This is a genomic window from Vogesella indigofera, from assembly GCF_003633895.1.
Lineage (GTDB): Bacteria > Pseudomonadota > Gammaproteobacteria > Burkholderiales > Chromobacteriaceae > Vogesella > Vogesella indigofera.
The window spans coordinates 56,012-112,264 of record NZ_RBID01000019.1; the positions used below are offsets into that span (position 1 = coordinate 56,012).

Annotated in this window: 56 protein-coding genes and 1 other RNA gene (2 of these 57 only partly in view); 52 read left to right on the forward strand and 5 right to left on the reverse strand. The window is 66.4% G+C overall.

From position 1 onward, the window contains the following. Positions 1–1,437: the final stretch of a translocation/assembly module TamB domain-containing protein gene (locus tag C8E02_RS15725; protein ID WP_120812353.1), read on the forward strand. It extends 2,301 nt beyond the left edge of the window; 1,437 of the gene's 3,738 nt are visible here — the last part of the coding sequence; the start codon falls outside the window, past its left edge; its stop codon occupies positions 1,435–1,437. 157 nt (positions 1,438–1,594) lie between these two features. On the opposite strand, the gene C8E02_RS15730 is transcribed toward C8E02_RS15725, so the two are convergent. Continuing rightward, the gene (locus C8E02_RS15730) at positions 1,595–4,723 is read right to left on the reverse strand and encodes an EAL domain-containing protein (protein WP_120812356.1); all 3,129 of its coding nucleotides are present in this window, start codon (positions 4,721–4,723) and stop codon (positions 1,595–1,597) included. A gap of 112 nt (positions 4,724–4,835) precedes the next feature. On the opposite strand from C8E02_RS15730, the gene rnpB reads away from it, so the two are divergent. The 10 genes from rnpB (at position 4,836) to C8E02_RS15780 (ending at position 14,339) form a co-directional block, all read left to right on the forward strand. Beyond that, positions 4,836–5,285, forward strand: an RNA gene (gene rnpB, locus C8E02_RS15735) — RNase P RNA component class A. 178 nt (positions 5,286–5,463) lie between these two features. Next, a complete protein-coding gene (dusB, locus tag C8E02_RS15740) occupies positions 5,464–6,504 on the forward strand; it encodes a tRNA dihydrouridine synthase DusB (protein ID WP_047968349.1) in 1,041 nt (346 codons plus the stop codon). Positions 6,505–6,527: 23 nt separating this feature from the next. After that, a complete protein-coding gene (gene fis, locus C8E02_RS15745; RefSeq protein ID WP_047968348.1) occupies positions 6,528–6,767 on the forward strand; it encodes a DNA-binding transcriptional regulator Fis in 240 nt (79 codons plus the stop codon). 184 nt (positions 6,768–6,951) lie between these two features. Then, positions 6,952–8,529 carry a bifunctional phosphoribosylaminoimidazolecarboxamide formyltransferase/IMP cyclohydrolase gene (purH, locus tag C8E02_RS15750; protein ID WP_047968347.1) on the forward strand — a complete coding sequence of 526 codons (1,578 nt, stop codon included), beginning with the start codon at positions 6,952–6,954 and terminating at the stop codon, positions 8,527–8,529. Between the two features lie 73 nt (positions 8,530–8,602). Continuing rightward, positions 8,603–9,880, forward strand: coding sequence for a phosphoribosylamine--glycine ligase (purD, locus tag C8E02_RS15755; protein WP_120812359.1), 1,278 nt, complete (start codon positions 8,603–8,605; stop codon positions 9,878–9,880). Positions 9,881–10,010: 130 nt separating this feature from the next. Then, the gene (locus C8E02_RS15760; protein WP_120812361.1) at positions 10,011–10,736 is read left to right on the forward strand and encodes a substrate-binding periplasmic protein; all 726 of its coding nucleotides are present in this window, start codon (positions 10,011–10,013) and stop codon (positions 10,734–10,736) included. 59 nt (positions 10,737–10,795) lie between these two features. Beyond that, on the forward strand, positions 10,796–11,368 hold the full coding sequence (gene tsaC / locus C8E02_RS15765) for an L-threonylcarbamoyladenylate synthase type 1 TsaC (protein WP_211329268.1): 573 nt from the start codon (positions 10,796–10,798) through the stop codon (positions 11,366–11,368). Positions 11,369–11,388: 20 nt separating this feature from the next. Beyond that, complete coding sequence (tolQ, locus tag C8E02_RS15770; RefSeq protein WP_120812364.1) at positions 11,389–12,057, forward strand: protein TolQ; 669 nt, start codon at positions 11,389–11,391, stop codon at positions 12,055–12,057. A gap of 119 nt (positions 12,058–12,176) precedes the next feature. After that, positions 12,177–12,800: a glutathione S-transferase family protein gene (locus C8E02_RS15775; protein WP_120812366.1), complete on the forward strand. Its 624-nt coding sequence runs from the start codon at positions 12,177–12,179 to the stop codon at positions 12,798–12,800. Between the two features lie 159 nt (positions 12,801–12,959). Further along, a complete protein-coding gene (locus C8E02_RS15780) occupies positions 12,960–14,339 on the forward strand; it encodes a class II fumarate hydratase (protein WP_120812577.1) in 1,380 nt (459 codons plus the stop codon). Positions 14,340–14,484: 145 nt separating this feature from the next. On the opposite strand, the gene C8E02_RS17765 is transcribed toward C8E02_RS15780, so the two are convergent. Both C8E02_RS17765 and C8E02_RS15790 read right to left on the reverse strand, forming a co-directional pair. Then, entirely contained in the window at positions 14,485–15,927 is a 1,443-nt protein-coding gene (locus C8E02_RS17765; protein ID WP_120812369.1) for a methyl-accepting chemotaxis protein, read from the reverse strand. Further along, positions 15,924–16,466: a PAS domain-containing protein gene (locus C8E02_RS15790; RefSeq protein WP_047968340.1), complete on the reverse strand. Its 543-nt coding sequence runs from the start codon at positions 16,464–16,466 to the stop codon at positions 15,924–15,926. Before C8E02_RS15790 ends, C8E02_RS17765 begins: the two co-directional genes overlap by 4 nt. 255 nt (positions 16,467–16,721) lie before the next feature. On the opposite strand from C8E02_RS15790, the gene yedA reads away from it, so the two are divergent. The 6 genes from yedA to nagE all read left to right on the forward strand — a co-directional run bounded on the left by yedA (position 16,722) and on the right by nagE (position 25,299). Then, positions 16,722–17,594, forward strand: a complete 873-nt coding sequence (gene yedA / locus C8E02_RS15795) for a drug/metabolite exporter YedA (protein WP_120812371.1) — start codon at positions 16,722–16,724, stop codon at positions 17,592–17,594. Between the two features lie 496 nt (positions 17,595–18,090). Beyond that, positions 18,091–18,825, forward strand: a complete 735-nt coding sequence (locus tag C8E02_RS15800) for a GntR family transcriptional regulator (RefSeq protein WP_120812374.1) — start codon at positions 18,091–18,093, stop codon at positions 18,823–18,825. Then, complete coding sequence (gene nagA, locus C8E02_RS15805) at positions 18,822–19,940, forward strand: N-acetylglucosamine-6-phosphate deacetylase (RefSeq protein ID WP_120812377.1); 1,119 nt, start codon at positions 18,822–18,824, stop codon at positions 19,938–19,940. The genes C8E02_RS15800 and nagA overlap by 4 nt, the downstream gene beginning before the upstream one ends. Continuing rightward, positions 19,921–20,943: an SIS domain-containing protein gene (locus C8E02_RS15810; protein WP_245961178.1), complete on the forward strand. Its 1,023-nt coding sequence runs from the start codon at positions 19,921–19,923 to the stop codon at positions 20,941–20,943. The genes nagA and C8E02_RS15810 overlap by 20 nt, the downstream gene beginning before the upstream one ends. A 119-nt stretch (positions 20,944–21,062) precedes the next feature. Beyond that, positions 21,063–23,567, forward strand: coding sequence for a phosphoenolpyruvate--protein phosphotransferase (gene ptsP / locus C8E02_RS15815; protein ID WP_120812383.1), 2,505 nt, complete (start codon positions 21,063–21,065; stop codon positions 23,565–23,567). A 79-nt stretch (positions 23,568–23,646) separates the two neighbouring features. Further along, positions 23,647–25,299, forward strand: a complete 1,653-nt coding sequence (gene nagE, locus C8E02_RS15820; protein ID WP_120812386.1) for an N-acetylglucosamine-specific PTS transporter subunit IIBC — start codon at positions 23,647–23,649, stop codon at positions 25,297–25,299. Between the two features lie 79 nt (positions 25,300–25,378). On the opposite strand, the gene C8E02_RS15825 is transcribed toward nagE, so the two are convergent. After that, positions 25,379–25,897 (reverse strand): RDD family protein, encoded by a 519-nt coding sequence (locus C8E02_RS15825; RefSeq protein ID WP_120812389.1) that lies wholly within the window; start codon positions 25,895–25,897, stop codon positions 25,379–25,381. A gap of 234 nt (positions 25,898–26,131) precedes the next feature. On the opposite strand from C8E02_RS15825, the gene ilvB reads away from it, so the two are divergent. The 11 genes from ilvB to C8E02_RS15880 all read left to right on the forward strand — a co-directional run bounded on the left by ilvB (position 26,132) and on the right by C8E02_RS15880 (position 37,808). Further along, positions 26,132–27,898, forward strand: a complete 1,767-nt coding sequence (ilvB, locus tag C8E02_RS15830) for a biosynthetic-type acetolactate synthase large subunit (RefSeq protein WP_047968081.1) — start codon at positions 26,132–26,134, stop codon at positions 27,896–27,898. Positions 27,899–27,907: 9 nt separating this feature from the next. Continuing rightward, the gene (ilvN, locus tag C8E02_RS15835; RefSeq protein WP_047968082.1) at positions 27,908–28,399 is read left to right on the forward strand and encodes an acetolactate synthase small subunit; all 492 of its coding nucleotides are present in this window, start codon (positions 27,908–27,910) and stop codon (positions 28,397–28,399) included. Positions 28,400–28,450: 51 nt separating this feature from the next. After that, entirely contained in the window at positions 28,451–29,467 is a 1,017-nt protein-coding gene (gene ilvC / locus C8E02_RS15840) for a ketol-acid reductoisomerase (protein WP_047968083.1), read from the forward strand. A gap of 224 nt (positions 29,468–29,691) precedes the next feature. Continuing rightward, positions 29,692–30,456 (forward strand): CDP-diacylglycerol--serine O-phosphatidyltransferase, encoded by a 765-nt coding sequence (pssA, locus tag C8E02_RS15845; RefSeq protein WP_047968084.1) that lies wholly within the window; start codon positions 29,692–29,694, stop codon positions 30,454–30,456. Between the two features lie 200 nt (positions 30,457–30,656). Next, on the forward strand, positions 30,657–32,447 hold the full coding sequence (locus C8E02_RS15850; RefSeq protein ID WP_120812392.1) for a 2-isopropylmalate synthase: 1,791 nt from the start codon (positions 30,657–30,659) through the stop codon (positions 32,445–32,447). Between the two features lie 214 nt (positions 32,448–32,661). After that, complete coding sequence (gene bioD / locus C8E02_RS15855; RefSeq protein WP_120812395.1) at positions 32,662–33,303, forward strand: dethiobiotin synthase; 642 nt, start codon at positions 32,662–32,664, stop codon at positions 33,301–33,303. Positions 33,304–33,449: 146 nt separating this feature from the next. Further along, positions 33,450–34,565 (forward strand): cytochrome c oxidase subunit II, encoded by a 1,116-nt coding sequence (gene coxB / locus C8E02_RS15860; protein ID WP_120812398.1) that lies wholly within the window; start codon positions 33,450–33,452, stop codon positions 34,563–34,565. 12 nt (positions 34,566–34,577) lie between these two features. Continuing rightward, the gene (ctaD, locus tag C8E02_RS15865) at positions 34,578–36,221 is read left to right on the forward strand and encodes a cytochrome c oxidase subunit I (RefSeq protein WP_120812400.1); all 1,644 of its coding nucleotides are present in this window, start codon (positions 34,578–34,580) and stop codon (positions 36,219–36,221) included. A gap of 1 nt (position 36,222) precedes the next feature. Then, positions 36,223–36,762, forward strand: coding sequence for a cytochrome c oxidase assembly protein (locus C8E02_RS15870; RefSeq protein ID WP_120812403.1), 540 nt, complete (start codon positions 36,223–36,225; stop codon positions 36,760–36,762). Next, complete coding sequence (locus C8E02_RS15875) at positions 36,759–36,938, forward strand: DUF2970 domain-containing protein (RefSeq protein WP_120812406.1); 180 nt, start codon at positions 36,759–36,761, stop codon at positions 36,936–36,938. Before C8E02_RS15870 ends, C8E02_RS15875 begins: the two co-directional genes overlap by 4 nt. A 15-nt stretch (positions 36,939–36,953) precedes the next feature. Continuing rightward, positions 36,954–37,808 carry a cytochrome c oxidase subunit 3 gene (locus C8E02_RS15880; protein WP_120812408.1) on the forward strand — a complete coding sequence of 285 codons (855 nt, stop codon included), beginning with the start codon at positions 36,954–36,956 and terminating at the stop codon, positions 37,806–37,808. 12 nt (positions 37,809–37,820) lie between these two features. Here the strand turns inward: C8E02_RS15880 and C8E02_RS15885 are convergent, their stop codons facing one another. Continuing rightward, complete coding sequence (locus C8E02_RS15885; protein WP_120812411.1) at positions 37,821–38,015, reverse strand: DUF2909 family protein; 195 nt, start codon at positions 38,013–38,015, stop codon at positions 37,821–37,823. On the opposite strand from C8E02_RS15885, the gene C8E02_RS15890 reads away from it, so the two are divergent. From C8E02_RS15890 to C8E02_RS16005, 24 genes are all read left to right on the forward strand, one after another. Then, on the forward strand, positions 38,014–38,757 hold the full coding sequence (locus C8E02_RS15890) for an SURF1 family cytochrome oxidase biogenesis protein (protein WP_120812414.1): 744 nt from the start codon (positions 38,014–38,016) through the stop codon (positions 38,755–38,757). The two genes, C8E02_RS15885 and C8E02_RS15890, sit on opposite strands and share 2 nt — an antisense overlap. Then, a complete protein-coding gene (locus C8E02_RS15895) occupies positions 38,729–39,172 on the forward strand; it encodes a hypothetical protein (RefSeq protein WP_120812416.1) in 444 nt (147 codons plus the stop codon). Before C8E02_RS15890 ends, C8E02_RS15895 begins: the two co-directional genes overlap by 29 nt. A gap of 51 nt (positions 39,173–39,223) precedes the next feature. Next, positions 39,224–40,195 (forward strand): COX15/CtaA family protein, encoded by a 972-nt coding sequence (locus tag C8E02_RS15900; protein ID WP_120812419.1) that lies wholly within the window; start codon positions 39,224–39,226, stop codon positions 40,193–40,195. Further along, a complete protein-coding gene (locus C8E02_RS15905; protein WP_120812422.1) occupies positions 40,192–41,094 on the forward strand; it encodes a heme o synthase in 903 nt (300 codons plus the stop codon). The genes C8E02_RS15900 and C8E02_RS15905 overlap by 4 nt, the downstream gene beginning before the upstream one ends. A 4-nt stretch (positions 41,095–41,098) precedes the next feature. Further along, the gene (locus tag C8E02_RS15910; protein ID WP_120812424.1) at positions 41,099–41,686 is read left to right on the forward strand and encodes an SCO family protein; all 588 of its coding nucleotides are present in this window, start codon (positions 41,099–41,101) and stop codon (positions 41,684–41,686) included. Positions 41,687–41,738: 52 nt separating this feature from the next. After that, entirely contained in the window at positions 41,739–42,503 is a 765-nt protein-coding gene (locus C8E02_RS15915) for a flagellar brake protein (RefSeq protein ID WP_120812427.1), read from the forward strand. 27 nt (positions 42,504–42,530) lie between these two features. Then, positions 42,531–43,172 (forward strand): ATP phosphoribosyltransferase, encoded by a 642-nt coding sequence (gene hisG / locus C8E02_RS15920; RefSeq protein ID WP_047968098.1) that lies wholly within the window; start codon positions 42,531–42,533, stop codon positions 43,170–43,172. Between the two features lie 57 nt (positions 43,173–43,229). Beyond that, the gene (gene hisD, locus C8E02_RS15925; RefSeq protein WP_120812429.1) at positions 43,230–44,531 is read left to right on the forward strand and encodes a histidinol dehydrogenase; all 1,302 of its coding nucleotides are present in this window, start codon (positions 43,230–43,232) and stop codon (positions 44,529–44,531) included. Between the two features lie 218 nt (positions 44,532–44,749). Continuing rightward, on the forward strand, positions 44,750–45,814 hold the full coding sequence (gene hisC, locus C8E02_RS15930) for a histidinol-phosphate transaminase (protein ID WP_245961179.1): 1,065 nt from the start codon (positions 44,750–44,752) through the stop codon (positions 45,812–45,814). A 6-nt stretch (positions 45,815–45,820) separates the two neighbouring features. After that, positions 45,821–46,414 (forward strand): imidazoleglycerol-phosphate dehydratase HisB, encoded by a 594-nt coding sequence (gene hisB, locus C8E02_RS15935; RefSeq protein WP_120812434.1) that lies wholly within the window; start codon positions 45,821–45,823, stop codon positions 46,412–46,414. Then, positions 46,411–47,052, forward strand: coding sequence for an imidazole glycerol phosphate synthase subunit HisH (hisH, locus tag C8E02_RS15940; protein WP_047968102.1), 642 nt, complete (start codon positions 46,411–46,413; stop codon positions 47,050–47,052). Before hisB ends, hisH begins: the two co-directional genes overlap by 4 nt. 24 nt (positions 47,053–47,076) lie before the next feature. Then, complete coding sequence (hisA, locus tag C8E02_RS15945; RefSeq protein WP_120812437.1) at positions 47,077–47,820, forward strand: 1-(5-phosphoribosyl)-5-[(5-phosphoribosylamino)methylideneamino]imidazole-4-carboxamide isomerase; 744 nt, start codon at positions 47,077–47,079, stop codon at positions 47,818–47,820. Positions 47,821–47,886: 66 nt separating this feature from the next. After that, entirely contained in the window at positions 47,887–48,654 is a 768-nt protein-coding gene (gene hisF / locus C8E02_RS15950; RefSeq protein WP_047968104.1) for an imidazole glycerol phosphate synthase subunit HisF, read from the forward strand. A gap of 12 nt (positions 48,655–48,666) precedes the next feature. Further along, complete coding sequence (gene hisI / locus C8E02_RS15955) at positions 48,667–49,068, forward strand: phosphoribosyl-AMP cyclohydrolase (protein ID WP_120812439.1); 402 nt, start codon at positions 48,667–48,669, stop codon at positions 49,066–49,068. 94 nt (positions 49,069–49,162) lie between these two features. Beyond that, positions 49,163–49,492, forward strand: coding sequence for a phosphoribosyl-ATP diphosphatase (locus C8E02_RS15960; protein ID WP_120812580.1), 330 nt, complete (start codon positions 49,163–49,165; stop codon positions 49,490–49,492). 16 nt (positions 49,493–49,508) lie between these two features. After that, entirely contained in the window at positions 49,509–49,829 is a 321-nt protein-coding gene (locus tag C8E02_RS15965; protein WP_047968106.1) for a histidine triad nucleotide-binding protein, read from the forward strand. A gap of 42 nt (positions 49,830–49,871) precedes the next feature. Then, on the forward strand, positions 49,872–50,072 hold the full coding sequence (tatA, locus tag C8E02_RS15970; RefSeq protein WP_047968107.1) for a Sec-independent protein translocase subunit TatA: 201 nt from the start codon (positions 49,872–49,874) through the stop codon (positions 50,070–50,072). A gap of 5 nt (positions 50,073–50,077) precedes the next feature. Further along, entirely contained in the window at positions 50,078–50,563 is a 486-nt protein-coding gene (tatB, locus tag C8E02_RS15975; protein ID WP_120812442.1) for a Sec-independent protein translocase protein TatB, read from the forward strand. Further along, positions 50,560–51,291: a twin-arginine translocase subunit TatC gene (gene tatC / locus C8E02_RS15980; protein ID WP_120812444.1), complete on the forward strand. Its 732-nt coding sequence runs from the start codon at positions 50,560–50,562 to the stop codon at positions 51,289–51,291. The genes tatB and tatC overlap by 4 nt, the downstream gene beginning before the upstream one ends. Then, complete coding sequence (locus C8E02_RS15985; RefSeq protein WP_047968110.1) at positions 51,284–51,634, forward strand: DUF2069 domain-containing protein; 351 nt, start codon at positions 51,284–51,286, stop codon at positions 51,632–51,634. The genes tatC and C8E02_RS15985 overlap by 8 nt, the downstream gene beginning before the upstream one ends. 215 nt (positions 51,635–51,849) lie before the next feature. Next, on the forward strand, positions 51,850–54,018 hold the full coding sequence (locus tag C8E02_RS15990; RefSeq protein ID WP_120812447.1) for a type I secretion system permease/ATPase: 2,169 nt from the start codon (positions 51,850–51,852) through the stop codon (positions 54,016–54,018). Continuing rightward, positions 54,015–55,412, forward strand: coding sequence for an HlyD family type I secretion periplasmic adaptor subunit (locus C8E02_RS15995; protein WP_047968112.1), 1,398 nt, complete (start codon positions 54,015–54,017; stop codon positions 55,410–55,412). Before C8E02_RS15990 ends, C8E02_RS15995 begins: the two co-directional genes overlap by 4 nt. A gap of 1 nt (position 55,413) precedes the next feature. Further along, entirely contained in the window at positions 55,414–56,013 is a 600-nt protein-coding gene (locus tag C8E02_RS16000; RefSeq protein WP_120812449.1) for a response regulator transcription factor, read from the forward strand. A gap of 99 nt (positions 56,014–56,112) precedes the next feature. Then, on the forward strand, positions 56,113–56,253 hold the beginning of the coding sequence (locus tag C8E02_RS16005) for a retention module-containing protein (RefSeq protein WP_120812452.1). It continues 4,554 nt past the right edge of the window; only the first 141 of its 4,695 coding nucleotides appear in the window; its start codon is at positions 56,113–56,115; its stop codon lies off the right edge, out of view.

Below are 56,253 nucleotides of genomic sequence, written 5' to 3' on the forward strand. Positions count from 1 at the left end.
CAGGGCGATGTCTGGCTGCCGGCCCCGGCCGGCGAGCAGGCGCTGGGGCTGAGCCGGGCGACGCTGAGTGTCGGCCTCGGCGAACGCGGGCCGCTGGCGCTGGCGCTGGATAGCCGTTTTGGCAAGCTCGCCGCCGACGGCAGCGTGCTGTGGGGCAACGGCGGCAGTGTCGCCAACGCGGCGCTGACCGGCAGCGTGCGGCTGCAGGTGCCGTCGCTGGCGCTGGCACAGCCGTGGCTGAAGGCGGGCATGGAATTGTCCGGCAGCCTCGACGCCACGCTGCAGCTGGGCGGCACGCTGTCGTCGCCGACGCTGGACGGGCCGCTGCTGGGCCACGACCTGCGCTTTATCGAGCGCCGCAACGGCATCCGCCTGGAGCAGGGCCAGCTGCAGGCGCGACTGGCCGGCCAGCAGCTGCTGATCGACAGCCTGCGCTTCGGCAAGCAGGGCGAGCTGACCGGCAGCGGCCGCATCGACCTGTTCCAGCAGACGCCGGACGTGTTGCTGCTGCTCGACTTCAAGCGCTTCGCCGCGCTGGAGCGGCCGGGGCGGCGCCTGCTGTTGTCCGGGCGCAGCCGCGTCGAGGTGCGGCAGCGGGTGGTGACGCTGAGCGGCAACCTCAGCGTCGACGAGGGCCGTATCGACATCCCGAAACTGGGCGGGCCGCGGCTGTCCGACGACGTGGTGGTGCTGGGGCGCGAGGTGGTCGACGACGCCGGCAACCGCTGGCCGCTGGCGCTGGACCTGCGCATCGCGCTCGGCGACAAGCTGCGCTTCGGCGGCAACGGGCTGGAGGCGTGGCTGGGCGGCGAGGTGCGGCTGCTGGCAGAGCAGGGCGGCACGCTGCAGGCGCGCGGCCAGATCCGCGTCGACAAGGGGCGCTTCAAGGCCTACGGCCAGGATCTGGACATCACCCGCGGCCTGATCACCTTCAGCGGGCCGCTGGACAACCCGGCGCTGGACCTGCGCACCACGCGCCGCTTCTCGCCGGTCGGCGCCGGGGTCGAGGTGCGCGGCGCGCTGTTGACGCCGACGGTGAAGCTGGTGGCGGACGAGGCGATGTCGGAAAAGGACAAGCTGTCGTGGCTGGTGCTGGGCCGTGCCGCCGCAGTCGGCGACAACACCGGTGGTGCCGGTGCCGCCGCCGGCGGCCTGCTCGCCGGCCTGATCAACGACCAGGTCGGGCTGTTCGACGACATCGGCGTGCAGTCGCGGGCGGAAAGCACCAGCAGCGCCGGTGTGGTCAGCCCGGCGGAGCAGGTGGTGACGCTGGGCAAGCAGCTGACGCGCGAGCTGTATGTCGGCTACGAGTACGGGCTGCGCAGCGCCGAGCAGGCGCTGAAGGTCAGCTACCAGCTGTCGCGCACGCTGTCGCTGATCGGCCGCGCCGGCCGCGACGCGTCGTCGGAATTGCGCTACACCCGCCGCTTCGACTGAGCCGCGGTGCAGTGCCGGCGGCAAGGGAGCGCAATGGCGCGATGCGGCGCTAAAACGCCTGCGGCCTGCTGCTTCGTCGCCAGCGAAACGCCGCTTCCTGCGGCGTTTTTGCCTTGTCTTGCGTGAGTGTGCGACACCTTGAACCGGTTCCGAGGCGTCAGACCGCGTCGGCCGGTGCCTGCAGCCGGCACAGCGCCAGCGCGTCGTTGACCGCCAGCGGCCGGCCGGTGAGGAAGCCCTGCACCGTGTCGCAGCCCAGCGCCTGCAGCGCCGCCAGCTCGGCCTCGGTCTCCACGCCTTCGGCCAGCGACTCCATGTCCAGATTGCGCGCCAGGGTGATGATGGCGGAGACGATGGCGGCGTTGTCGCGGTTGTGCTGCAGCTCGCTGACGAAGGAGCGGTCGATCTTCACCGTGTCCGGCGCGAAGTTCTTCAGGTAGGCAAGGCTGGAGTAGCCGGTGCCGAAATCGTCCACCGCCAGCCGCACCCCCAGCGCCTTGATGCCGGCCAGCTGCTGCCGCACCGGGCCGCTATAGTCGATCAGCGTGCCCTCGGTCACTTCCAGTTCCAGCAGCGCCGGCGGCAGGCCGCTGTCGCGCAGCACCCGCGCCACCTCGGCGCAGAAGTCGCCGTGGGTCAGCTGCCGCGCCGAGACGTTGACGGCGATGGTCAGCTGCCGGCCGTGGCGCACCCACTCCGTCGCGGTGCGGCAGGCCTGTTCCAGCACCCACAGCCCCAGCTCGGTGATCACGCCGGAATCCTCGGCCACCGGGATGAAGCGCGCCGGCGACACCAGGCTGCCGTCCGCCTGGCGCCAGCGCAGCAAGGCCTCGAAGCCGTTGAGACGGCGGCTGGCGATGTGGTACTTCGGCTGCAGCTCCAGATAGAACTGCTGCTGCGCCATCGCCAGGCGCAGCTGGTTTTCCAGCAGCAGCCGCTCGCTGACCTCGGCGGTCATGCTGGCGGTGAAGAAGCGGAACGCGTTGCGGCCGCTGGCCTTGGCCTGGTACATCGCCATGTCGGCATTCTTGAGCAGCACTTCCGGGCTGCTGCCGTCGGCCGGCGACACCGCGATGCCGATGCTGGCGCTGATCACCAGCGTGTGGCCGCGCAGGGTGAACGGCGCCTCCAGCACCTGCAGCACGCGCTCGGCGACCATGCCGGCCTGCGCGCTGCCGGACAGCTCCGGCAGGATGATGACGAACTCGTCGCCGCCGGTGCGGCCGACGGTGTCCATCTCGCGCAGCATGTGCCGGGTGCGGCTGGCGACCTGGCGCAGCAGCTCGTCGCCGGCGTCGTGGCCGAGGGTGTCGTTGACGTTCTTGAAGCGGTCGAGATCCATGAACAGCACCGCCACCGCGTGCTGCTTGCGCTCGGCCAGGTGCAGCGACTGCTGCAGGCGGTCGTGCAGCAGCAGGCGGTTGGGCAGGTTGGTGAGGAAGTCGTACTCGGCGAGGTGCTGCACCCGCGCCTCGGTGGCCTTGCGCTCGCTGATGTCGGAGAACAGCGCCACGTAGTGGCTGATGCTGCCGTCGCCATTGCGCACCTGGTTGATGGTCAGCCACTCCGGGTAGATTTCGCCGTTCTGGCGCCGGTTCCAGATCTCGCCGCTCCAGTAGCCGCGCGCGTGCAGGTGGTTCCACATGTCGCGGTAGAAGGCGGCGTCGTGGCGGCCGGAGCCCAGCAGCGCCGGGGTGTTGCCCAGCGCCTGGGCCTCGCTGTAGCCGGTGATGTCACTGAAGGCGCGGTTGACGGCGATGATGCGGCTGTCGGCGTCGGTGATCAGGATCGCCTCCGAGCTGGCCTCGAACACCGTTGCGGCCAACCTTTGCTGCCGTTCGTGGCTGACGCGGGCGCTGATGTCGCGCGCGGTGGCGCAGCGGTAGTACTCGCCCTGGTAGCTGAGGCCGGTGAGGCTGATCTCCAGCGTCATCTCGCCGCTGCAGCAGCGCACGCTGCGCACGTAGTGGTGCTGGCCGCCGCTGAAGCGCTCCTCGAACAGCTCCGGCATGCGGTGCTCGTTGCCGTCGCAGAAGCAGCGCTTGGCCGCCTCGTTGTGGTACACCACGCGGCCCTGCGCGTTGAGCAGCACGATGGCGTCGGCGGCGCTGTCGCTCATGTAGCGCGTCAGCTCGATCTCGCGCGCCTTGTCCTCCACCTGCCGCTGCGACGCCTGCAGCCGCTGCTGGTACTGCGCGATCAGCGCCCCCAGCCAGCGGCTGAAGTGCACCGAGAACAGCCACGCCAGGCACACCGCCAGCGTCAGGATCAGCAGCGTGGTCAGCACCCGGTTGCGCGTCTTCTCGCCCAGCGCCTGCGCCTGTGCGGCGCCGGACAGCGTCAGCTCGCGCTCGGGGATGATGCTGACCACCCGCCACTGCCACGACGGCACCAGCGCCACGTAGGCGCTGTAGCGCTGGCTGCCGGCGGCGGCGGGATGGCTGAAGCTGACGAAATACTGCGACGGCGTGGCCGCCAGCTGCTGCTGCAGCGCGGCGGGCAGGGTGAAGCCGCGCTGGCCCGGCAGCTGGCGCAGGCGGCCGTGCTGGTCGATGACGGCGAAGAAGCCGCGCTCGCCGACCGGCATCTGCGCCAGCGTCTGCAGCGCCTGCTGCTGCAGGTCTTCTTCCACGTTCAGCACGTACTCGCCGCCGCCGATCAGCCAGCCGAACGGCTCGAAGCGGCGCGAGTAGGCGATCTTTTCCGACATGAACGTCTCGCCGGGGCGATACCAGCGATAGCTGGCAAAGCCGCTGCCGGCGGGATTGTCCACCGACAGGAGCAGCTTGCGCATGATGTAGGCGCCCTGGTCGTCCTGGTTGTCGAGCAGGTTGCGGCCTTCGCGCTGCGGGCTGGTCGGCAGCAGCACGCAGTCGCCGTCGAGGGTGTCGATGAAGTAGTAGCCGCGGCCGCCGAAGTAGCGCAGCGGGCGCAGGCTCTCCACGATCTCGCGTTGCAGCGCCGCGTCGCTCAAGCGGCGGTGATGGCGGCGGTACAGGCTGTCGGCCAGCACATAGGCCTGGTCGACCTGCTCGCGCAGGCGCTGGCGCAGGATGTCCTGCGTCTGCGAGTACAGCGTCTCCAGCGAGTTGCTGGCGTGGTCGCCGTAGGCCTTGAGGAAGGTCTGGCCGCGCAGCCGCGCCTCTTCCGCCACCACCGAGCTGCCGTCGCGGTAGTCGCGCCACTGCTGGTAGAAAAAGTAGCTGGCCAGCAGTACCACCACCATCAGCACCAGCCCCAGCATGCCGCTTAGTTGTAATCGCGCAAGTTTGTGGTGATCTGTCATGGAAGCGGGTGGCGGGGGTGGTGGGGGGGAGGAACAGTATAGGGAGCCGCTCGCGGCGGCGGATTGATAATTGTCAGTGCCGGGCAGCGCTTTGCGCTACAATCCGCGCCGGGAAGTCGGCCAGGCAGTCGCCGCGTGCTTGCACGGGGAGGAAAGTCCGGGCTCCAAAGGGCAGGATGCTGGCTAACGGCCAGGCGTCGTGAGGCGACGGAAAGTGGAACAGAGAGCTGAACCGCCGATGGCCGGATGTGTCACCCGCAAGGGTGCGCATCGTACTGTTCAGGGCAGAATACGCGCTGCGTGCAGCGTACGTTTTGCGTTAGTGCTGGTTCGCCAGCCCGCTGACAGCGGCACAGGCAAGGGTGAAAAGGTGCGGTAAGAGCGCACCGCGGACGTAGCGATACGGACGGCAGGCTAAACCCCATCCGGAGCAAGACCAAATAGGGGTACATTGGCGTGGCCCGCGCTGTACCCGGGTAGGTTGCTTGAGCTTGTCGGTAACGGCAAGACTAGAGGAATGACTGTCCAACGACAAAACCCGGCTTATCGACCGACTTCCCACCCCCATCCCTTCCGCAACATCCCCCGTTTTTCACTTGTCATGCAGGCGGCCGCCAGCGGCCAGGGCCACGCAGCAGCCGGCGTTGTTTTAGCTTAAAAAATAAGCAAAAAGGTTTTTACCGCCTGCGCAAAAGGCAGTACAATGGCCGCCCTTTCGCCCTCCATGTCTTTCTTTTGCAATGCAAATCGGCCCTTACACGCTCAAGAACCAGCTGATCGTTGCCCCCATGGCGGGTGTCACCGACCGGCCGTTCCGCATGCTGTGCAAGAGACTGGGCGCCGGCATGGCGGTGTCGGAGATGATCACCGCCAACAAGGCGTTGTGGACCACCAAGAAAACCCTGCTGCGCGCCGACCACAGCGGCGAAGTCGAGCCCATCGTGGTGCAGATCGCCGGCGGCGACGCGGCGATGCTGGCCGAGGCGGCGCAGCTGAACGTGGCGCGCGGCGCGCAGATCATCGACATCAACATGGGCTGCCCGGCGAAGAAGGTGTGCAATGTCGCCGCCGGCTCTGCGCTGCTGCGCGACCTCGACAACGTTGGCCGCATCCTCGACGCGGTGGTGCGCGCGGTGGACGTGCCGGTGACGCTGAAGACCCGCACCGGCTGGAGCAGCGAGGTGAAGACCGCGCTGCAGGTGGCGAAGATGGCCGAGGAGGCCGGCATCGCCGCGCTGGCGCTGCACGGGCGCACGCGCGAGGACATGTACCGCGGCGCCGCCGAGTACGACACCATCGCCGCGGTGAAGCAGGCGGTGGCTATCCCGGTGATCGCCAACGGCGACATCGACAGCCCGCACAAGGCGAAGCAGGTGCTGGATGCGACTGGCGCCGACGCGATCATGATCGGCCGCGCCGCACAGGGGCGGCCGTGGATCTTCCGCGAGATCCAGCATTTTCTGGATACCGGCGAGACGCTGCTGCCGCCGCGCATCAGCGAGATCGACGACATCATGCAGGGCCACCTCGACGAGCTGTACCGTTTTTACGGCGAATATTCCGGCTGCCGCATCGCGCGCAAGCACATCGCCTGGTACACCCGCGGCCTGCGTGGCAGCAACGAATTCCGTCAGGCGATGTACGCGCTGGAATCGACCAGCACGCAGCGCCAGGCAGTGGCACAGTATTTTGCGCAGCTTGCGGCCAGTTCCGAGCGGCTGGAGTACGTGTCCACCGGACCGCACGAGGACGAGGACGCGACAGCGTGTGCGGGCGATTAAGCAACAATACGAAGCGGCAAACCATGAACAACAATAACGACGATATTTCCCATTGCGTCAGGCTGGCGATGGAGCAGTACTTCCGCGACCTGGACGGCGAGATGCCGGCCGCCATCTATGACATGGTGCTGGCGCGGGTGGAAAAACCGCTGCTGGAGGTGGTGCTCAACCACACCCAGGGCAACCAGACGCGCGCGGCCGAGCTGCTCGGCCTCAACCGCAACACGCTGCGCAAGAAGATGAAATCGTACGACCTGATTTGAAACCGAAGCCATCCGCCGTCGCGGATGGCTTTTCTTTGGATAACGAACTCCCCTGCAGCGCAGGGGCGGGGGACGGGATCACCAGCACCGGCCGGCGCCAGCGCGCCGGCCGGTATACAGCAAGATTTGAGTTGGCCGCGGGCGTGCCCGTTGCCACGTTTTACTTTGAAGGCGGTAGAAAACCATGACCAAGATCGAACGTGCGCTGATCAGCGTTTCTGACAAAACCGGCGTACTGGCATTTGCCCAGGCCCTGGCCGGCTTTGGTGTCGAAATCCTCTCCACCGGCGGCACCTCCAAGCTGCTGCGCGACGCCGGCGTGCCGGTGATCGACGTATCGGATTACACCGGCTTTCCGGAAATGCTGGACGGCCGGGTCAAGACCCTGCACCCGAAAGTGCACGGCGGCATCCTCGGCCGTCGCGACCTGCCGGAGCACGTCGCCACCATGCAGGAACACGGCATCGGCAACATCGATCTGGTCTGTGTCAACCTCTACCCGTTCGAAGCCACCATCGCCAACCCGGACTGCCCGCTGGAAGACGCCATCGAGAACATCGACATCGGCGGCCCGACCATGGTGCGCTCCGCTGCGAAAAACTGGCAGCACGTGGCCATCGTCACCGATGCCGCTGACTACGACACCTTGGCCGCAGAAATGACGGCCAACGGCGGCAAGCTGTCCAAGCTGACCCGTCTCAACCTGTCGAAGAAGGCGTTCACCCACACCGCCGCCTACGACGGTGCGATCTCCAACTACCTGACCAGCCTGGTCGAAGGCGTCGACAGCGGCGTGCCGGAACGCGTGGCGTTCCCGAACCGCCTCAACGCGCAGTTCATCAAGGTGCAGGACATGCGCTACGGCGAGAACCCGCACCAGGCTGCCGCCTTCTACCGCGACCTCGATCCGGCCGCCGGCACCATCGCCGGTTACCGCCAGCTGCAGGGCAAGGAACTGTCCTACAACAACATCGCCGACGCCGATGCGGCGTGGGAAGCGGTGAAGACCTTCGACGCGCCGGCCTGCGTGATCGTCAAGCACGCCAACCCGTGCGGCGTGGCCATCGCCGCCGATACGCTGACTGCCTACAAGCTGGCGTTCGCCACCGACACCACCAGCGCCTTCGGCGGCATCATCGCCTTCAACCGTCCGGTGGATGCCGAGACCGTTGAAGCGGTGACCGGCCAGTTCTTGGAAGTGCTGATGGCCCCGGCGTTCACCGACGAAGCGAAGGCCATCATCGCCGCCAAGAAAAACGTGCGCGTGCTGGAGATCCCGCTGGAAGCCGGCGCCAACCGCTACGAGCTGAAGCGCGTCGGCGGCGGCGTGCTGGTGCAGACCCCGGACATCCGCAACGTCGGCCTGGACGAGCTGCGCGTGGTGACCAAGCGTGCGCCGACCGAACAGGAAATGGCCGACCTGCTGTTCGCCTGGCGCGTCGCCAAGTACGTGAAGTCCAACGCGATCGTGTTCTGCAAGAACGGCCAGACCGCCGGTATCGGCGCCGGCCAGATGAGCCGTGTCGACTCCACCCGCATCGCCGCGCGCAAGGCGCAGGATGCCGGCCTCAGCCTGATCGGTGCCGTGGCCTCGTCGGACGCGTTCTTCCCGTTCCGCGACGGCATCGACGTGATCGCCGAGCAGGGCATCAAGGCCATCATCCAGCCGGGCGGCTCGATGCGTGACGACGAGGTGTTCGCCGCCGCCGACGAGCACGGCATCGCCATGGTGCTGACCGGCGTGCGTCACTTCCGCCACTAATCTTCAATCGTTGCAAAGGTTGGCCGCAGCCTGCGGCCAACCGTGGCAGACCCGACCTCAAGGAAGCTGAGTCATGAAAGTACTCGTTATCGGTTCCGGCGGCCGCGAACACGCGCTGGCCTGGCGTGTGGCGCAATCGCCGCGCGTGTCCAAGGTATTCGTGGCGCCGGGTAACGCCGGTACCGCGCTCGATCCGCACCTGAGCAATGTCGCCATCACGGCCATTCCCGAGCTGATCGAGTTTGTAAAGCACGAGCAGATCGAACTGACCGTGGTCGGCCCGGAAGCGCCGCTGGCCGCCGGCGTGGTCGACGCCTTCCGCGCCGCCGGCCTGAAGATCTTCGGCCCGACGCAGTACTGCGCGCAGCTGGAAAGCTCCAAGGACTTCGCCAAGGCGTTCATGCAGCGCCACGGCATTCCGACCGCCGGCTACGAAACCTTCAGCGATGCCGCTGCCGCCCACGACTACGTTGCCCGCAAGGGTGCGCCGATCGTGATCAAGGCCGACGGCTTGGCCGCCGGCAAGGGCGTGGTGGTGGCGATGACGCTGGACGAGGCGCACGCCGCGATCGACGACATGCTGCTGGGCAACAAGATGGGTGACGCCGGCTCGCGCGTGGTGATCGAGGACTTCCTCGAAGGCGAGGAAGCCAGCTTCATCGTGATGGTCGACGGCGACAACGTGCTGGCGATGGCCACCAGCCAGGACCACAAGCGCCTGCTCGACGGCGACATGGGCCCCAACACCGGCGGCATGGGCGCCTACAGCCCGGCACCGGTGGTGACGCCGGAAGTGCACCACCGCGCGATGCGCGACATCATCCTGCCGACGGTGCGCGGCATGAAGGCCGACGGTCACAGCTATACCGGCTTCCTGTACGCCGGGCTGATGATCGACAAGCAGGGCAACCCGTACACCATCGAGTTCAACTGCCGCTTCGGCGATCCGGAAACGCAGCCGATCATGGCGCGCCTGAAATCCGACTTCACCGTGTTGCTGGAGGCCGGCATCAACGGCACCCTCGACAAGGTGGAAGCGGAGTGGGACCGCCGCGTGGCGATGGGCGTGGTGCTGGCTGCCGCCGGCTACCCGGACGCGCCGCGCAAGGGTGACGTGATCAGCGCCATCCCGGCCGCCACCGACGACACCTTCACCTTCCACGCCGGCAGCAGCGTCAACGACGCCGGCCAGCTGGTTACCAGCGGCGGCCGCGTACTGTGCGTGGTTGGCCTCGGCGACAGCGTGCGCGTGGCACAGCAGAAGGCGTACGCGGTCGCCGACCAGATCCAGTTCGCCGGCAAGCAGCTGCGCCGCGACATCGGCAACCGCGCACTGAACCGCGCCAAGTAAGGCGTGACGGCAGGCAGGCAACGGCACCTTCGGGTGCCGTTTTTCATGGTGGCTACCGCGGCAAAGCTTGCGGCAGCGGGCCGCGCGCGCGGTCTACACTGCAGTAAGCGTTGGCAAGAAAGGGTATGCCATGAACTTCCTGCGTCGCGTTGGCCTGCTGTGTTGCCTGGCGTTGCCCCTGCACGCCGCCGAGCCGCTGCAGCTGCGGCTGCTGACCGAAGACTACCCGCCGTTCAACATGCAGCTGGCGGACGGCCGGATCGGCGGCCTGTCCAGCGACATCGTGCGCGAGATCCTGCGCCGCGCCGGCATCGGCTACCGCATCGAGCTGCTGCCGTGGGTGCGCGCCTACAACAGCGCGGTGCTGGAGCCGAACACCTGCGTCTACTCCACCACCCGCACCGAGCAGCGCGAGCACCAGCTGCAGTGGATCGGCCCGGTGGTGGAAAACCCGTGGGTGCTGTACGGCCGCGACGACGGGCCGCAGGAGCTGAGCAATCTGGAGGCGGCGCGGCGCTACCGGCTGGGCGGCTATTCCGGCGACGCGGTGGCGCAGTACCTGATCAGCCGCGGCTTCGAGGTCGATCTGGCGTCCAACGACGTGCAGAACCTGCGCAAGCTGCAGGCCGGCCGCATCGACCTGTGGGCGACCGGCAAGTATCTCGGCGCCGCGCTGGTGGCGCGCGAAAAGGCCACCAGGCTGCGCCCGCTGCTGACCTTCAACACCACCTTTCTCTACCTCGCCTGCAACCAGATGATGGCGGACGGCACGGTGCGGCTGCTCAACGAGCACCTGCGAGGGATGCACAAAGACGGCACAGTGGCTAGAATCAACGCCCGTTACCTGAACGACTGAACGGAACCCGCCGCGCCGTGTGCGGTCTGTCCGGTCATCACCTTGCGACCTGCCATTACGTGAACCGTCAATTTCCCCGTCTGCCCCGCCACGGGCAACAGCGTGCCGCGCGCGGCCACCTGCAGCAGGGTGGCGTGATCGCCTACGCCACCGAGTCCTGTTTCGGGCTGGGCTGCGATCCGTTCGACGTGCGCGCCATCCGCCGCCTGCTGGCGATCAAGGCGCGCCCCAACCACAAGGGCCTGATCGTGATTGCGGCCAACCTTGAGCAGCTGCGGCCGCTGATCCGGCCGCTGACGCCGGCGCAGCTGGCCGTCGTCAACCGCTACTGGCCGGGGCCGTACACCTTTTTGCTGCCGGCCGCGCCGCGGGTGCCGGCACTGCTGCGCGGTCGCCACGACAAGATCGCGGTGCGCATCACCGCCCACGGCGAGGCGGCGGCGCTGTGCCTGGCGCTGGGCCACGCCATCGTGTCGACCTCGGCCAACCGCGCCGGCCAGCGCTCGCTGAAGACGGCGCGCGGCTGCCGCCAGGCCTTCGGCGCGCGGGTGCTGACGCTGCAGGGCCGCATCGGCAAGCGGCGCAAGCCTTCCACCATCATCGATCTCGATACCGGTCGCGTACTGCGCTGACCGCCAACCCAGGAGCCATCGTGCAAGAACTTTCGGTCATTGGTCTTATCCTCCATGCCAGCCTGCCGGTGCAGCTGGTGATGGCGGGGCTGGTGGTGCTGTCCCTGCTGTCGTGGGGCATCATCTTCAACAAGCTGGCGGTACTGCGCCGCGCCCGCCTCGCCACCCAGGACTTCGAGCAGCAGTTCTGGAGCGGCATCGACCTCAACCGCCTGTACGAGGACACCCGCCAGCATCACCGCTCCACCGGGGTGGAGAAGCTGTTCCAGGCCGGTTTTGCCGAGTTCATCAAGCTGCGGCGCCAGGGCGGTGTCGACAATTCCGAGCAGCTGGACGGCGCCCGCCGCGCGATGCGCGCCGCCGCGCAGCGCGAGCTGGACGCGCTGGACCACCACAACAGCTTCCTCGCCACCGTCGGCTCGGTCAGCCCCTATATCGGCCTGTTCGGCACGGTGTGGGGCATCATGCACGCCTTCATCGGCCTGGGTAACGCCGGCCAGGCCACGCTGGCCACGGTGGCGCCGGGCATCGCCGAGGCGCTGATCGCCACCGCCATCGGCCTGTTCGCGGCGATCCCGGCGGTGGTGGCCTACAACCGCTTCGCCGCCGACGTCGACCGCCTCGCCGGCCGTTTCGATTCCTTCATGGAAGAGTTTTCCAATATCCTGCAAAGGTTGGCCGCACGCTGACGCGGCGTGCCGGCCGCCGCCGTGCCGTGGCGCATGGCCAAGCTGCCGCAGATTTCCCCCGCAACAAGCCGTACGGCCGGCGCCAGCCGGCGCCCGGCCACCAACGCTAAGGACACGCAATGCTGCAGATACTCGGTAGGGCATCGTCGATCAATGTGCGCAAGGTCCTCTGGACCTGCGCCGAGCTGGACATCGCATTCGAGCGCGAGGACTGGGGCGCCGGCTTCCGCTCGACGCACAGTCCTGAATTCATGGCGCTGAATCCCAACGCCATGGTGCCGGTGATCAGGGACGACGATTTTGTGCTGTGGGAATCCAATACCATCATCCGCTACCTGGCGTCCCGCTACGGCGGCGAGTCGTTCTATCCGACGCCAGCGCAGGCCAGGGCCAGGGTGGACCAATGGCTGGACTGGCAGGCCACGGATCTCAACAACTCGTGGAGCTATGCCTTCATGTCGCTGGTTCGGCATTCGCCGCAACACCAGGATAGCGCCGCGCTGGCGCAGGCGTGCAGCACGTGGTCGCGGCATATGGCCATCCTCGAGCGACAGCTGGACCGCACCGGGGCCTACGTCAGCGGCGACGCGTTTTCGCTCGCCGACATCGCCATCGGGCTGTCGGTACACCGCTGGTTTGCCACCCCGCTCGCGCATCCGCCGCTGCCGGCGGTGGCGGCCTATTACGAGCGGCTGAGCCAGCGGCCGGGCTACCTGCTGCACGGCAGGAACGGCATGCCCTGAGCGCACGGGCCGCGGTGTCACTCCTGCCCGCCCCGAGCCAAAGCCGACGCCCCGCGTCGGCTTTTTTCATGCCCTCACAGCCTGGGCAGCGCAGTGGCGCGCAGGGTCTACAGTGAAGCAAGCGGCAGGCGGCCGCAGGCAACCGGCAGGAGAACGATGATGAGCGCAGTACGGATGGAACGGGACAGCATGGGCGAGCTGGCGGTGCCGGCCGACGCCCTCTACGGCGCGCAGACCCAGCGTGCGGTGCAGAATTTTCCGGTCAGCGGCCAGCGCCTGCCGGAAGGCTTCATTCGCGCGCTGCTGCTGGCCAAGTTGGCGGCGGCGCGCGCCAATGTCGCGCTGGGGCAGCTGACGGCGGCGCAGGGCGACGCCATCGCCGCCGCCTGCCGCCAGCTGCTGGACGACGCGGCGCTGATGACGCACTTTCCGCTGGACGTGTACCAGACCGGCTCCGGCACCAGCAGCAACATGAACGCCAACGAGGTGATCGCCACCCTCGCCAGCCGCGCGCTGGGCAGCGCGGTGAGCGCCAACGACCACGTCAACTGCGCACAGAGCAGCAACGATACCATCCCCAGCGCCATCCACATCGCGGCGGCGCTGGCGCTGCGCGAGCAGCTGCTGCCGGCCTTGCAGCACCTGCAACAGACCACGCAGGCCAAGGCGCAGCAGGTCGATCACCACATCAAGACCGGCCGCACCCACCTGATGGACGCGATGCCGGTACGCCTCGGCCAGAGCCTGAACGGCTGGGCGCAGCAGATTGCGGCCAACGTTGGCCACCTGCAGCAGCTGCGGCCCAGCCTGCTGCAGCTGGCGCAGGGCGGCACCGCGGTCGGCACCGGCATCAACGCCGACCCGCGCTTCGCCGCCCGTTTCTGCCAGGAACTGCAGGCGCTGACCGGGTTGGCGTTCGTGCCGGCGCCGGACTATTTCGCGGCGATGGGGGCGCAGGACACCGCGGTGGCGCTGTCCGGCCAGCTGCGCACCACCGCGGTGTCGCTGATGAAGATCGCCAACGACCTGCGCTGGATGAATTCCGGGCCGCTGGCCGGGCTGGGCGAGATCGAGCTGGAGGCGCTGCAGCCGGGCTCGTCCATCATGCCGGGCAAGGTCAACCCGGTGATCCCGGAGGCGACCTGCATGGTGGCGGCGCAGGTGATCGGGCTGGATGCAGCGATTGCGGTGGCGGGGCAGTCCGGCAATTTCGAGCTCAACGTGATGCTGCCGCTGATCGCCAGCAACCTGCTGAGCAGCATCGCGCTGCTGGCCAATGTGTCGCGGCTGCTGGCGGACAAGGCCATCGCCGGTTTCAGCGTCAACGAGTCGCGGCTGCAGCAGGCGCTGGCGCGCAACCCGATCCTGGTCACCGCGCTGAATCCGGTGATCGGCTACGCCCGCGCCGCCGAGATCGCCAAGCAGGCCTACCGCGAGGGCCGTGCCATCATCGATGTCGCCGCCGAAAACACCGGTCTCGACCGCGACGAGCTGGCGCGGTTGCTGGACCCGGCCAAGCTGACCCGCGGCGGGCTGTGACGCTGCGGCCAACGTTGGCCGCCGTCGTCGAGTATCTGCGGCGTGCAGGTGTGCGCTGTTCAGCACGCCTGCACGACGTGCCAGCACGGCTTGCTTGGCCGTGTGCGCCGTGTCGCGCGCAGGCTTGCCCGGTGAAGACCGCCGCTTAGCGTCCGCCGGCCGCGGTGCTGCCGGTGGCGGGGGCGCTGTCGGCGAGGCGGTCGAACAGCGCCAGCAGCGCATCGCTGTGCCGCTCCAGCTCGCGCATGTCGGCGACGATGCGCGCCTCCTCCAGCGCGCCGCCGGTGGCCGCGGCGCTGATGGCACTGCTGCCGTGGCGGCGGATCTGTTCCGCCAGCCGCTGCAGCTCGGCCTGCTGCGTGCCGCTGTCCAGCGCGCCCAGGTCGAGGCCGTCGTGGTGCTCGCCCAGCGGCTTGCCTTCCTCCAGCGCGTTGTAGGCCTGCTGCTTGTACATCACGTGGCCGATCTTCTGCAGCGACAGGTGCGACTTGTTGCGCACGCTGAGCACCTGCGCCAGCACCTGGTCGGACTGGCCGGCGAGGCTGGCGAAGCGCTGGCGGAACGATTCCACCGATTCCTTGACGTGGCCGGCGACACTGCCGGCCTCGCCGGCGCGCGCCTGCATGTGGCCGATGCGGCTGGAGAGGGTGGCGAGGATGTGCTGCACGCGGTTGGCGGTGTCCTTGCTGCGCTCGGCCAGCTTGCGCACCTCGTCGGCGACCACGGCAAAGCCGCGCCCGGTCTCGCCGGCGCGCGCCGCCTCGATCGCCGCATTCAACGCCAGCAGGTTGGTCTGGTCGGCGATGTCGGAGATCGCCGCCAGCGAGCTTTCGATGCCCTGCCATTCGCCGGCCAGCGCGCTGCTGGCCTCGTTCATGCTGCCGACGCTGCCGACGATGGTGTCCAGCTGGGTGGACAGCTGCTCGGCGCTGTGCAGGCTGTCGCGCGCGCCGCTGGCGGTGTCGCGGGTGATGCGGCCAACGTCGGCCATCGCCGCGCTGATGGCGCCGAGATCCTGCTGGCTGCTGGCGAGGTTGCTGCGCAGGTGCGGGTTGCTCAGCGCTGCCAGCTGCGACGACAGCCGGTTGCGGCGCACGAAGCTGTCGTTGTCCTGCATCGCCTGGATGGCGGTGTCCATCGCCTGCAGCGAGCTGGCCAGCACCCCGGGCAGGCCCTTGCTCAGCGGGCGGCGGCTGTAGTCGCCGGCGCTGACGCGGGCAAAGCAGGTGTTGACCTCCTTGAAGTAGGTCTCGATCTGGTCGAGGAAGTCGTTCAGCTCCCACGCCACCAGCCCGACCTCGCCCAGGTTGCGGGTGTCGGTGGCGCGGTGGTGCAGCTCGCCCTTGCAGGCGAGGCCCAGCTGCAGGTGCAGGGTGTCCAGCAGGCGGAAGATGCGGCCGCTGCTATGCCACAGGTACAGCGCCAGCGCGCTACCGCCGACGACCAGCAGCGCGCCCAGCGCCAGGCGCAGCGTATCGTCGAGGAAGAAGCTGCCGGCCACGTAGGCCAGGGTCAGCAGGTTGGAGGCGAGCAGCCAGTAGCCCATCTGCGTGCGCAGCAGTGGCGGCCATTTGCGGCGTTGTTTCATGTCGCGGCTCCCGGTTGTTCCAGCGCCAGCACGAACTGCTGGTAGCTGACTTGTTTGGCGGCCAGTTGCGCCAGCAGCCACTGCATCGACGCGTCCGGCGCCGCCGCCTTGCCGGCCTGTGCCTCGATCGCGCACATCTGCTGGTACAGCGGGGTGACCGCGGCGATGCCGGCGCGCGTCGGCTGGCGCCGTACCGAGTAGTAGCCGGCCAGTGTGCGCTGCGCGGTGTAGTCGGGGGTGATGTTGGCGAACACCCAGTAGTAGTCGCCCTGCGCGGTGTAGTTTTTCACCAGGCCGAAGAATTCCTGCCCCGCCTGCAGCGTCTGCCACAGCAGGCGGTACACGCCGCGGGGCATGTCGGGGTGGCGGATCAGGTTGTGCGGCTTGCCCAGCAGCTCGTGCTCGGCATAGCCGGCGATGCGCATGAAGGTGCGGTTGGCGTAGCTGATGTGGCCGGAAGGATCGGTCTTGGTGATGATCAGATCGTCGGGGGCCAGCTGGATTTCTCGTCCACCGGATAGGCGGGAGGATGGGCTCATGGTGCGCCTCTTGCAAAATGGGTCGGCGCCACTATACGGCGCCACCGCTCGTGGCAAGTGGCCAGCGGGCAAGCGCTTGTCCTGCGTCAACCTTGCCGCTTGTTTGCTTGGCATAGTTGCAACAGTTTGTTGCTGATTATGACAATATCGTTATAAATCAAGGCCATGCCGCGGCAAGAACAGCCTTTTCGGCATTTGCCCCTTGTGCCGCCGCGATGCGAAAGGCATTGTTGGCAGCCCAACCGGTAGACCGCCATGAACCTGACTTCGCACCAGCTGAAACTGCTCGCCGCCTTCCTTGCCCTGTACCTGATCTGGGGTTCCACCTACTTTGCCATCCACATCGCCGTGACGTCGTGGCCGCCGTTCCTGATGGCCGGGGTGCGCTTCGTGCTGGCCGGCACGCTGATGTACTGCTTCCTGCGCTGGCGCGGTGCGGCCAATCCCACGCTGGCGGAGCTGAAGGGCGCCACCCTGCTCGGCATCCTGATGCCGGCCATCGGCAACGGCTTCGTGACGCTGGCGCAGAAAGAGGTGTCCTCCGGCGTGGCGGCGCTGGTGGTGGCCACCGTGCCGCTGTTCGCCATCCTGTTCGCGCGCCTGTTCGGCCACCGCCCGCGCAAGATGGAGCTGGCCGGCGTGCTGCTGGGCATTGTCGGCATCGTGGTGCTGAACATGGGCAGCAACCTGCAGGCGTCGCCGGCCGGCGCCGCCGCGCTGCTGTTCGCCTCGGCCGGCTGGGCGCTGGGCTCGGCGTGGAGCAAGCATCTGACCCAGCCCAAGGGGCTGATGTCCAGCGCGATGATGATGCTCACCGGCGGCATCGCGCTGCTGCTGGGCAGTTTCGCCAGCGGCGAGCAGCTGCTGGCGCTGCCGCCGCTGTCCGGCTGGCTGGCGATGCTGTACCTGGCCGTTTTCGGCTCGCTGATCGCCTACACCGCCTACATGTTCCTGCTGCAGCACGTCAGCGCCGCGGCCGCCACCAGCTATGCCTACGTCAATCCGGTGATTGCGGTGTTGCTGGGGGTCGGCCTGCTGGGCGAACACATCGGCCCCGCCGAGCTGCTGTCGATGACCATCATCCTGGCCGGCGTGGGGCTGATCGGCTGGAAGAAGTCGCCGCGTTAGCCGGCGTTTCCGGATGCGCTGCGCTTATCCGGGCTAGCTGCCGCCACATCGAACCGCCCGCGAGGGCGGTTTTTTCTTGTGTGCTGTGATTAAGCACGCAGCTTGTGCTTGAGCGTCGCGATGCCCAACGTTTACCGCGTGGTCTTGCTGTGGTCGTCCCGGTGTGGAATCCGCGCCGCGGATACCACATCCGATGCGGCCAACCTTGGCCGCAGCCCCCTGCTGTCACTGTGTTGCGTTTTTGATACCTTGTTAATACCAGTTGCGTCATCGCGCCGACACCCCGCAACGCCAATGCTGGCGCGGCCCGGCGTTTTTCGATGCGAATTCACGCCACGAATGCTGCATTGCAGCGTTGGTATTTCGATTAACTGGTCTACAACTGGTATTGACGTGGTTGGGTAGTGGTATTAATTTTGCGGTAACTGAGCGGCTGGGACGGCAGGCGGCCAACACGTAAACTGATGCCTTTCCAAGACCACTTGAGGATTTCGCCATGGATGAACGCTGGCAGGCACTGAAACCAGACGAGGCGCAGAGCACGCCGCTGTACCTGCAGTTCGCCCGCAAGCTGGCCGACGCCATCAACGCCGGCTGGTGGCAGGCAGACGAGGCGCTGCCGTCGGAACGTACCTTCTCCGACGAGCTGGCGATCTCGCGCGTCACCGCCCGCAAGGCGCTGGACGTGCTGCTGGAGCAGGGGCTGATCCGCCGCCGCCAGGGCTCCGGCACCTTCATCACCCCGCGGCTGGAGCAGCCGCTGTCGCGACTGACCGGCTTTACCGAGATGCTGCGCATGAAGGGCTTCGAGCCGTCGTCGCTGTGGCTGGAGCGCAGTGTCGGCGCCCCGACACACGACGAGGTGATCAAGCTGGGCCTGTCGCCGACCGCGCAGGTGGTGCGGCTGAAACGGCAGCGGCTGGCGGACGGCGTGGTGATGGCGATCGAGCAGACCACGCTGCCGCTGGCCTACCTGCCCGATCCGCAGGCGGTGGGCAGTTCGCTGTACGCGCACCTCGACGGGCTGGGGCATTCGGTGGTCCGCGCGCTGCAGCACATCCGCGCGGTGAATGCCGGCGCCGAGATTGCCGCCGTCGCCGGCATCAAGCCCGGCGAGGCGATGTTGCTGATGACCCGTATCGGTTATACCGCCGACAACGTGGCCATCGAGCTGACCGACACCTGGTGTCGCAACGATTACTACGACTTTGTCGCTGAGCTGAGACGATGACTACACGGGTACTGCAGGGACGGATGCTGACTACCGCCGGCTGGCTGGATGGCGAGCTGCATCTGGATGACAACGGCCGCATCGCCGCCATCGACGGCCGCCTGGCCGGTGCCGGCGAGCCGGCGCGCTACCTGCTGCCCGGCTTCATCGACCTGCACGTCCACGGCGGCGGCGGGGTGGACATCATGCAGGGCGGCAGTGCCGTCAGCCACGTTGGCCGCACCCACGCCCGCTTCGGCACCACTTCGCTGCTGGCCACCACCATGACCGCGCCGCGCGCCGAGCTGGAACGGGTGCTGGCGGCGCTGGGACAGCACAGCACCGTGCGCGCCACCGGCAGCGCCCGCGTGCTGGGCGTGCACCTGGAAGGCCCCTACATCAACCCCGGCAAGCTGGGCGCGCAGCCGGACGACGCGGTGGCGGCGGTGATGGCGGAGATCGACTACTACCGGTCGCTGGCGCCGCTGAAGGTGCTGACGCTGGCACCGGAAATCGCCGGCCACCACGAGGTGATCCGCCGCCTGAGCGCAGACGGCATCCGCGTGCAGATCGGCCACAGCCTGGGGAGTTACGAAGACGGCGTGGCCGCGCTGCAACAGGGCGCCAGCGGCTTCACCCACCTGTTCAACGCCATGACCGGGCTGCACCACCGCGCGCCGGGCATGGTCGGCGCCGCGCTGGCGCACGCCGAATACGCCGAGCTGATCCCCGACCTGCTGCACGTGCACCCCGGCGCGATGCACGCTGCGCTGCGCGCGATCCCGCGGCTGTACTGCGTGACCGATTCCACCGCCGCCGCCGGCATGCCGGACGGCGAATACCAGCTCGGCTCCCACACCGTGACCAAGTGCATGGGTGGCGTGCGCCTCGCCGACGGCACCCTGGCCGGCAGCACCCTGACCATGGATCAGGCACTGCGCAACCTGGTGCAGATCGGCCTGCCGCTGGCGCAGGCCAGTAACCGGCTGTCGCTGTACCCGGCCGACTACCTGGGCGTGACCGATCGCGGCCGGCTGGAAGCCGGCGCCTGGGCCGACATCGTGGTGATGGACCCGCAACTGGCGGTGCAACAAGTTTTCGTAGAAGGAGAGTGCCTTGAGCTCGCTAATGCTTGAAGAAGCCCTGTTTGCCGCCGAAGCGGTCGCCGCCCAACACATGTACGCCGACGAGGGGCTGGCGGTACTGGCACGGGAGCTGGCCAAGGCGCCGCCGCAGCTGGCGCTGACCGTGGCGCGCGGCAGTTCCGACCATGCGGCCAACTATTTCGCCTACCTAGCGATGCAGCGCACCGGCACCCCGGTGGTGTCGCTGCCGATGTCGCTGCTCACCCTGCACCACGCGCCGCTGCAGGTGAAAAACCAGCTGGCGGTGGCGCTGTCGCAGTCCGGTCGCAGCCCGGACCTGGTCGACACCATGAGCGCGCTGTCCGCCGCCGGCGCCCGCACCGTGGCACTGGTCAACCAGCCGGATTCGCCGCTGGCCGCCGCCTGCGAGTGGTCGCTGCCGCTGTGCGCCGGCACCGAGAAAAGCGTCGCCGCCACCAAGAGCTATATCGCCTCGCTGTCCGCCGTCGCCCGGCTGGTGGCGCACTGGCAGCAGGACGAAGCGCTGTTGGCGGCGCTGGCCGAGTTGCCGGACGCGCTGCAGCAGGCAACGCGCCAGGACTGGTCGCCGGCGATCGAGGTGCTGCAGCGCGCCGAGCGCATCATGGTGGTGGGCCGCGGCCTCGGCTTTGCCGTGGCGCTGGAATCGGCGCTGAAATTCAAGGAAACCTGCGCCATCCAGGCGGAGGCCTTCTCCGGCGCCGAGATCAAGCACGGCCCGATGGCGCTGATCGACACCGGCTACCCGCTGCTGGTGTACGCGCCGCGCGGCCCGGAACAGGCCGGCCTGATCGTGCTGGCCGATGAGATGCGCGGCCGTGGCGCCCGCGTGCTGCTGGCGGCGCCGGCGGATGTCGCCAGCCGCGACCTGACGCTGGCGGTGGCGGGCGACACGGCGCTGGACCCGCTGCTGGCGATCCAGAGCTTCTACCTGATGGCGGCGCGCCTGTCCGAAGCGCGCGGGCTGAACCCGGATGAGCCGCGGCATCTGAACAAGGTGACCTGCACGCTCTAAAGCGTCGCTGCCGGCGGCACCACGCCGCCACAATCCTCACAAGAACAACACACACAAGCACGACTGCGCGTACGGCTGGGGAAAGCCGCACCCGCAACACCAGAAAACGGAGGCATCCCATGTCCGCAACCATCACGTTGGCCGCACCGTTGAGCGGCCTTGCGCTCCCCCTGTCTGCCGTGCCGGACCCGGTGTTTGCCGGCGGCATGATGGGCGCCGGCCTCGCCATCGAGCCGCTGTCGACCACGCTGCTGGCGCCGTGCGCCGGCGACATCATCCAGCTGTCCGCCACCGGCCACGCACTGACCCTGCGCGCGGCCAATGGCGCCGAGGTGCTGCTGCACATCGGCATCGACACCGTGAAGCTGGGCGGTGCCGGCTTCACGCCGCTGGTGGCCACGGGCGCGCAGGTGGTCTGCGGCCAACCCTTGATCGAGTTTGACATCGACGCCATCGCCCGCCGCGCGCCGTCGCTGCTGACCGTGATCGTGGTCAGCAACAGCGACGCGATGACGCTGTCCGACTGTGCCAGCGGCCCGGTGCAGGCCGGTGCCGCCGGTCTGCTGACCATCCGCGCCAACGGGGTGGATCAGGCGTCCGCGCCGGCCGCCGCGCCGGCCTGCAGCGACAGCGCGCGGGTGGCGCACGAGGGCGGCCTGCACGCGCGCCCCAGCGCCTTGCTGCAGGGCGTGGCGCGCCGTTTCGACGCGCAGCTGGACATCGAATTCAACGGCCAGCGCGCCAACGCCCGCAGCGTTACCGCGCTGATGACGCTGGGCGTGGGTGAGGGCGATCGCGTCACCGTGCACGCCGGCGGCGCGCAGGCGGCGGAGGCGCTGGCGGCGATGCTGGCGGCGCTTCAGACCGCCACCGCGGCCGGTCACGTGCCGGTGGCGGCTGCGGTCACGGCGCCGGCGGCCCGTAGCGACGGCAAGCTCGGCGGCGTCTGCGCCGCGCCGGGGATGGCGGTCGGCACCGTGGTGTTGCTGGCACAGCAGGAGCGGGTGCTCGACGAGCGCGGCCACGGCATTGAGCAGGAGCTGGCGGCACTGACGCGGGCGCTGGCCCAGGTGCAGCAGGCGGTGGCAGAGGACGTGGCGCAGGCCGAGGCGCGCGGTGCACACGCCGAGAGCGAGATTTTCGGCGCCCATCTGGCCCTGCTGGACGACCCGCAGCTGCAGCAGGCGGCGGAGGGTTTCGTGCGTGACGGCTGCAGCGCGGCGTTTGCCTACCGCCGCGCCATCCGGCAGCAGAGCGAGGTGCTGCTGGCGCTGGGCAATGCGCTGCTGGCCGAGCGCGTCGCCGATCTGAAGGATCTGGAGCGCCGCGTCATCAGCGCGCTGCTGGGCGAGGTGCCGGAGCTGGCCGAGCTGCCGCCGCAGGCGGTGGTGGTCGCCGACGACCTGACGCCGTCGCAACTGACGCGGCTGCCGCGCGAACGTCTCGCCGCGCTGGTGCTGGCCCGTGGCGGCGCCAGCAACCACGTCGCCATCCTCTGCCGCGCGCTGGCGATCCCGTCGCTGGTCGCCGCCGGCGACGCGGTGCTGGCACTGGCCGCCGGCAGCACGGTGTGGCTGGACGCCGGCGACGGCTGGCTCGACCCGGCGCTGACTGCGGCCAACCTTGCCGCCGCGCACCAGCAGATCGCAGGGCGCGAGGCGCGGCGCGACAGCCTGCGCCGGCACGCCGCCGCCCCGGCGCACACGCTGGACGGCGTGGCCATCGAGGTCGCCGCCAACATCGTCAACGCGGCCGAGGCCGCGGCGGCGGTGCGCCACGGTGCCGACGGCGTCGGCCTGCTGCGCACCGAATTCCTGTTTGCCCACCGCAGCGACGCCCCGGACGAAGCCGAGCAGCGTGCCGCCTGCCAGGCGGTGCTGGACGCGCTGGACGGCCGCACGGCCATCATCCGTACCCTCGACGCCGGTGGTGACAAGGAGGTGCCCTACCTGCCGCTGCCGCCGGAAGACAACCCGGCGCTGGGCCTGCGCGGCATCCGCACCGGGCTGGCGATGCCGGCGGTGCTGGACAGCCAGCTGCGCGCGCTGTTGTCGCTCACACCGCTGTCGCGGCTGCGCATCCTGCTTCCGATGATTACCGACCTGTCCGAGCTGCAGCAGGTGCGTACCCGCATCGACGAGCTGGCGCGCGAGATGGGGCTGAGCGAGCGGCCGCAGCTGGGGGTGATGATCGAAGTGCCGTCCGCGGCGCTGCTGGCCGAGCAGCTGGCCGCCCACGCCGACTTCCTGTCCATCGGCACCAATGACCTGACGCAGTACACGCTGGCGATGGACCGCTGCAGCCCGGCGCTGGCGGCGCGGCTGGATCCGCTGCATCCGGCGGTGCTGCGCCTGATCGAGATGACGGTGCGCGGCGCGCGCCAGCACGGGCGTTGGGTCGGCGTCTGCGGCGCGATGGCGTCGGATCTGGCGGCGGTGCCGGTACTGCTGGGCCTGGGCGTCACCGAGCTGTCTGTCAGCCCGGCGCTGGTGCCGGAGGTGAAGGCCTGCGTCCGCCAGCTGCAGCTGGCGCAGTGCCGCGAACAGGCACAGGCGCTGCTGCAGCAAAGCTCGCCGCAGGCGGTGCGCGCGCTGTTGCAGCTGGCGGATACCGGCCAGCACTGAGGCGCACACGCAGAACACAACACAGCGTGGCGGGCCTCGCCGCCACGACTGATTCATAAACGAGGCAGAGGAGAACACAGTGAATACTACGAGCAAATTTGCCGGTATCCAGCAGCTGGGTCGCGCGCTGATGCTGCCGATCGCGGTGCTGCCGGTGGCCGGCCTGCTGTTGCGGCTGGGGCAGCCCGACCTGTTGAATATCGCGGTGATGGCGCAGGCCGGCGATGCCATCTTCGCCAACCTGGCGCTGCTGTTCGCCATCGGCGTGGCGGTCGGTTTCGCCCGCGACAACAACGGCACCGCCGGTCTGGCCGGCGCCATCGGCTACCTGGTGCTGACCGCGGTGCTGAAGGTGATCGACGCCAAGATCAATATGGGCGTGCTGGCCGGCATCACCGCCGGCATCAGCGCCGGCCTGCTGTACAACCGCTACAAGGACATCGCGCTGCCGTCCTACCTCGCCTTCTTCGGCGGCAAGCGCTTCGTGCCGATCGCCACCGGTTTCGCCATGTTGCTGGCCGGCGTGGTGCTGGGCCAGGTGTGGCCGCCGGTGCAGCACGGCATCGACAGCGTCGGCCACTGGCTGATCAACGCCGGCGAGATCGGGCTGTTCATCTACGGCGTGCTCAACCGCCTGCTGATCGTCACCGGCCTGCACCACATCCTCAATTCGCTGGTGTGGTTCGTGTTCGGCAGCTTCCCCGACCCGGCGATTGCCGGCAAGGTGGCCACCGGCGATCTCAACCGCTTCTTCGCCGGTGATCCGGGCGCCGGGCAATTCATGGCCGGCTTTTTCCCGGTGATGATGTTCGGCCTGCCGGCGGCGTGCCTGGCGATGTACCGCGCCGCGCTGCCGGAAAACAAGCAGGCGGTCGGCGGCATCCTGCTGTCGATGGCGCTGACCGCGGCGCTGACCGGCGTCACCGAGCCGGTGGAGTTCGCCTTCATGTTCCTGGCGCCGCTGCTGTACGCCATCCACGCGGTGCTGACCGGGCTGTCGATGGCGCTGATGCACGCGCTGGACATCCGCCTCGGCTTCACCTTCTCCGCCGGCCTGTTCGACTACGCGCTGTCGGCGGGCAAGGGGCAGAACCCGCTGCTGATGCTGCCGGTGGGCGTGGCCTACTTTGCCGTCTACTACGGCGTGTTCAGCTTCTTCATCCGCAAGTACAACCTGCTGACGCTGGGTCGCGAGCCGGCCAGCAGCACCACGCTTGCGGCCAACGTTGGCCGCAAGGGCAGTGCGCGCGCCGCAGGCTTCATCACCGCGCTGGGTGGCGGCGCCAATCTCAAATCGGTGGATGCCTGCACCACGCGCCTGCGCCTGCAGGTGGGCCGCAACGAGCTGGTGGACGAGGCGGCGCTGAAGGCGCTGGGCTCGCGCGGGCTGATCCGCCCGGCCGCCGGCAGCGTGCAGGTGGTGCTGGGGCCGGAGGCGGAAATCGTCGCCGACGAGATCCGCAGCGCGCTGGCGAACGGCGTGGTAACGGCGGACGACAACGATATCGACCGTGCGCAGTGGCTGGCGGCGCTGGGCGGCGCGGCCAACGTCAAGGCGGTGGCACTGGTGGCCGGCAGCCGGCTGCGGGTGGAGCTGGCCGACGCCAGCCGCGTCGATAGTGCACAGCTGAGCGCGCTGGGCGTCGCCGGGGTGATGCCGCTGCCGGGCAACCTGCTGCACCTGGTGCTGGGTGCGGACGCGCCGCGCTACGCGGCCGCGCTGCAGGTGTAAGCGTTCGCCGCCCGTGTGCGCCGGGCAAGGAAAAAGCCGCCAGACCGTATAGTCTGGCGGCTTTTTTGCGCTTATCGGCTCAGCGTTTGCGCGCCAGTGGCGGCAGCAGGCGCAGGCGGGTGCCGGCGAGGCGGTCGTGCAGGAACTGCTTGTCGTTGTCGATCAGCGCCCACAGCACCGGCAGGGCGTCCCACAGCAAGGCCACCGCCAGTGCATGCTGCCGCGATTCGAACAGCGGCTGCCACGCGGTGTAGGCCAGCGCCGGCACGCCCAGGTACAGCACCAGCGCCACCACGAAGCGCATCGCCGCGTGCGGCCAGCGCAGCGCGCCGCCATCCGCCAGCGTCAGCTGCAGCCGCCACGGCTTCATCGCCAGCGTCTGCCCGCCGCGCGTCCAGCAATAGCCGAAGTAGCCGAACATCACCAGCGCCAGGAACAGCTGCATCAGCACGCTCATCCAGCGCGCGTTGCCGCTCCACACCACCAGCGGGGTGAACAGCGCGGCCGCGACCAGCAGCACGGCACCCAGCAGCAAAGCTTCGTAGCACAGGCTGGCCAGTCGGCGCAGCAATCCGGGGTGGGTGAAATGTTGATTCATGCCGTGAAAATAATAATGAGGGAGTGAAAGGGCGGCGGCGGTAAAACCGCCGCAAGCAACCAGACATGGTATCAAAGCCGTCCCGTGTCGCCTACCCTGCAAAAGTGGCTGTTTTTGAATGTTTTTGGCGCTTTTTTGCACCTGCACAAAAGCGCTTGACCGCTATTTCAAACTTAAGCTAAGTTCATTCACTACGGGACATAAAACAACTACTCAGCAATCAAAGAGGCAAAGATGCAGATATCGGGCGCGGAAATCCTGGTGCGCAGCTTGCAGGCAGAAGGAGTCGAATTCGTTTTCGGCTACCCCGGCGGCGCGGTACTTGAGATATATGATGCAATTTTCAGGCAGCAAGAGTTCAAGCATGTGCTGGTGCGCCACGAGCAGGCCGCGGTGCACGCCGCGGATGCCTACTCGCGCTCCTGTGACAAGGTCGGCGTGGCGCTGGTCACCTCCGGCCCGGGTGCCACCAATGCGGTGACCGGCATTGCCACCGCCTACATGGACTCGGTGCCGATGGTGGTGATCTCCGGCCAGGTGTCGACGCCGGCCATCGGCCTCGACGCGTTCCAGGAAGTGGACATGGTCGGTATCACCCGTCCGTGCGTGAAGCACAACTTCCTGGTCAAGGACATCAACGAGCTGGCCACCACCATCAAGAAGGCGTTCTACATCGCCGCTACCGGTCGTCCCGGTCCGGTGGTGGTGGACATCCCGAAAGACGTGACCCAGCAGCTGGCCGAATTCCACTACCCGGAAAGCGTGAGCATCCGCTCCTACGTGCCGGTCACCCGTGGCCATCCTGGCCAGATCAAGAAGGCCGCCAGCCTGCTGGCCGAAGCCAAGCGCCCGTACATCTACATCGGTGGCGGCGCCGTGCAGGGCAATGCCTCGGCCGAAGTGACTGAGCTGGTGCGCATGTTGGGCCTGCCGTGTACCAATACGCTGATGGGCCTGGGCGCCTATCCCGGCGACGACCGCCAGTGTCTGGGCATGCTCGGCATGCACGGTACCTACGAAGCCAATATGGCGATGCAGTACTGTGACGTGCTGATCGCCGTCGGCGCCCGTTTCGACGACCGCGTGATCAGCGTGCCGTCGCACTTCCTGGCGCAGCCGAAGAAGATCGTGCACATCGACATCGACCCGTCCTCCATCGCCAAGCGCGTGAAGGTGGACGTGCCCATCGTCGGCGACGTGAAACACGTGCTGCGCGACCTGATCGACCTGATGAAGCAGAACGGGCAGCGCCCGGATGCGGCCAACCTCGCCGGCTGGTGGAAGCAGATCGAGCAATGGCGCAGCTACAACAGCCTGCTGTACACCCCGTCGACCGAGTTCATCAAGCCGCAGTCGGTGGTGCAGAAGCTGTACGAGATCACCGGCGGCGACGCCATCATCACCTCCGACGTCGGCCAGCACCAGATGTGGGCGGCGCAGTACTACCCGTTCAAGCGCCCGAAACAATGGCTGAACTCCGGCGGTTTGGGTACCATGGGTTTTGGCCTGCCGGCCGCCATCGGCGCGCAGCTGGCCAACCCGAATGCACAGGTGGCCTGCATTACCGGCGAAGGCTCGATCCAGATGAACATCCAGGAGCTGTCCACCGCCAAGCAGTACCACACGCCGGTGAAGGTGATTGCGCTGAACAACCGCTACCTGGGCATGGTGCGCCAGTGGCAGGAGTTCTTCTACGGCACGCGTTACGCCGAGTCCTATATGGATGCGCTACCGGATTTCGTCGGCATCGCCGAGGCCTACGGCCACGTCGGCATGAAGATCGAGAACCCGGCCGATGTCGAGGGTGCCTTGCGTGAAGCATTCAGCCCGGCATTGAAAGAGCGTCTGGTGTTCATGGACTTCCGTACCGACCAGTCCGAAAACGTGTTCCCGATGATCCAGAACGGCAAGGGTCTGGACCAGATGGATCTGCCGCCGCATATGCGCGAGCTGCAGATTGCTCCTTTCGAGAACAACCGTGACTACGGCAACATGTGCTAAGGCAGTGGCATGAGACATATACTTTCGATTTTGCTGGAAAACGAAGCGGGCGCGCTGTCGCGAGTAGTGGGACTTTTCTCCGCACGCGCTTACAATATCGATTCATTGACGGTGTCGACTACCGAAGACCCGACACTGTCACGGATGACCATCGTCACCCACGGGTCCGACGAAGTCATCGAACAGATCACCAAGCAGCTCAACAAGCTGATCGAGGTGGTCAAGGTGATTGACCTCAACGAGTCCGACCATATCGAACGCGAGATGATGTTGATCAAGGTCCGTGCCACCGGCAAGGATCGGGAAGAAATGAAGCGGATGGCTGACATCTTCCGTGGTCGCATCATCGACGTGACGGAAAAGACCTACACCATCGAGCTCACCGGTACGAGCGAAAAGCTGGGCGCCTTTATCGAGGCGATCGACCGTTCAGTGATCCTGGAAACGGTGCGTACCGGTGCATCCGGAATTGGTCGCGGCGAACGTATTTTGAAGATCTGAATCACCGGGGCGGCCATCAGCTGCCCTAGAACAAACTAGGGACATAAGACAATGAAAGTTTTCTACGACAAAGACGCTGATCTTTCCATCATCAAGGACCAGAAAGTTGCCATCATCGGTTACGGCTCCCAGGGTCATGCGCACGCGCAGAACCTGAAGGATTCCGGCGTGGATGTGGTGGTGGGCCTGCGCAAGGACGGCGCATCGTGGAAAAAGGCCGAAGCGGCCGGTCACAAAGTGAAAGAAGTCGCCGATGCCGTGAAGAAGGCGGATCTGGTGATGATCCTGCTGCCGGACGAATCGCAGCCTGACGTGTACCACAGCGAAATCGCCCCGAACATCAAGAAGGGTGCCACCCTGGCCTTCGCGCACGGCTTCAACGTGCACTACAACCAGATCGTGCCGCGCGAAGACCTGGACGTGATCATGGTGGCCCCGAAAGGCCCGGGTCACACCGTGCGTTCCGAGTACGTGAAGGGCGGCGGCGTGCCGACCCTGATCGCCGTGTACCAGGACAAGTCCGGCAAGGCCCGTGACGTGGCCCTGTCCTACGCTGCGGCCAACGGCGGCACCAAGGGCGGCGTGATCGAGACCAACTTCCGCGAAGAAACCGAAACCGACCTGTTCGGCGAACAGGCGGTACTGTGCGGCGGCGCGGTAGAACTGGTGAAAGCCGGTTTCGAAACCCTGACCGAAGCCGGTTATGCACCGGAAATGGCCTACTTCGAGTGCCTGCACGAGCTGAAGCTGATCGTGGACCTGATGTACGAAGGCGGCATCGCCAACATGAACTACTCCATCTCCAACAACGCGGAGTATGGCGAGTACGTGACCGGCCCGGAAGTGGTGACCTCCGCCACCAAGGAAGCGATGAAAAAAGCGCTGTACCGCATCCAGTCCGGTGAATACGCCAAGATGTTCATCCTGGAAGGCAAGACCAACTATCCGAGCATGACTGCCCGTCGTCGCCTGACCGCCGATCATCCGATCGAAAAAGTCGGTGCCGAACTGCGCGCGATGATGCCTTGGATCGCCAAGAACAAGCTGGTTGACCAGTCCAAGAACTAAGCCTGCCGCCTCGCGGTCAGTGTCAAGCCGGGCAGCTGCCCGGCTTTTTCTTTGCCTGCATCCCGCGCGGTGGTGGCGGTCGGCGCTGCCGCGCCGCATGACGCTTGGTAAGCGTGGCATCGCGCATTAGAATGCAGCATTGTCTTGCCGCCGGCGCGCAACGTTGGCCGCAAGTCCCGTTTCCTTCCGGCGCGCCTTGCCGCTGTCCGATGTCGAGAGTCTGCATGCATATTGACCCGAAGCCTATCAAGCCGTCCCTGCGCCGCCAGGGCATTTACCTGCTGCCCAACTCCTTTACCCTCGCCGCGCTGTTCGCCGGCTTCTACGCCATCGTGCAGGCGATGAACCAGAACTTCGAACACGCGGCGGTAGCGATTTTCATCGCCATGATCCTCGACGGCATGGACGGCCGCGTGGCGCGGCTGACGCATAGCCAGAGCGCGTTCGGCGCCGAGTTCGACAGCCTGTCGGACATGGTCAGCTTCGGTGTGGCGCCGGCGCTGATCGCCTACGAGTGGATGCTGAAGGACCTCGGCAAACTGGGCTGGATGATCGCCTTCATTCACTGCGCCGGTGCCGCGCTGCGCCTGGCGCGCTTCAATACCATGATCGGCTCCACCGACAAGCGCTGGTTCATCGGCCTGCCCAGTCCGGCGGCGGCGGCGCTGGTGGCCGGCCTGGTGTGGATCTGCCACGCCTACGGCTATAACGACCTGCCGGGTTTGCAGTGGGTGGCGCTGGGCTTCACCGCCTTTTCCGGCATCACCATGGTCACCAATGTGAAATTCTGGAGCTTCAAGGAGATCCACCTGCGCCGTCGCGTGCCGTTCGTGATGCTGCTGGCGCTGGTGGTGGTGCTGATGCTGCTGATGTCGGAGCCGCCGCTGGTGCTGTTCGGCTTCTTCGTCTGCTACGCGCTGTCCGGCTACGTGATGGCGCTACTGGGGCTGGGCAAGAAGACAGCGCCGCTGCTGCCGCCGCAAGCGTAAGACAAGTGCGGCGCCGCTAGGCGGCAGGCTGGACACGGGCGACTGCGGTCGCCTTTGTTTTGTTCGTAAATTCTACATATTGTCCGATATTTACGCTTTGACAACAGGTTTTGCCATGCTGCAACAAAATTATTCGACAAAATTTGACAGCTTGTCGGGCGAAACGTAAGGTTGAGCCATAACAAACAAGGAGCAGTGGCATGCAATTGGACATCGAACGTCTGATCGAGGATTTTGGAGGCCCAGGCGCGCTCGCGGAAGCGTTGAATGCGGCCTTCCCCGATGAGCCGGTGTCGCGTGCCGCCATCTACAAGTGGCGCGAGCGCGGCACCCTGCCGCTGGCGCAGCTGAACAAGCTGGCGCGGCTCGCCGCCGACCAAGGGAAACGGTTCGATTTCAACGACTATCTGACCGGGGCACTGGCCACGGGACAAGGGAGCACACCTGACATGGGCGATCGTCTTTACATTTTTGATACCACCTTGCGTGATGGCGAACAGTCGCCGGGCGCGTCGATGACCAAGGAAGAAAAAATCCGTATCGCCCGTCAGCTGGAGCGCCTCGGTGTCGACGTGATCGAGGCCGGCTTTGCCGCCGCCAGCCCCGGCGATGCCGATGCCATCCACGCCATTGCCGAAGTGATCAAGGAGTCGACCGTCTGTTCGCTGGCGCGGGCCAACGAGCGCGACATCCGTGCCGCCGGCGAGGCGATCAAGCCCGCCGCGCGTGGCCGCATCCACACCTTCATCGCCACCAGCCCGATCCACATGGAAAAGAAGCTGCGCATGACCCCGGACGAGGTGGTTGACGCTGCGGTGAAGGCGGTAAAACTGGCGCGCGAATACACCGACGACGTCGAGTTCTCCGCCGAGGACGCGCTGCGCTCCGACATCGATTTCCTCGCCCGCATCTTCGGCGAAGTGATCAAGGCCGGTGCCACCACGCTCAACGTGCCGGATACCGTCGGCTACGCGGTGCCGAAGCTCACCGAAACCTTCTTCCGCGAGCTGATCGCCAAGACCCCGGGCGGGGACAAGGTGGTGTGGTCCGCCCACTGCCACAACGACCTCGGCATGGCCGTCGCCAACAGCCTCGGCGCGGTACTGGGCGGTGCGCGGCAGGTGGAATGCACCATCAACGGCCTCGGCGAGCGCGCCGGCAACGCCGCGATGGAAGAAATCGTGATGGCGGTGCGTACCCGCAAGGACGTGTTCAACGTGGAAACCCGCGTCGACGCCACCCAGATCGTGCCGGCGTCCAAGCTGGTGTCGACCATCACCGGCTATCCGGTGCAGCCGAACAAGGCCATCGTCGGCGCCAATGCCTTCGCCCACGAATCCGGCATCCACCAGGACGGCGTGCTCAAGCACCGCGAAACCTACGAGATCATGTCCGCCGAATCGGTGGGCTGGACCGCCAACCGCCTGACGCTGGGCAAACTGTCCGGCCGCAACGCGTTCCGCACCAAGCTCACCGCGCTGGGCATCGTGCTGGACAGCGAAGAGGCACTGAACGCCGCCTTCGCCCGTTTCAAGGAGCTGGCCGACAAGAAGCGCGAGATCTTCGACGAAGACCTGCACGCGCTGGTGTCCGACCAGCTGGTCACCGCCGAGCAGGAAGACTACAAGTTCGTGTCGCTGAAAGTGGCGACCGAGACCGGCGAGGCACCGCAGGCGCAGATCGTGTTCGTCGAGCACGGCAACGAGCAGCGTGCCGAATCTACCGGCTCCGGCCCGGTCGATGCCGCCTTCAAGGCGATCGAGAGCGTGGTGAAAAGTGATGCAGTACTGGAGTTGTACTCGGTCAACGCCATCACCAAGGGTACCGAATCGCAGGGCGAAGTGACCGTGCGCCTGGCCAAGGACGGCCGCATCGTCAACGGCCAGGGGGCAGATACCGATGTGATTGTGGCCAGCGCCAAGGCGTATCTGGCGGCACTGAACAAGCTGCACAGCAAGACCGAGCGGGTATACGCCCAGGGTCCGGTCTAAACCGAGCGCGCAACCGCGGCAGCAAAACGTCCGACCCGGAAAGGTTGGCCGCCGCGGTAAAGATCAAAGGCCCACAAGGCCGCACCCTTCCGCCTTTGCCAGCACCACGGCAGACGCAGACAGCCGACCCACGAGGTCGGCATTGTCGCGTCTGTCTTTTCATTTGCCGGCTTGGCCTCATCTGCAGGCGGAGCTTTCCACAAGGACACTGCCCATGGCACAAGGCTATTTCATTACCGGCACCGATACCGAGATCGGCAAGACCCACAGCGCGGTGAAGCTGATCCGGCACTGGCAGGCGCAGGGAAAACGCGTGCTGGCGATGAAGCCGGTGGCTTCCGGCTGCGACATCCTGCCGGATGGCAGCTGGCACAACGACGACGTGGCACGCTTGGTGGCCGCCACCGGCCAGACCGATCTGGCGCTGATGAACCCGTACCGCTTCCTGCCGCCGGTGTCGCCGCACATCGCCGCGCGCGAGGCCGGCGTGACCATCGATCCGGCATTGATCGTCGCACACTACCAAAGGTTGGCCGCAGACGCCGACGTGGTGCTGGTGGAGGGCGCCGGCGGCTGGCTGGCGCCGCTGTCGGACGCGCTGGACATGCAGGGCCTGGCGCAGGCGCTGGGGCTGCCGGTGATCCTGGTGGTGGGCATGAAGCTGGGCTGTATCAACCACGCGCTGCTGACGGCGCAGGCGATCCGCGCCAGCGGCTGCACCCTGGCCGGCTGGGTCGCCAACCGCGTGGTGCCGGCGCAGCTGGCCTTTGAGGACAATCTGGCGACGCTCGTGCGCGCGCTGGGCGAGCCGCTGCTGAGCCTGCCTTACGAGGCGCCGGCCGCGCCCGCAGCCTGAGCGCCGGCGCTGGTTTGCGGCGCTGCACCATGATAAATACTTGTTTTATCGGCTGATCTTCCTATTCTCGATAAAGCGCTGCGGCACAGATCGCGGCCAGCGACCGGGTTTCCGGCCAACACGAGACTTTACTTGGGGAAGACGCCATGGCCTGTCGTCGCGTCCTGTTACTGCTCACCTGCTGGTCGCCTGCCGTGCTGGCGGCCAACGTCAACCTGCCGCCGCCAGTCACCGGCATCGCGCAGGATATCTACGATCTGCACATGCTGCTGCTGTACATCACCGGCGGCATCTTCGTGCTGGTATTCGGCGTGATGTTCTGGGCCATCCTGCGCCACCGCAAATCCGCCGGCCATCAGGCGAAACACTTCCACGAAAACACCACCGTCGAGATCATCTGGACGCTGATTCCGCTGTTGATCCTGGTGGCGATGGCGTGGCCGGCGACGCGGCTGATCCTGCAGCAGAAGAGCAGCGCCGGCGCCGAGCTGACCATCAAGGTCACCGGCTACCAGTGGAAATGGCACTACGACTACCTGGACGACGGCGTCGCCTTCATGAGTCATCTGGCCACGCCGCAAAGCGCCATTCACCAGGTGGCCGCTCGCGGCGAGCACTACCTGCTGGAGGTCGACCAGCCGCTGGTGGTGCCGACCGGCACCAAGGTGCGGCTGCTGCTGACCGCGAACGACGTGATCCACGCCTGGTGGGTGCCGCAACTGGGGGTGAAGCAGGACGCGATCCCCGGCTTCGTGCGCGATGTCTGGTTCAAGGTCGATCGCCCGGGCACCTACCGCGGCCAGTGCGCCGAGCTGTGCGGCAAGGATCACGGCTTCATGCCGATCGTGGTGGAGGCCAAGGCGCAGGCCGATTACGCGCGCTGGCTGGCGGCACGCAAGCAGGCGGCTGCGGCCAACCTTGACGACCCCGCCAAGCAGTGGCCGCTGGCGGAGCTGATGGCGCGCGGCGAGAAGGTGTACACCCAGAACTGTGTCGCCTGCCACCAGGCCAACGGCAAGGGCATCCCCGGCGCCTTCCCGGCGCTGGACGGCTCGGCAATGGCGACCAAGGACAAGCCCGGCCACATCGACATCGTGCTTAACGGCAGCAAGAAGAATGCCGCGATGGCGGCGTGGGGCAAGCAGTTGTCGGATACCGATATTGCGGCGGTGATCACCTACGAGCGTAACGCGTGGGGCAATCACACCGGCGACGTGGTGCAGCCCAAGGACATCAAGGCTGCCCGCGGCGGCAAAGCGTAAGGGGGAGAGGGCATGACTGCGATCGACAGTGCATTGCAGCCGGCGCACGACACCGCGCACGGCCACCACGCCAAGCCAAGCGGCATCACCCGCTGGCTGTTTGCCACCAACCACAAGGACATCGGCTCGCTGTACCTGTGGTTCGCCTTCAGCATGTTCATCTTCGGCGGCGTGCTGGCACTGTGCATCCGTGCCGAACTGTTCCGGCCCGGGTTGCAGTTCTGGCAGCCGGAGCTGTTCAACCAGTTCACCACCCTGCACGGGCTGATCATGGTGTTCGGCGCCATCATGCCGGCGTTCACCGGGCTGGCCAACTGGATGCTGCCGCTGATGATCGGCGCGCCGGACATGGCGTTTGCGCGGATGAACAACTGGAGCTTCTGGCTGCTGCCGCCGGCGGCGCTGCTGCTGCTGATCTCGTTCGCGGTGCCCGGCGGGGCTGCTGCTGCAGGCTGGACGCTGTACGCGCCGCTGTCGACGCAGATGGGCATGGGCATGGACCTGACCATCTTCGCCATCCACATCATGGGCGTCAGCTCGATCATGGGCTCGATCAACATCATCGTCACCATCCTCAACCTGCGCGCGCCGGGGATGACGATGATGAAGATGCCGATGTTCGCCTGGGCCAGCCTGATTACCGCCTACCTGATCATCGCGGTGATGCCGGTGCTGGCCGGGGTAGTGACCATGGTGCTGACCGACCGCCATTTCGGCACCCACTTCTTCAATGCCGCCGGCGGTGGCGATCCGGTGCTGTACCAGCACATCTTCTGGTTCTTCGGCCACCCCGAGGTCTACATCATGGCGCTGCCGGCGTTCGGCATCGTCAGCCACATCATCCCCACCTTCAGCCGCAAGCCGCTGTTCGGCTACACCTCGATGGTGTACGCCACCAGCTCCATCGCCATCCTCAGCTTCATGGTGTGGGCGCACCACATGTTCACCACCGGCATGCCGGCCACCGCGCAGCTGTTCTTCATGTACGCGACGATGCTGATCGCGGTGCCGACCGGGGTGAAGGTGTTCAACTGGATCGGCACCATGTGGCAGGGCAGCATGAGCTTCGAGACGCCGATGCTGTTCGCCATCGGCTTCATCTGCCTGTTTACCGTCGGCGGCCTGTCCGGAGTGACGCTGAGCATCGCCGCCATCGACATCCAACTGCAGGACACCTACTACGTGGTGGCGCACTTCCACTACGTGCTGGTGGCCGGCGCGCTGTTCAGCCTGTTCGCCGCGGTGTACTACTGGTTTCCGAAGATGACCGGGCGGATGTACTCGGAGTTCTGGGGCAAGTTCCACTTCTGGTGGTCGCTGCTGTGGTTCAACGTGACGTTTTTCCCGATGCACTTCCTCGGCCTCGCCGGCATGCCGCGCCGCATTCCCGACTACAACATGCAGTTCACCGATTTCAACACCATGGCCAGCGTCGGCGCCTTCTGTTTCGGGCTGGGGCAGCTGATCTTCTTCGCCAACATGCTGCACAGCCTGCGCCACGGCCGGCCGGCCGCGGCCAAGCCGTGGGAGGGCGCCGACACCCTGGAGTGGCAGATCGCCACACCGGCGCCGTATCACAGCTTTGTCGAGGCACCGGATCTGGAAGTCGGCGAAAACGGCCGCATCGATGCCATGCACGGCGGAAAGCACCACTGACATGGACAAGCCGCCCGCCACCCTGCACGACAACCGCCTGCTGCTGAAGCTGCTGCTGCTGGCGTGCGTGATGTTCGTGTTCGCCTGGGGGCTGATCCCGGTCTACGACGCGCTGTGCCGGCTGACCGGGCTGGGCAGCCTGCAGCGACCGGACACGGTCGGCAGCCAAAGGTTGGCCGCAACGCCGCTGGCGCCGGTGCTGCTGACCTTCGATGCCACGGTGCAGCCGGGGCTGCCGTGGCAGGTGCGGCCGCTGACGCGCACGCTGCACGCGGTGCCGGGCGAGTTCGTGCGCGTTGATTACGAGATCACCAATGCCAGCAACCGCCAGGTGATCGGCCAGGCGATCCCGCGCTACCTGCCGGCGGCGGCGGCGGAGTACGTGAAGAAGCTGGACTGCTTCTGCTTTGCGCAGCAGGCGTTTGCACCGGGCGAGACCCGGCGCTTTCCGGTGGTGTTCGTGGTCGACAAGAACGTACCGGCCGGCCTCGACAGCATCACGCTGGCCTACACCGTGTTCGATGTACCGGGGCGATCATGAGGCCGCTGCACGCCTTGGCCGCGGTGCTGGCCGCCTTCTTCGGCGTGCGGCGCGGCCGTGCGGCCAACGTTGATCGCCAGTTGCGCTTCGCTGATCTCATCGCGGCGGCGATCATTCTGGTGGCACTGTTTGTCGGCGGCCTGCTGTTGCTGGTCAGCTGGCTGACGGCGCCCTGAGCGGACGGAGGAATCATGCATAACGAAACGTCGCACCACTATTTCGTGCCCGATCCGTCACGCTGGCCGATCATCGGCGCGGTGGCGCTGTTTGCGCTGGGGCTGGGCGCCTCCTTCACCGTCAACGGCATCGCCGCCGGCAAGTTCGGCCTGCTGCTGGGGGTGCTGATCCTGCTGTGGATGCTGTTCGGCTGGTTTGGCGACGTGATCCGCGAAAGCCTGTCCGGCCGCTACCAGCGACGCGAGGATGCCTCGTTCCGCTGGGGCATGAGCTGGTTCATCTTTTCCGAGGTGATGTTCTTCGCCGCCTTCTTCGGCGCACTGTTCTACGTGCGGACCATCTCGGTGCCGGAGCTGGGCAACGAGCAGCACCAGTTGCTGTACCCCGGCTTTGCCGCCAGCTGGCCGCTGGCCACCGGACCCGGCATCAGCGCCACTTACCAGGCGATGGGGCCGTGGGGGCTGCCGGCGGTCAATACCCTGATCCTGCTGTCGTCCGGTGCCACGCTGACCTGGGCGCACTGGGGGCTGCTGTCCGGCCTGCGGTGGCGGCTGGTGTTCGGCCTCGGGCTGACGGTGGTGCTGGGTGCGCTGTTTCTCGGGTTGCAGATTTACGAGTACGCGCACGCGATGAACGAGCTGGGCCTGTCGCTGGCCTCCGGCGCCTACGGCATGACCTTTTTCATGCTGACCGGCTTTCACGGCCTGCACGTGCTGCTCGGCGCCATCATGCTGGCGGTGGTGTGGCTGCGGGTGCTGCGCGGGCATTTCAATGCCGAGCACCACTTCGCGTTCGAGGCCGCGGCGTGGTACTGGCACTTTGTCGACGTGGTGTGGCTGATCCTGTTCGTGTTCGTGTACTGGCTGTAGCGGCAGGAGGCGTCAGCGCCCGTGTGGCAGCCACCAGCCGAGCATGCCGCCGGCCATCAGCAGCAGGAACAGCCCCAGCGACAGCGCCACGCGCAGGGTCAGCGCCTTGACCGTCTGGCGCGGCGCGTTGCCGCGGCTGACGCTGCGCAGGGCAAAGGCCAGGGTCAGCATGATCAGCAACAGCAGGGTGATGGCGGCAATCTTCATGACATGTCCTCCGGTGGGTGTAATCCAGTCTAGCAGCCGTGCCGGCTTTCGCCGCCAGCGTGGCCGGCTGCGGCTGGCGTGGCTGTTGTGGTTGCTGGCGCTGCTGCCGTTCCTGCTGGCGTTGTGGCAGTGGCAGCGCGGCCAGCAACGGCAGGCACAACTGGCGCGCCATGAATTCAACCTGCGGCAGGCACCGCAGCCGCTGGCCGCACTGGCCGCCAGCGCGGCGCCGGCCGGGCAGCGTGCCTGGCTGCGGGTACGCGGCAGCGAGCCGGAGATACGGGTGGCCAATGCGCTGCTCGGTGGCGCCAGCGGCATCCGCATCTGGCAGCCGGTGCAACTGCCCGATGGCAGCTGGGTGGTGGTCGATCGCGGCTGGTTGCGTGGGCCGGCGGCCTATGTGCGCATCCCGCTGCCGCCGTTGCGGCTGCAGGGCTACTGGCTGCCGCGACCGCAGCCCTACCTGCTGTCCGGCGCGCGGGTGGCGGATCGCGGCGAGGTCGATGCGCTGGACTGGACGGCACTGGCACGGCGCCTGCCGGGGCGGCTGCACGACGGCCTGCTGGTGCTGGATGTGACCCTGCCACCGCTGCAGCCGTGGCCGGTGCGGCCGCCGTTCGATCCGCAGCGCCACTATGCCTATGCCTTGCAATGGCTGCTGCTTGGGCTATGCCTGATTACAGGAGCATGGATCGTGCAGAGGAGGGGACGGGATGAGCGCTCGGGATCGCGGACGGATTAAGTTGCTGCTGATTGCGCTGCTGTGCGCGCTGCCGGTGCTGGCATCGTGGCTGTCGTATCGCTGGCTGCCGCCGGCCGGTGGCAAGAGCTACGGCCAGCTGCTGGCGACACCGCTGCCGCAGGCGCGGCAGCCAGGTTGGCCGCAAGGGCGCTGGGTGCTGCTCGACGCCGCCGCAAACTGCAACCCGGCTTGCGAGCAGCGCCGCTTCGCGATGCGCCAGATCCACACCGCGCAGGGCGAAGCCGCCACGCGGCTGGTGCGGCGCCAGCAGGCCGATGCCACGCTGCGGCAGGACGGTTTCTATCTGGTGGACCCGCACGGCAACGGTGTGCTGTTCTACCCGGATGGCGCCGCGCCGGCGGCGGTGATCAAGGAAATCCGCAGTGTGCTGAAAAACAATAACAGCCTCGGCTGAGTGGCCGCGGCAACGGCTGTCCGTGCCGGTACGGGCAGGGAAGGGGGCAGGATGAGACGCGTGCTGTGGCTGGCCTTGTTGCTGGTGTGCATCGTGGTGCCGCTGGGGGCGTACGTGCGGCTGTCGGATGCCGGGCTTGGCTGCCCGGACTGGCCGGGCTGCTATGGCCGGCTGTCGCCGCTGCACGCGGCGCCGCTGATCCAGGAACAGCATGCGGCCAATCCTGACGGCCCGGTGAGCATGGCCAAGGCGTGGAAGGAAATGAGCCACCGCTATCTGGCCGCCAGTCTCGGCCTGCTGCTGCTGGCGCTGAACGTGCTGGCCTGGCGCCAGCGCCGGCTGCGCGGCTGGGCGGCGCTGCTGCTGTTGCTGGTGTGCGCGCAGGGCGCGCTGGGGATGTGGACGGTCACCCTGTTGCTGAAACCGGCCATCGTCAGCGCCCACCTGCTGGGCGGCATGACGCTGGCGGCGCTGCTGGCCGCCTGCTGCTGGTGGCAGCGGCGCCTGCCGCAGCGCCATGCGGTGGGGGTGGCCAGCTTCACACTGGCGCTGCTGCTGCCCTTGCTGCTGCTGCTGCAGATCGCGCTCGGCGGCTGGGTGTCGAGCAATTACGCGGCGCTGGCTTGCCAGGGCTTTCCGGCCTGCAACGGCGAGTGGTGGCCGGCGGGGCAGTGGCACGGTGCCTTTCATCTGCTGCGCGAGCTGGGCGAAGGCCCGGACGGCACGCCGCTGCTGAGCAGTCATCTGCTGACCATACACTGGGTACACCGGCTGGGCGCCGCGCTGGTGTCGCTGCTGCTGCTGTGGCTGGCGCTGCGGCTGTGGCGCCAGCCACCGCTGCGGCCGCTGTTGTGCCTGTTGCTGGGCAGCTGGCTGCTGCAGCTGGCGCTCGGTGTCGGCAATGTGCTGTTGCAGCTGCCACTGGCGCTGGCGGTGGCACACAACGCCGGGGCCATGCTGCTGCTGATCGTCGCCACGCTGCTGTTGCTGTCGCTGGATCCCGCCCCGAGGAGAACACGATGAATGCCTTGACCGCACCCTCCCTGCGTCGTCATGCCGGTGCCCTGTGGCAGCTGGCGAAACCGAAAGTGGTGGCGCTGGTCGTGTTCTGCGCCGTGATCGGCATGGTGCTGGCGGTGCCGGGTTGGCCCGACCCCAGCCGCATGCTGGCGGCGACGATTGGCATCGCGCTGGTGGCCGGTGCCGCGGCGATGATCAACTGCCTGGTGGAGCGCACCATCGACGCGCGCATGCGCCGTACCGCGCGCCGCGCCACCGCCAGCGGCGAGCTGGGGACGGCCGAGACGCTGCTGGTGGCGCTGACCGCGCTGGGGCTGGGCATGGCGCTGCTGATCGCGCTGGTCAACGCGCTGACCGCATGGCTGACGCTGGCCACCTTTGCCGGCTACGCCATCGTCTATACCCTGCTGCTGAAGCCGAACACGCCGCAGAACATCGTGATCGGCGGTGCCAGCGGCGCGATGCCACCCATCCTCGGCTGGGCGGCGATGACCGGTGAGGTCAGTGCCATGGCGATGGTGCTGTTCCTGATCATCTACACCTGGACGCCGCCGCACTTCTGGGCGCTGGCGCTGTACCGCCGCGACGACTACGCCCGCGCCGGCCTGCCGATGCTGCCGCTGACCCACGGCCAGCCATTCACCACGCTGTCGATCCTGCTCTACACCGTGCTGCTGGCGGCGGTGACGCTGCTGCCGCTGGCGCTGCAGGCGGCGGGGGCGGTGTACCTGCTGGCGATCCTGCTGCTCAACGCGCGCTTTGTGCAGCTTGCCGCCCGCCTGCACCGTCATTATGCTGACGACTCCGCGCGGCGCTGCTTCCGCTGGTCGATCCAGTTCCTGACCTGGCTGTTCGCCGCCCTGTTGCTTGACCGCGTCTTTTTCCTGCCCCTGAGTGGATGACCCCATGCCCTTGCTTGTACGTTTGCTGCTGCTTGTTGCCTTGATGACCGGACTGGCCGCCTGTGATGGCGCACCGCCGCCGCCGGCGTTCAAGGGCACCGACATCAGCGGCGCCAGCTTCGGCCAGTCGTTCACCCTTACCGGCCACGACGGCAAGCGCCACTCGCTGGACGAGTTCAAGGGCAAGGTGGTGGCGCTGTTCTTCGGCTATACCCACTGCCCGGACGTGTGCCCGACCACCATGCTGGAGTTCGCCCAGGCGGCCAAGCAGCTGGGCGCCGATGGCGACCGGCTGCAGGTGCTGTTCGTCAGCGTCGACTCGCAGCGCGACACGCCGCCGGTGCTGGCCGGCTACATCCCGCATTTCGACCCGCGCTTTCTCGGCCTGACCGGCAGCGAGGCGGAAGTCGCCGCCGTCGCCGGCAACTTCAAGGTCGTCGCCCAGCGCCAGCCGGCGGCGGGCGGTGGCTACAGCGTGGATCACAGCGCCGGCAGTTATCTGTTCGACCGGGAGGGCAAGTTGCGGGTGTATTTGCCCTACGCCACGCCGGCCAGCGATATCGCCCATGATGTAAAGGCCTTATTGGGTTAAACTCCGTAGTGACCGTTGTATCCTTTACTACCGCATTCCGGACGTCGTAACCGTGACCGATGACCTCACGCCCGGTGCCGCCAGTGGCAGCACCCCGCCCAGCATAGACCTGAGCAAATACACGCTGACCAGTGCGGCTGAAGTGGTGCATCACCTGCGCGGCATCGTGCAGCAGGGGCAGATGGTGACGGTATTTTCCAACAAGGGAAAATCCTTCATCCTGACCCGCATCCTGGCGCTGGACAACGTTGCCCGCACCATGGTGCTGGACTGGGGTGCCAACGAGCACGCCAACAAGCTGTTCCTGGAGAGCGAGCGCAACATCTACGTCTGTTCGCCGGCCGGGGTCAAAACCCAGTTCACCACCGGCCAGCCGCGCCGCATCAGTTTCCAGGGCGGCGACGCCTTCGAGGTAGCGCTGCCGGAGCAGGTGATCAAGTTGCAGCGCCGCGAGTTTTTCCGCATTCCCACCCCGATCGCCAACCCGGTGCTGTGCCAGTTCCTGGACCACCCCGCCGGCGAGCTGGCGCTGCCGCTGGCCGACATCAGCCTTGGCGGCGCCGCGCTGGTGCTGTCCACGGCACAGGCGGCCAAGTTCCATATCGGCGACCACTATCAGGTGTCGATCGAGCTGAAGCCGTTCGGCGTGCTGCAGGTGCAGCTGGAAATCCGTCACCTGATTCCGGTTCAGCATAAAAACGGCCAGGAAAGCATCCGTGCCGGATGCTGCTTCGCCAATATGAACACCCCGCGCGAAACCATGGTGCAACGTTATGTGGCCAACCTTGAGCGAGAGCGCCGGGCTCTGGTACGCTGATCCCCATTATTGCAACGCATCAATATCATGACCCTGACCATTGCCCTCTCGAAGGGCCGCATTTTTGAAGAAACCCTGCCGCTGCTGGCCGCTGCCGGCATCGAACCTGCCGAAGCCCCGGAATCGTCGCGCAAGCTGATCATCGGCACCAACCGTCCCGACGTGCAGCTGGTGATCGTGCGCGCGTCCGACGTGCCGACCTACGTGCAGTATGGCGCCGCCGATCTGGGCATCGCCGGCCGCGACGTGCTGATCGAGCACGGTGGTGCCGGGCTGTACCAGCCGCTGGACCTGAATATCGCCAAGTGCAAGATGATGGTGGCGGTGGAAAACGGCTTCGACTACGACGCCGCGGTCAAGCACGGCGCGCGCCTGAAGATTGCCACCAAGTACCCGCAGATCGCGCGCGAGCATTTCGCCGCCAAGGGCGTGCACGTCGACATCATCAAGCTGTACGGCTCGATGGAGCTGGCGCCGCTGGTCGGCCTCGCCGACGCCATCGTTGATCTGGTGTCCACCGGCAGCACGCTGAAAGCCAACAACCTGCTGGCGGTGGAACACATCATCGACATCAGCTCGCGACTGGTGGTGAACCAGGCCGCGCTCAAACTCAAGTACGACACCATCCAGCCGGTGCTGGACGCCTTTGCCGGCGCGGTGTCGCAGTAAGCCTATGCCCGTTGCGGCCAACCTTGAGGTTGGCCGCAAGCCTATGGAGCCGTAACCATGCAACGCCTGTCTTCCTCCCAAGCCGATTTCGACGCCCGCCTCAAAGCGCTGCTGGCCTTTGAAACCGCACAGGATCCGGCGGTCGACGCCGCCGTGGCCGCCATCTGTGACGACGTCAAGGCACGCGGCGACGCGGCGGTAGTGGAATACACCAACCGTTTCGACCGCATGAGCGTGGCCGACATGGCGGCGCTGACGCTGAGCCGCGAGCAGCTGCAGGCCGCGCACGGCCGCCTGCCGGCGCACGTGCGCACCGCGCTGGAAGCCGCCGCCGAGCGCGTGCGCCGCTACCACGAAAAGCAGCTGGCGCACTCGTGGAGCTACGAAGACGAAGACGGCACCCTGCTGGGCCAGCAGGTGACGCCGCTGGACCGCGTCGGCATCTACGTGCCCGGCGGCAAGGCCGCCTATCCCAGCTCGGTGCTGATGAACGCGCTGCCGGCCAAGGTCGCCGGCGTCGGCGAGATCATCATGGTGGTGCCGACCCCGGACGGCGAACAGAACGACCTGGTGCTGGCTGCTGCCTACATCGCCGGTGTCGACAAGGTATTCACCTGTGGCGGCGCGCAGGCCGTCGCCGCGCTGGCCTACGGCACCGAAAGCGTGCCGCAGGTGGACAAGATCACTGGCCCCGGTAATGCCTACGTCGCCGCCGCCAAGCGCCGCGTGTTCGGCGTGGTCGGCATCGACATGGTGGCTGGCCCGTCCGAGATCCTGGTGATCTGTGACGGCGACACCGATCCGGACTGGATCGCGATGGACCTGTTCAGCCAGGCCGAGCACGACGAGATCGCGCAGGCCATCCTGCTGTCCCCGTCGGCGGACTTCATCGCCCGCGTCGAGGCCAGCATAGCGAAGCTGCTGCCGGCGATGCCGCGCCGCGCCATCATCGAGGCCAGCCTCGGCAACCGCGGCGCGCTGATCCAGGTGCGCGACCTGGACGAAGCCTGCGCCATCTCCAACTACATCGCGCCGGAGCATCTGGAGCTGTCGGTGGCCCAGCCGGAAGCGTGGCTGGACAAGCTGCGCCACGCCGGTGCCATCTTCATGGGCCGCTTCACCTCGGAAAGTCTGGGCGACTACTGCGCCGGGCCCAACCACGTGCTGCCGACCAGCCGCACCGCGCGTTTTGCCAGCCCGCTGGGGGTGTACGACTTCCAGAAGCGCAGCAGCCTGATCCGCGTGTCGCACGCCGGCGCGCAGAAGCTGGGCAAGATCGCCAGCATCCTGGCGCACGGCGAGGGGCTGACCGCCCACGCCCGCGCCGCAGAGCTGCGACTGGACCCGGCCGCCGACTGAGTGCGCGGCGACCCAACCCCGTCTTGTCATGGCCAGCACTGCTGGCCATTTTCATGTCATGGCGCGGCGGTGCCACGCTGCTGCGCTGCCGCAGAAAAGCCGCTGCGGAGCTAGGCGCCCCCTGCCAAAACAGGTAGGATGAAAGTCTTGTGAATTGATTGTGTCGGGCTTTGCCGGCAGTTCCATCCGGCGCCGCCGGTAACGAAATGTCGAATAAAATGTCTATACAGAAGCTGTTCCGCCCCGACGTGCTGGCCATGCAGGCCTACCACGTTGCCGATGCCGCCGGCTTTATCAAGCTGGACGCCATGGAAAACCCGTACCGCCTGCCAGAGCCGCTGCGCAGCGAACTGGGACAGACCTTGGCCGATGTCGCCCTCAACCGTTACCCCGATCCACACGGCGATGGCCTGAAGGAGCAGCTCAAGGCTGCCTTTGCCATCCCCGCCGCCGCCGATGTCATCCTCGGCAACGGCTCCGACGAAATCATCACCCTGATCACCCAGGCACTGGCCGCCCCCGACATCGTGGTGATGGCGCTGGAGCCGTCGTTCGTGATGTACAAGCTCAACGCGCAGTTCTCGCGCGTGCGCTACGTTGGGGTGCCGCTGGCCGCCGATTTCAGTCTCGACCTGCCGGCCACGCTGGCCGCCATCGCCAGCCAGCAGCCGGCGGTGGTGTTCGTGTCCTACCCCAACAACCCGACCGGGCCGCGCTTTACCCGTGCCGAGGTGCAGGCGATTCTCGATGCCGCACCGGGGCTGGTGGTGGTCGACGAGGCCTACCAGGCGTTTGCCGACGACAGCTTCATGGATCTGGCCGGCAGCCACGAGCGACTGATCGTGATGCGCACGCTGTCCAAGCTCGGCCTCGCCGGCTTGCGTCTGGGCTATGCCGCCGGGCACCCGCAGGTGATGGCGCAGCTGGACAAGATGCGCCCGCCGTACAATATCAACGTGCTGACCCAGGCCGCCGCCAAGTTCGCGCTGCGCCATATCGAGGTATTCGACGCGCAGGCGGCGGAATTGCGTCGCGAACGCGAAAGGTTGGCCGCAGCCCTGAGCGCGCTGCCGCAGCTGAAGGTGTTCCCGTCGGAGGCCAACTTCCTCACCGTGCGCGTGCCGGATGCGCCGGCGCTGTTTGCCGCGCTGAAAGAGGCGCGCATCCTGGTGAAAAACCTGCACGGCTACCATCCGCTGCTGGCCAACTGCCTGCGCCTGACCGTCGGCAGCCCGGACGAAAACACCGCGGTTCTGGCCGCGATCACCACCTACTTTGCCTGAGCCACCATGCGCACCGCTACCGTTACCCGCAATACCCTGGAAACCCAGATCACCGCCACCGTCAATCTCGACGGCAGCGGCGTCGGCCGCTTTGATACCGGCGTGCCGTTTCTCGATCACATGATGGACCAGATCGCCCGCCACGGCCTGATCGACCTCGACATCACCGCGCGCGGCGACCTGCACATCGACGCCCACCACACCGTCGAAGACATCGGCATCACCCTGGGCCAGGCCTTTGCCAAGGCCATCGGCGACAAGAAGGGCATCCGCCGCTACGGCCACGCCTACGTGCCGCTGGACGAGGCACTGAGCCGTGTGGTGATCGACCTGTCCGGCCGCCCCGGGCTGCAGTACCACATCCCGTTTACCCGTGCCGCCATCGGCGGTTTCGACGTCGACCTGTTCAGCGAATTCTTCCACGGCTTCGTCAACCACAGCATGGTGACGCTGCACATCGACAACCTGCGCGGCGTCAACAGCCACCACCAGGCGGAGACGGTGTTCAAGGCCTTCGGCCGCGCGCTGCGCATGGCGGTGGAGTTCGACGAGCGCATGGCCGGCATCACGCCGTCGACCAAGGGGACCCTGACCGCATGAAGGTAGCCGTCATCGATTACGGCATGGGCAATCTGCACTCGGTGCTGAAGTCCGTGCAGAGCGTCAACGACATCGGCGCCGACATCTTCCTGACCTCCGATCCGGAGCGGGTGGTGACGGCGGACAAGGTGGTGTTTCCCGGCCAGGGCGCGATGCCGGACTGCATGCGCGAACTGAACGCGCACGGCCTGGCCGAGGCGGTGCGCGAAACCACGCAGACCAAGCCGTTCTTCGGCATCTGCGTCGGCGCCCAGCTGCTGTTCGAGCGCAGCGAGGAGGGCAACACCCCCGGCCTCGGCATCTTCAAGGGCGAGGTCAAGCGCTTTGCGGCCAACCTGCGCGACGCGCACGGCGAGCGCCTGAAAGTGCCGCACATGGGCTGGAACCGCGTGTTCCAGACCGTGGCACACCCGCTGTTTGCCGGCATCGAAGACGGCGAGCGTTTCTATTTTGTGCACAGTTACCACTTCGCACCGCAGGACCCGCAGCTGACGCTGGCACAAAGCGAGTACCCCGACCGGTTTTCCTGTATCGTCGGACGTGGCAATATCTTTGCCACCCAATTTCACACCGAAAAGAGCCATCGCGCCGGACTTCAGATGATGAAGAACTTCCTGGCCTGGGATGGCACTGTTTAACTTACCGAAGATTCTGTTCGCACCATGCTGCTGATACCTGCTATCGACCTCAAGGATGGTCAATGCGTACGCCTGAAACAGGGCGTGATGGACGACGCCACCGTTTTTTCCGACGACCCGGTCAAGGTCGCGCTGCACTGGCGTGACCAGGGCGCCCGCCGCCTGCACCTGGTGGATCTGAACGGCGCCTTTGCCGGCAAGCCGAAGAACCTGTCGGTGATCCGCGACATTCTCGGCGCGGTCGGCGACGACATGCCGGTACAGCTCGGCGGCGGCATTCGCGACCTGGATACCATCGAGAAGTACTTCGATCTGGGCCTGAAATACGTGATCATCGGCACCGCCGCGGTGAAGAACCCGGGCTTCCTGCACGACGCCTGCGACGCCTTCCCCGGCCAGGTGATCGTCGGTCTTGACGCCAAGGACGGCATGGTCGCCATCGACGGCTGGGCCAAGGTCACCACCCACAACGTGATCGACCTCGCCAAGCGCTTCGAAGACTACGGCGTGAACTCGGTGATCTACACCGATATCGGCCGCGACGGCATGATGAACGGCGTCAACATCGACGCCACCGTCAAGCTGGCGCAGGCACTGACCGTTCCGGTGATCGCCTCCGGCGGCCTGACCAATCTCGACGACGTGCGCAATCTGTGTGCGGTGGAGAGCGAAGGCATCGAGGGCGCCATTACCGGCCGCGCCATCTACGAAGGCAGCATTGATTTTGCCGCCGCGCAGGATCTGGCCGACGAACTGTCCGAAGCCTGAGGCAGTTTGCAATCACCTCCAAGGTTGGCCGCAAGCGCTTGCGGCCAACCTTCAGTACAGAACACCATGTCTCTAGCCAAACGCATTATCCCCTGCCTGGACGTGACTGCCGGTCGCGTGGTCAAGGGTATCAATTTTGTCGGCCTGCGTGACGCCGGCGACCCGGTCGAAATCGCCAAGCGCTATAACGAGCAGGGCGCCGACGAGCTGACCTTCCTCGACATTACCGCCAGTTCCGATGACCGCGACCTGATCCTGCACGTGATCGAGTCGGTGGCGGAACAGGTGTTCATCCCGCTGACGGTGGGTGGCGGCGTGCGCCAGGTGGCCGATATCCGCCGCCTGCTCAATGCCGGTGCCGACAAGGTCAGCATCAACACCGCGGCGATCACCAATCCCGACCTGGTGCGCGAGGCCGCCGACAAGTTCGGCAGCCAGTGCATCGTGGTGGCGGTCGACGCCAAGGCGGTGTCGCCGGCCAACGACCGCTGGGAGATCTTCACCCACGGCGGGCGCAAGGCCACCGGGCTGGATGCGGTGGAGTGGGCGGTCAAGATGGCGGAATACGGCGCCGGCGAGATCCTGCTGACCAGCATGGACCGTGACGGCACCAAGATCGGCTTCAACCTGCCGCTGACGCGGGCGGTGTCGGACGCGGTACCGGTGCCGGTGATCGCCTCCGGCGGCGTCGGCAACCTGCAGCATCTGGTGGAAGGCGTGACGCTGGGCAAGGCCGACGCGGTGCTGGCCGCCAGCATCTTCCATTTCGGCGAGTACACCGTGCGCCAGGCGAAAGAAGCGATGCGCGCCGCCGGCATCGAAGTACGTTTGTAAAGGTTGGCCGCAATGACTGCTCCGAACTGGCTGGATGAAGTGAAGTGGGACGACAAGGGGCTGGTGGTCGCCATCGCCCAGGATGCCAACACGGGCCGCGTGCTGATGGTCGCCTACATGAACCGTGAGTCGCTGCAACTGACTGCAGAAACCGGCATCGCCCACTACTGGACGCGCTCGCGCCAGAAACTGTGGAAAAAGGGCGAGGAATCCGGCCACCTGCAAACGGTGAAGGAACTGCGCCTCGACTGCGATGGCGACGTGATCACCATGCAGATCGAACAGGCCGGCGGCATCGCCTGCCACACCGGTCGCGAAAGCTGCTTCTACCGCGTGCTGCGCGACGGCGAGTGGCAGGTCACCGACGCGGTGCTCAAGGATCCGCACGCCATCTACGGTGTGCATCAGCACTGAGCCGCAGGGCAAGGGTTGCCCCTGCTACGCCTTGTTATCGAATTGTCACAGAATCGACATATACTGGCCGCGCTGACGGTTTGAAAGGATGCACATGATTGCCGCTGACGTATTACAGCACATTGGTGACACGCTGGAAGCCCGCAAGGAATCCAGCCCCAGCTCGTCCTACGTGGCTTCGCTGTTCCACAAGGGCGAGGATGCGATCCTGAAGAAAGTGGCGGAAGAGGCGGCCGAGGTGCTGATGGCGTCCAAGGACAAGGACCGCCTGCATCTGGTGCGCGAAGTGGCCGACCTGTGGTTCCACACCATGGTGCTGCTGGCGCATCACGGCCTGCGCCCGGAAGACGTGCTGGTGGAGCTGAAGCGCCGCGAGGGCATCTCCGGCCTCGACGAAAAAGCCGCACGCAACCCGCAGCCCTGAGGCGGAGAGAGTAGACATGAGCGATTGTATTTTCTGTAAGATTGCGGCCGGCGACATCCCGGCCAACAAGGTATACGAAGACGACGACGTGGTGGCCTTCCACGACATCAAGCCGGCCGGTGATGTGCACTTCCTGCTGGTGCCGAAACGGCACGTCGAATCGCTGGCGCACTGCAGCGCCGACGACGCGGCGATGCTGGCCAAGCTGATGCTGCTGGTGCCGAAGCTGGCCGCAGAACAGGGGCTGGCGGGCGGCTTCAAGACCGCGATCAACACCGGGCGCGGTGGCGGCCAGGAAGTGTTCCACCTGCACGTACACGTCTACGGCAACAAATAACCATGCGACGCAGCGCGTCCGTTCAACATTGAGGTAGTGGTCATGGGTTCTTTTAGCATCTGGCACTGGCTGATCGTTTTGTTGGTGGTGGTACTGGTATTCGGTACCAAGAAATTGCGCAATATCGGCCAGGACCTGGGCGGCGCCGTCAAGGGCTTCAAGGAAGGCATGAAGGGCGAGGAAGGCGACAAGCCGGAACAGGGCGGCCGCGTGATTGATGTCGATCCCGACAACAAGAAGTAAGCAGCGTGTTTGATATCAGCTTCGGCGAACTCCTGATTGTCGGCGTGGTGGCCCTGATCGTGCTGGGGCCGGAACGGCTGCCGACCGTCGCCCGTACCATCGGTGCGCTGGTTGGCCGCGCGCAGCGCTTTGTCGCCAGCGTCAAGGCCGACATCCATCAGCACAGCCAGATGGCCGGTTTTGACGACCTGAAGCAGGACGTGCAGCAGGCAGCCGACGCCTTCCGCAGCCAGATCGAGAGCGAGGTCGCCGGCGTGCGCGAGCTGTCGCAGCAGATCGGGCAGACGGCGCAGGCGGTGGAGCAGGAGGCCGGCCAGCTGCTGGACGAGGCGGCACGGCAGATCGCCCCGCCGGCCGAGCCTGGCGACGACAGCCCCGCCGCGACCGCCGCGTCGCCGGCCGCGGTGGCGGACGATAACCAGCTGGATCTTTTCAATACTGCGCTGCCTGCGGCGCAGCCTGACAACCCTGTGGTCAAAGTGCGCGAATGAGCGATCAACAACCTTTGCTCGCGCACCTGATCGAGCTGCGCAGCCGTGTGGTGCGCATTACGCTAGGCATCGTGGTGTGCTTCCTGGCGCTGTTCCACTGGTCCGGCGACATCTACCACCTGCTGGCCAAACCGATGCTGGACGTGCTGCCGGCCGGCACCAACATGATTGCCACCGACGTGACCGCGCCGTTCTTCGTGCCGGTCAAGGTCACCATGCTGGTCGCCTTCCTGCTGTCGCTGCCCAATACCATGTACCAGATCTGGGCCTTTGTCGCGCCCGGGCTGTACAACCACGAGAAGCGGCTGGTGCTGCCGCTGGTGATCTCCAGCGTGCTGCTGTTCTTTGTCGGCATGGCCTTTGCCTACTTTGCGGTATTCCCGGTGGTGTTCGGCTTCATGAGCGCGGTGACGCCGGAAGGGGTGTCGATGATGACCGACATCGACAAATACCTGTCCTTCGTGCTCGGCATGTTTGTCGCCTTCGGCGTCACCTTCGAGGTGCCGATCGTGGTGATCGTGCTGCATCGCATGGGTGTGGTCAGCCTGGCGCAGCTGCGCGAAGGCCGCCCCTACGTCATTGTCGGCGCCTTCGTCATCGCCGCGGTGGTGACGCCGCCGGACGTGCTGTCGCAGATCATGATGGCGGTGCCGCTGTGGCTGCTGTACGAAGCCGGCATCCTGATGGCGCTACTGACCGGTCGCCAGACGGAGGTGAGCCATGACTAATGCCCGCCTGTTCCACTGGGGCGCGGTTTGCAGCCTGATCGCGCTGATCATGCTCAGCCTGGCGTGGGAGCTGGTGCTGGCACCGTTGCGTCCCGGCGGCTCCTTCCTGGTGCTGAAGGCGGTGCTGCTGTTGCTGCCACTGATGGGGGTGCTGCGCCAGCGGGTCTACACCTACCAGTGGTCCAGCATGTTCATCCTCGCCTTCTTTGCCGAAGGCGTGATGCGCGCCTGGTCCGACAGCGGGCTGTCGCAAACCCTGGCGCTGGTCGAGGTACTGCTGACGGTGTGCTATTTCGCCAGTGTCGTGCTTTTTGTCAGGGCCATCCGTTTACAGCAGCCCTGAACCGGGTTTTGTGCAGCAAAAAGCCAGCTTCCTGTAAGCTGGCTTTTGTTATTGGCGCCGCGTACGGCGTTCAATTGAAATCATTTGTTTATAATCAATCAAAAGATATTTGCAAGTTGGCCATGCCGTGCTAATAATGATGCCGGTTGCCAATGCCGGCCGCAGCTTTCGTTGCCCACGAAGACCCAAAGGCGATGCCTTGACAAAGACCGCATATGAATAATCAGGAACACAAAGGCGCACAGGCGGATATTTCGCAACGTGCCACCCATCTGGATCCCTTGCTGGACTGCCTGTTCGAACTGACACGGCAGCACGGCATCACCACCACCCGCGACTCGCTGATTGCCGGCATTCCGCTGGAAGAACAGCGGCTGACCCCGGCGATGTTCTCGCGCGCGGCGCGCCGCGCCGGCCTGGTGTCGCGGGTGCTGCGCAAGCCGCTGAACGAGCTGCCGGCGGCGCTGTTGCCGGCGGTGCTGCTGCTCAACGGCAATGACGCCTGCCTGCTGCGCGAGATCGACGCCGACGGCAACTACTACATCAGCCCGGCCGAGCTGCCGGAAGCGGTGCAGGTGCTGAGCGGCAGCGAGCTGGCCGCGCGCTACAGCGGGCTGGCCATCGTGGTCAAGCCGCGTTTCCGCTTCGACAAGCGGGTGCCGGAGCTGAACAAGGCGCGCACCCAGCACTGGTTCTGGCACGCCATCCTGCAGGGGCGTCCGCTGTACCGCGACGCGCTGATTGCCGCCTTCTTCGTCAACGTGTTCGCACTGGTGTTTCCGCTGTTCTCGATGAACGTGTACGACCGCGTGGTTCCCAACATGGCGTTCGACACGCTGTGGGTGCTGGGGCTGGGGGTACTGCTGATCCTGGTGTTCGACTTCATCCTCAAGCTGACCCGCGGTTACCTGATCGACCTGGCCAGCAAGCGGGTGGACGTGATGCTGTCGGCGCTGATCATGGAGCGCGTGCTCGGCATCCGCATGGAGGCGCGACCGGCCTCGGTCGGTGCCTTTGCGGCCAACCTGCGTGCCTTCGAGACGGTGCGCGACTTCATCGCCTCCGCCACGGTGACCACGCTGGTGGACGTGCCGTTCGCGCTGCTGTTCGTGTTCGTGATCTTCTGGATCTCGCCGTGGATGGTGTTGCCGCCGCTGGTGGCGATCCTGCTGATGCTGCTGCTGGCGTTCACGGTGCAGGGCCAGATGCAGGAGCTGACCGAGACCACCTTCCGCGCCTCGTCGCAGCGCAATGCCCACCTGGTGGAAAGCCTGGTCGGCCTGGAAACCATCAAGACCCTCGGCGCCGAAGGCGTGCTGCAGGGGCGCTGGGAGAAGGCGACGCTGTTCCTGGCGCAGGTCGGCAGCCGCCTCAAGTTCCTGTCGGCGGTGACCATGAACTTCGCCGGCTTCATCCAGCAGCTGATGTCGGTGTCGATCATCATCATCGGCGTCTACCTGATCAAGGAGGGGCTGTCATCGGTCGGTGGCCTGATCGCCTGCACCATGCTGGCCGGTCGCGCCATTGCGCCGATGGGTGCGGTGGCCGGACTGATGACACAGTTCAACAACGCCAAGTCGTCGCTGGATTCGCTGGAAGGACTGATGAAAATGCCGGTGGAGCGCGAAGAGGAAGCCACCTTCTTCCATCGCACCCACTTCAACGGCGACATCGAGTTCTCCAACGTGTCGTTCACCTATCCCAACAGCCCGCTCGGTGCGCTGCACAATGTGTCGTTCCGCATCCGTGCCGGTGAAAAGGTGGCCATCCTCGGCCGTGTCGGCTCCGGCAAGTCCACCATCCAGAAGCTGATCATGGGCCTGTACCAGCCGCAGCAGGGCTCGACCCGCATTGACGGGGTCGACCTGCGCCAGATCGATCCGGCCGAGTTGCGCCGCAACGTCGGCTACGTGTCGCAGGAGCCGGTACTGTTCTACGGCACGCTGCGCCAGAACATCAGCATGGGCCAGCCGCACGTGCACGATGCCAGTATCGCCGCCGCGGCGGATCTGGCCGGGCTGAGCGAGTTCGTCAACAGCCATCCGGAAGGTTTCGACATGGTGATCGGCGAGCGCGGCGAATCGCTGTCCGGCGGCCAGCGCAAGGCGATCACCATCGCCCGCGCGCTGCTGAACGCCCCGCCGATCATGCTGCTGGACGAACCGACCAGCAATATGGACCACAGTACCGAGGCGGCGATGAAGCGCACCTTCGAGAAGATCATGCCGGGCAAGACCATGGTGCTGGTGACGCACCACACCGCACTGCTGGATCTGGCGGATCGCATCATCGTGATCGATCAGGGCCGCATCCTGGCGGATGGCCCGAAAGCAGAGGTGGTCCAGGCCCTGCAACAAGGCAAGATCGGAAGGGCACAAGTATGAAAAAACTGCTTAACAAACTGTGGCAAACGTCGCAGGCCAAGCGCAGCCCGCTGGTGCGCCGCGTGCTGGACTGGACCACGGCGGAAGACCTGCAGGACCGCCAGGATTTTGCCGCCGACGCCGAGTGGGCGATTCTGGAACAGAATCCGCAACGGCCGCGCATGTTCATCTGGGTGATCGGCCTGTTCCTGGTGTCAGCGCTGCTGTGGTCGGCGTTCGCCACGCTCGACGAGGTGGCGCGCGGCGAGGGCAAGGTGGTGCCGACCAGCCAGATCCAGCATCTGCAGAGCCTGGATGGCGGCGTGGTGTCGAAGATCCTGGTGAAAGAGGGCGATATCGTCGAACGCGGCCAACTGTTGCTGCAGGTCGACAACACCCGTTTCGTGTCCTCGCTCAACGAAAACCAGTCGCAGGTACTGTCGCTGCAGGCCAAGGCCTCGCGGCTGCGGGCGCTGGCCGAGGGCAAGCCGTTCTCGCTGCCGCCGGAAGTGACCAGCCAGGCGCCGGAAATCGCGCGCCAGGAAATGGATCTCTACCAGTCTAAACGCATGGAGCTGGACGCCAACGTCTCCATCGCCCGCCAGCAGCTGGCGCAGCGGACCGAAGAGCTGAACGAGGCGCGCGCGCGGCGCGAACAGGCCAACCAGGGGCTGGAACTGACCATGCGCGAGCTGACGGTGACGCGACCGCTGCTGAAATCCGGCGCGGTGTCCGAGGTCGACGTGTTGCGGCTGGAGCGTGATGTATCGCGCTATCGCGGCGAACGCGACATGTCCAATGCGCAGGTGCCGAAGATCCAGTCCGCGATCAGCGAGGCCAACCGCAAGATCCAGGAGGTGGAACTGGCATTCCGCAACCAGGCCAGTACCGAACTGTCGGAAACACTGGCCAAGCTGAGCACGCTCGGCGCCGGCAGTGCCGCGCTGCAGGACAAGGTCGACCTCACCGAGATCCGCTCGCCGGTGCGCGGCGAGGTCAAGCGCCTGCTGGTCAACACCGTCGGTGGCGTGGTACAGCCGGGCCGCGACATCCTCGAGATCGTGCCGCTGGATGATTCGCTGCTGATCGAGGCCAAGGTCTCGCCGCGCGATATCGCCTTCCTGCACCCGGGGCAGCCGGTGTTTGTCCGCTTTACCGCCTATGACTCCACCATCTACGGCGGCCTCAAGGGCAAGCTGCATCAGATCGGTGCCGACTCCATCACCGACGACAAGGGCAATACCTACTACGTGGTCAAGGTCAAGACCGATGCCGCGCACCTGAGCGAGAAAAAACTGCCGATCATCCCCGGCATGGTGGCGGAAGTCGACATCATCACCGGGCACAAGAGCGTGCTGAACTACCTTCTGAAACCGGTATTACGTGCCAAAGCACAAGCCCTGAGCGAACGCTGATATGCCGACACTACTCATCACCAGCAGTCCCTCGTTGCAGCAACACTTGCAGGCCGCCCTGGACCGCGAGCTGGAAGTGTACGACTCCTTGTCGGCACTGGCCGAGCAGCCGCAGCGCTGCGCCCAGGGGGTGGTGTGGGTGGATGCCGACAATCAGGATGAAGCGTTGCTGGGGCGGCTGTGCCGCGGCGATTTCGGCCATGCCCGCGTGATCGTGCTGAGCAGTACGCCATCCGATCGCCAGGCGGTACAGTGGCTGGGGGCGGGGGCGGCGGGTTTCCTCAACGCCTTCTCGCAGCCGGAAACGCTGCGGCAGGTCAGCGCGGTGGTGGCGGCGGACGGCATCTGGGTCGGTGTCGGCCTGATGCAGCAATTGTGCGCCCGTTTCGGACAGGTCGCCCGCACCGACAGCCCGCTGCTGGAACAGCTGACCGAGCGCGAACGCGAAGTGGTCGGCCATCTGCGCGAGGGCAAGAGCAACAAGCAGATCGCCCGCGACATGGACATCTCCGAACGCACGGTCAAGGCCCACCTCACCGCCATTTTCGGCAAGCTGGGGGTGCCGGACCGGGTGCAGCTGCTGCTGAAACTGTCCAGCTGACGCGTACTGCCCTTTAGTACAACTCCCTTCAGTACCATAGCCGGCCCCCACGCTCACCTCTACAACTAGAGAGTCAACAACGAGTGTGGGGGTTTTATCATGGCTACCGCTACCAACATTGTCCAGGGCAAGGTCGTCGCCATCATCGGCAAGATCATTGCCATCGCGCCGGACGGCAGCGAGCGCATCCTGAAACTGGGCGACATCGTGGCCACCGGCGACCGCCTGATCATCCCCGCC

What these genes read in the sequence shown, in the direction of transcription:
- C8E02_RS15760 (WP_120812361.1), top strand. Translation starts at nt 10,011, where the DNA reads ATGAACTTCCTGCGTCGCGTTGGCCTGCTGTGTTGCCTGGCGTTGCCC.
- C8E02_RS15730 (WP_120812356.1), bottom strand. Translation starts at nt 4,723, where the DNA reads ATGACAGATCACCACAAACTTGCGCGATTACAACTAAGCGGCATGCTG.
- ilvN (WP_047968082.1), top strand. Translation starts at nt 27,908, where the DNA reads ATGAGACATATACTTTCGATTTTGCTGGAAAACGAAGCGGGCGCGCTG.
- hisD (WP_120812429.1), top strand. Translation starts at nt 43,230, where the DNA reads ATGCAACGCCTGTCTTCCTCCCAAGCCGATTTCGACGCCCGCCTCAAA.
- fis (WP_047968348.1), top strand. Translation starts at nt 6,528, where the DNA reads ATGAACAACAATAACGACGATATTTCCCATTGCGTCAGGCTGGCGATG.
- yedA (WP_120812371.1), top strand. Translation starts at nt 16,722, where the DNA reads ATGAACCTGACTTCGCACCAGCTGAAACTGCTCGCCGCCTTCCTTGCC.
- C8E02_RS15880 (WP_120812408.1), top strand. Translation starts at nt 36,954, where the DNA reads ATGCATAACGAAACGTCGCACCACTATTTCGTGCCCGATCCGTCACGC.
- ilvC (WP_047968083.1), top strand. Translation starts at nt 28,451, where the DNA reads ATGAAAGTTTTCTACGACAAAGACGCTGATCTTTCCATCATCAAGGAC.
- C8E02_RS15905 (WP_120812422.1), top strand. Translation starts at nt 40,192, where the DNA reads ATGAATGCCTTGACCGCACCCTCCCTGCGTCGTCATGCCGGTGCCCTG.
- dusB (WP_047968349.1), top strand. Translation starts at nt 5,464, where the DNA reads ATGCAAATCGGCCCTTACACGCTCAAGAACCAGCTGATCGTTGCCCCC.
- tatC (WP_120812444.1), top strand. Translation starts at nt 50,560, where the DNA reads ATGAGCGATCAACAACCTTTGCTCGCGCACCTGATCGAGCTGCGCAGC.
- C8E02_RS15985 (WP_047968110.1), top strand. Translation starts at nt 51,284, where the DNA reads ATGACTAATGCCCGCCTGTTCCACTGGGGCGCGGTTTGCAGCCTGATC.
- C8E02_RS15775 (WP_120812366.1), top strand. Translation starts at nt 12,177, where the DNA reads ATGCTGCAGATACTCGGTAGGGCATCGTCGATCAATGTGCGCAAGGTC.
- ctaD (WP_120812400.1), top strand. Translation starts at nt 34,578, where the DNA reads ATGACTGCGATCGACAGTGCATTGCAGCCGGCGCACGACACCGCGCAC.
- purD (WP_120812359.1), top strand. Translation starts at nt 8,603, where the DNA reads ATGAAAGTACTCGTTATCGGTTCCGGCGGCCGCGAACACGCGCTGGCC.
- C8E02_RS17765 (WP_120812369.1), bottom strand. Translation starts at nt 15,927, where the DNA reads ATGAAACAACGCCGCAAATGGCCGCCACTGCTGCGCACGCAGATGGGC.
- ptsP (WP_120812383.1), top strand. Translation starts at nt 21,063, where the DNA reads ATGTCCGCAACCATCACGTTGGCCGCACCGTTGAGCGGCCTTGCGCTC.
- ilvB (WP_047968081.1), top strand. Translation starts at nt 26,132, where the DNA reads ATGCAGATATCGGGCGCGGAAATCCTGGTGCGCAGCTTGCAGGCAGAA.
- tatA (WP_047968107.1), top strand. Translation starts at nt 49,872, where the DNA reads ATGGGTTCTTTTAGCATCTGGCACTGGCTGATCGTTTTGTTGGTGGTG.
- hisI (WP_120812439.1), top strand. Translation starts at nt 48,667, where the DNA reads ATGACTGCTCCGAACTGGCTGGATGAAGTGAAGTGGGACGACAAGGGG.
- C8E02_RS15850 (WP_120812392.1), top strand. Translation starts at nt 30,657, where the DNA reads ATGCAATTGGACATCGAACGTCTGATCGAGGATTTTGGAGGCCCAGGC.
- pssA (WP_047968084.1), top strand. Translation starts at nt 29,692, where the DNA reads ATGCATATTGACCCGAAGCCTATCAAGCCGTCCCTGCGCCGCCAGGGC.
- hisF (WP_047968104.1), top strand. Translation starts at nt 47,887, where the DNA reads ATGTCTCTAGCCAAACGCATTATCCCCTGCCTGGACGTGACTGCCGGT.
- C8E02_RS15870 (WP_120812403.1), top strand. Translation starts at nt 36,223, where the DNA reads ATGGACAAGCCGCCCGCCACCCTGCACGACAACCGCCTGCTGCTGAAG.
- C8E02_RS15995 (WP_047968112.1), top strand. Translation starts at nt 54,015, where the DNA reads ATGAAAAAACTGCTTAACAAACTGTGGCAAACGTCGCAGGCCAAGCGC.
- C8E02_RS15960 (WP_120812580.1), top strand. Translation starts at nt 49,163, where the DNA reads ATGATTGCCGCTGACGTATTACAGCACATTGGTGACACGCTGGAAGCC.
- C8E02_RS15790 (WP_047968340.1), bottom strand. Translation starts at nt 16,466, where the DNA reads ATGAGCCCATCCTCCCGCCTATCCGGTGGACGAGAAATCCAGCTGGCC.
- coxB (WP_120812398.1), top strand. Translation starts at nt 33,450, where the DNA reads ATGGCCTGTCGTCGCGTCCTGTTACTGCTCACCTGCTGGTCGCCTGCC.
- C8E02_RS16000 (WP_120812449.1), top strand. Translation starts at nt 55,414, where the DNA reads ATGCCGACACTACTCATCACCAGCAGTCCCTCGTTGCAGCAACACTTG.
- hisA (WP_120812437.1), top strand. Translation starts at nt 47,077, where the DNA reads ATGCTGCTGATACCTGCTATCGACCTCAAGGATGGTCAATGCGTACGC.
- hisC (WP_245961179.1), top strand. Translation starts at nt 44,750, where the DNA reads ATGTCTATACAGAAGCTGTTCCGCCCCGACGTGCTGGCCATGCAGGCC.
- C8E02_RS15890 (WP_120812414.1), top strand. Translation starts at nt 38,014, where the DNA reads ATGACATGTCCTCCGGTGGGTGTAATCCAGTCTAGCAGCCGTGCCGGC.
- C8E02_RS15900 (WP_120812419.1), top strand. Translation starts at nt 39,224, where the DNA reads ATGAGACGCGTGCTGTGGCTGGCCTTGTTGCTGGTGTGCATCGTGGTG.
- C8E02_RS15965 (WP_047968106.1), top strand. Translation starts at nt 49,509, where the DNA reads ATGAGCGATTGTATTTTCTGTAAGATTGCGGCCGGCGACATCCCGGCC.
- C8E02_RS15825 (WP_120812389.1), bottom strand. Translation starts at nt 25,897, where the DNA reads ATGAATCAACATTTCACCCACCCCGGATTGCTGCGCCGACTGGCCAGC.
- hisB (WP_120812434.1), top strand. Translation starts at nt 45,821, where the DNA reads ATGCGCACCGCTACCGTTACCCGCAATACCCTGGAAACCCAGATCACC.
- C8E02_RS15885 (WP_120812411.1), bottom strand. Translation starts at nt 38,015, where the DNA reads ATGAAGATTGCCGCCATCACCCTGCTGTTGCTGATCATGCTGACCCTG.
- C8E02_RS15875 (WP_120812406.1), top strand. Translation starts at nt 36,759, where the DNA reads ATGAGGCCGCTGCACGCCTTGGCCGCGGTGCTGGCCGCCTTCTTCGGC.
- C8E02_RS15800 (WP_120812374.1), top strand. Translation starts at nt 18,091, where the DNA reads ATGGATGAACGCTGGCAGGCACTGAAACCAGACGAGGCGCAGAGCACG.
- C8E02_RS15990 (WP_120812447.1), top strand. Translation starts at nt 51,850, where the DNA reads ATGAATAATCAGGAACACAAAGGCGCACAGGCGGATATTTCGCAACGT.
- C8E02_RS15910 (WP_120812424.1), top strand. Translation starts at nt 41,099, where the DNA reads ATGCCCTTGCTTGTACGTTTGCTGCTGCTTGTTGCCTTGATGACCGGA.
- bioD (WP_120812395.1), top strand. Translation starts at nt 32,662, where the DNA reads ATGGCACAAGGCTATTTCATTACCGGCACCGATACCGAGATCGGCAAG.
- C8E02_RS15895 (WP_120812416.1), top strand. Translation starts at nt 38,729, where the DNA reads ATGAGCGCTCGGGATCGCGGACGGATTAAGTTGCTGCTGATTGCGCTG.
- hisH (WP_047968102.1), top strand. Translation starts at nt 46,411, where the DNA reads ATGAAGGTAGCCGTCATCGATTACGGCATGGGCAATCTGCACTCGGTG.
- purH (WP_047968347.1), top strand. Translation starts at nt 6,952, where the DNA reads ATGACCAAGATCGAACGTGCGCTGATCAGCGTTTCTGACAAAACCGGC.
- C8E02_RS15780 (WP_120812577.1), top strand. Translation starts at nt 12,960, where the DNA reads ATGAGCGCAGTACGGATGGAACGGGACAGCATGGGCGAGCTGGCGGTG.
- nagA (WP_120812377.1), top strand. Translation starts at nt 18,822, where the DNA reads ATGACTACACGGGTACTGCAGGGACGGATGCTGACTACCGCCGGCTGG.
- hisG (WP_047968098.1), top strand. Translation starts at nt 42,531, where the DNA reads ATGACCCTGACCATTGCCCTCTCGAAGGGCCGCATTTTTGAAGAAACC.